Origin of the sequence: Saccharothrix sp. NPDC042600 (genome assembly GCF_040647305.1) — a bacterium.
In the GTDB taxonomy this organism is placed as follows: Bacteria; Actinomycetota; Actinomycetes; order Mycobacteriales; family Pseudonocardiaceae; genus Actinosynnema; species Actinosynnema mutabilis.
On the sequence record NZ_JBEZBW010000014.1, the window covers coordinates 1 to 55,265 of the forward strand.

Annotated in this window: 56 protein-coding genes, 3 tRNA genes, 1 rRNA gene and 1 other RNA gene (1 of these 61 running past the window's edge); 36 read left to right on the plus strand and 25 right to left on the minus strand. The window is 71.1% G+C overall.

The window, feature by feature from the left end; all coding sequences use genetic code 11:
- Positions 1-150 precede the first annotated feature (150 nt).
- Positions 151-267 (plus strand): 5S ribosomal RNA (rrf, locus tag AB0A74_RS12455).
- A 68-nt stretch (positions 268-335) separates the two neighbouring features.
- The gene (locus AB0A74_RS12460; RefSeq protein ID WP_358248899.1) at positions 336-1,205 is read left to right on the plus strand and encodes a GNAT family N-acetyltransferase; all 870 of its coding nucleotides are present in this window, start codon (positions 336-338) and stop codon (positions 1,203-1,205) included.
- On the opposite strand, the gene AB0A74_RS12465 is transcribed toward AB0A74_RS12460, so the two are convergent.
- Genes AB0A74_RS12465 through AB0A74_RS12480 form a run of 4 tightly spaced genes read right to left on the minus strand, consistent with a single transcriptional unit; the run spans position 1,177 to position 3,002 of the window.
- Complete coding sequence (locus tag AB0A74_RS12465; protein WP_343938065.1) at positions 1,177-1,392, minus strand: helix-turn-helix transcriptional regulator; 216 nt, start codon at positions 1,390-1,392, stop codon at positions 1,177-1,179. The two genes, AB0A74_RS12460 and AB0A74_RS12465, sit on opposite strands and share 29 nt — an antisense overlap.
- Entirely contained in the window at positions 1,389-1,985 is a 597-nt protein-coding gene (locus AB0A74_RS12470; RefSeq protein ID WP_358248900.1) for a hypothetical protein, read from the minus strand. Before AB0A74_RS12470 ends, AB0A74_RS12465 begins: the two co-directional genes overlap by 4 nt.
- On the minus strand, positions 1,985-2,512 hold the full coding sequence (locus AB0A74_RS12475; protein WP_358248901.1) for a hypothetical protein: 528 nt from the start codon (positions 2,510-2,512) through the stop codon (positions 1,985-1,987). The genes AB0A74_RS12470 and AB0A74_RS12475 overlap by 1 nt, the downstream gene beginning before the upstream one ends.
- A gap of 25 nt (positions 2,513-2,537) precedes the next feature.
- Positions 2,538-3,002 carry an Lrp/AsnC family transcriptional regulator gene (locus tag AB0A74_RS12480; RefSeq protein WP_358248902.1) on the minus strand — a complete coding sequence of 155 codons (465 nt, stop codon included), beginning with the start codon at positions 3,000-3,002 and terminating at the stop codon, positions 2,538-2,540.
- Positions 3,003-3,082: 80 nt separating this feature from the next.
- Between AB0A74_RS12480 and AB0A74_RS12485 the strand changes: the two genes are divergently transcribed.
- From AB0A74_RS12485 to AB0A74_RS12510, 6 genes are all read left to right on the plus strand, one after another.
- Positions 3,083-3,523, plus strand: coding sequence for a rhodanese-like domain-containing protein (locus AB0A74_RS12485; RefSeq protein ID WP_358248903.1), 441 nt, complete (start codon positions 3,083-3,085; stop codon positions 3,521-3,523).
- Positions 3,524-3,538: 15 nt separating this feature from the next.
- Positions 3,539-4,267 (plus strand): type 1 glutamine amidotransferase, encoded by a 729-nt coding sequence (locus AB0A74_RS12490; protein ID WP_358248904.1) that lies wholly within the window; start codon positions 3,539-3,541, stop codon positions 4,265-4,267.
- An 83-nt stretch (positions 4,268-4,350) separates the two neighbouring features.
- Positions 4,351-5,484: an inorganic phosphate transporter gene (locus AB0A74_RS12495; protein ID WP_358248905.1), complete on the plus strand. Its 1,134-nt coding sequence runs from the start codon at positions 4,351-4,353 to the stop codon at positions 5,482-5,484.
- Positions 5,481-5,705 carry a hypothetical protein gene (locus AB0A74_RS12500; protein ID WP_358248906.1) on the plus strand — a complete coding sequence of 75 codons (225 nt, stop codon included), beginning with the start codon at positions 5,481-5,483 and terminating at the stop codon, positions 5,703-5,705. The genes AB0A74_RS12495 and AB0A74_RS12500 overlap by 4 nt, the downstream gene beginning before the upstream one ends.
- Before the next feature lie 39 nt (positions 5,706-5,744).
- Positions 5,745-8,687, plus strand: a complete 2,943-nt coding sequence (locus tag AB0A74_RS12505; protein ID WP_358248907.1) for a bifunctional [glutamine synthetase] adenylyltransferase/[glutamine synthetase]-adenylyl-L-tyrosine phosphorylase — start codon at positions 5,745-5,747, stop codon at positions 8,685-8,687.
- A gap of 12 nt (positions 8,688-8,699) precedes the next feature.
- Complete coding sequence (locus tag AB0A74_RS12510) at positions 8,700-9,629, plus strand: NADP-dependent oxidoreductase (protein ID WP_358248908.1); 930 nt, start codon at positions 8,700-8,702, stop codon at positions 9,627-9,629.
- A gap of 49 nt (positions 9,630-9,678) precedes the next feature.
- On the opposite strand, the gene AB0A74_RS12515 is transcribed toward AB0A74_RS12510, so the two are convergent.
- Positions 9,679-9,891, minus strand: coding sequence for a hypothetical protein (locus AB0A74_RS12515; protein ID WP_121222700.1), 213 nt, complete (start codon positions 9,889-9,891; stop codon positions 9,679-9,681).
- A 198-nt stretch (positions 9,892-10,089) separates the two neighbouring features.
- Here AB0A74_RS12515 and AB0A74_RS12520 point away from each other — a divergent pair, with 198 nt between their 5' ends.
- A complete protein-coding gene (locus AB0A74_RS12520; protein WP_358248909.1) occupies positions 10,090-10,719 on the plus strand; it encodes a hypothetical protein in 630 nt (209 codons plus the stop codon).
- A 233-nt stretch (positions 10,720-10,952) separates the two neighbouring features.
- Here the strand turns inward: AB0A74_RS12520 and glnA are convergent, their stop codons facing one another.
- Positions 10,953-12,377: a type I glutamate--ammonia ligase gene (gene glnA, locus AB0A74_RS12525; RefSeq protein WP_358248910.1), complete on the minus strand. Its 1,425-nt coding sequence runs from the start codon at positions 12,375-12,377 to the stop codon at positions 10,953-10,955.
- A 196-nt stretch (positions 12,378-12,573) separates the two neighbouring features.
- On the opposite strand from glnA, the gene AB0A74_RS12530 reads away from it, so the two are divergent.
- Entirely contained in the window at positions 12,574-13,047 is a 474-nt protein-coding gene (locus AB0A74_RS12530; protein WP_358248911.1) for an RDD family protein, read from the plus strand.
- Between the two features lie 923 nt (positions 13,048-13,970).
- Here AB0A74_RS12530 and AB0A74_RS12535 read toward each other — a convergent pair.
- Positions 13,971-14,696: a DUF4191 domain-containing protein gene (locus AB0A74_RS12535; protein WP_358248912.1), complete on the minus strand. Its 726-nt coding sequence runs from the start codon at positions 14,694-14,696 to the stop codon at positions 13,971-13,973.
- A gap of 71 nt (positions 14,697-14,767) precedes the next feature.
- Between AB0A74_RS12535 and AB0A74_RS12540 the strand changes: the two genes are divergently transcribed.
- The 5 genes from AB0A74_RS12540 (at position 14,768) to AB0A74_RS12560 (ending at position 19,249) form a co-directional block, all read left to right on the plus strand.
- Positions 14,768-16,825: an ATP-dependent DNA helicase UvrD2 gene (locus AB0A74_RS12540; RefSeq protein WP_358248913.1), complete on the plus strand. Its 2,058-nt coding sequence runs from the start codon at positions 14,768-14,770 to the stop codon at positions 16,823-16,825.
- Between the two features lie 500 nt (positions 16,826-17,325).
- A complete protein-coding gene (locus AB0A74_RS12545; protein ID WP_358248914.1) occupies positions 17,326-17,724 on the plus strand; it encodes a WhiB family transcriptional regulator in 399 nt (132 codons plus the stop codon).
- The gene (locus AB0A74_RS12550) at positions 17,721-17,945 is read left to right on the plus strand and encodes a hypothetical protein (RefSeq protein ID WP_358248915.1); all 225 of its coding nucleotides are present in this window, start codon (positions 17,721-17,723) and stop codon (positions 17,943-17,945) included. The genes AB0A74_RS12545 and AB0A74_RS12550 overlap by 4 nt, the downstream gene beginning before the upstream one ends.
- 225 nt (positions 17,946-18,170) lie before the next feature.
- Entirely contained in the window at positions 18,171-19,064 is an 894-nt protein-coding gene (locus tag AB0A74_RS12555; RefSeq protein WP_358248916.1) for a class I SAM-dependent methyltransferase, read from the plus strand.
- Positions 19,061-19,249 (plus strand): hypothetical protein, encoded by a 189-nt coding sequence (locus AB0A74_RS12560; RefSeq protein WP_358248917.1) that lies wholly within the window; start codon positions 19,061-19,063, stop codon positions 19,247-19,249. Before AB0A74_RS12555 ends, AB0A74_RS12560 begins: the two co-directional genes overlap by 4 nt.
- A gap of 19 nt (positions 19,250-19,268) precedes the next feature.
- Here AB0A74_RS12560 and AB0A74_RS12565 read toward each other — a convergent pair whose 3' ends face one another.
- From AB0A74_RS12565 to AB0A74_RS12580, 4 genes are all read right to left on the minus strand, one after another.
- The gene (locus tag AB0A74_RS12565) at positions 19,269-19,829 is read right to left on the minus strand and encodes a hypothetical protein (RefSeq protein WP_358248918.1); all 561 of its coding nucleotides are present in this window, start codon (positions 19,827-19,829) and stop codon (positions 19,269-19,271) included.
- A gap of 308 nt (positions 19,830-20,137) precedes the next feature.
- Positions 20,138-21,448 (minus strand): AarF/UbiB family protein, encoded by a 1,311-nt coding sequence (locus AB0A74_RS12570; RefSeq protein WP_358248919.1) that lies wholly within the window; start codon positions 21,446-21,448, stop codon positions 20,138-20,140.
- A gap of 84 nt (positions 21,449-21,532) precedes the next feature.
- Positions 21,533-22,543 carry a thiamine biosynthesis protein ThiF gene (locus AB0A74_RS12575; RefSeq protein WP_358248920.1) on the minus strand — a complete coding sequence of 337 codons (1,011 nt, stop codon included), beginning with the start codon at positions 22,541-22,543 and terminating at the stop codon, positions 21,533-21,535.
- Positions 22,544-22,668: 125 nt separating this feature from the next.
- A complete protein-coding gene (locus tag AB0A74_RS12580; RefSeq protein ID WP_015098458.1) occupies positions 22,669-22,824 on the minus strand; it encodes a DUF5679 domain-containing protein in 156 nt (51 codons plus the stop codon).
- A 203-nt stretch (positions 22,825-23,027) separates the two neighbouring features.
- Between AB0A74_RS12580 and AB0A74_RS12585 the strand changes: the two genes are divergently transcribed.
- Positions 23,028-23,555 (plus strand): M48 family metallopeptidase, encoded by a 528-nt coding sequence (locus AB0A74_RS12585; RefSeq protein ID WP_343937997.1) that lies wholly within the window; start codon positions 23,028-23,030, stop codon positions 23,553-23,555.
- A gap of 66 nt (positions 23,556-23,621) precedes the next feature.
- On the opposite strand, the gene AB0A74_RS12590 is transcribed toward AB0A74_RS12585, so the two are convergent.
- On the minus strand, positions 23,622-24,995 hold the full coding sequence (locus AB0A74_RS12590) for a zinc-dependent metalloprotease (RefSeq protein ID WP_358248921.1): 1,374 nt from the start codon (positions 24,993-24,995) through the stop codon (positions 23,622-23,624).
- Positions 24,996-25,077: 82 nt separating this feature from the next.
- On the opposite strand from AB0A74_RS12590, the gene AB0A74_RS12595 reads away from it, so the two are divergent.
- Positions 25,078-26,163, plus strand: a complete 1,086-nt coding sequence (locus tag AB0A74_RS12595; protein WP_358248922.1) for a PDZ domain-containing protein — start codon at positions 25,078-25,080, stop codon at positions 26,161-26,163.
- A gap of 1 nt (position 26,164) precedes the next feature.
- Here AB0A74_RS12595 and AB0A74_RS12600 read toward each other — a convergent pair whose 3' ends face one another.
- Positions 26,165-26,707 carry a PPA1309 family protein gene (locus tag AB0A74_RS12600; RefSeq protein WP_358248923.1) on the minus strand — a complete coding sequence of 181 codons (543 nt, stop codon included), beginning with the start codon at positions 26,705-26,707 and terminating at the stop codon, positions 26,165-26,167.
- Between the two features lie 106 nt (positions 26,708-26,813).
- Between AB0A74_RS12600 and AB0A74_RS12605 the strand changes: the two genes are divergently transcribed.
- The 3 genes from AB0A74_RS12605 (at position 26,814) to AB0A74_RS12615 (ending at position 30,157) form a co-directional block, all read left to right on the plus strand.
- A complete protein-coding gene (locus AB0A74_RS12605) occupies positions 26,814-29,798 on the plus strand; it encodes a UPF0182 family protein (protein WP_358248924.1) in 2,985 nt (994 codons plus the stop codon).
- 80 nt (positions 29,799-29,878) lie between these two features.
- Positions 29,879-29,955 (plus strand) — tRNA-Met (locus tag AB0A74_RS12610).
- Between the two features lie 128 nt (positions 29,956-30,083).
- Positions 30,084-30,157: transfer RNA gene (locus tag AB0A74_RS12615), tRNA-Met, on the plus strand.
- Between the two features lie 60 nt (positions 30,158-30,217).
- Here the strand turns inward: AB0A74_RS12615 and AB0A74_RS12620 are convergent.
- The gene (locus tag AB0A74_RS12620; protein WP_121222664.1) at positions 30,218-30,412 is read right to left on the minus strand and encodes a hypothetical protein; all 195 of its coding nucleotides are present in this window, start codon (positions 30,410-30,412) and stop codon (positions 30,218-30,220) included.
- 380 nt (positions 30,413-30,792) lie between these two features.
- Between AB0A74_RS12620 and AB0A74_RS12625 the strand changes: the two genes are divergently transcribed.
- The 6 genes from AB0A74_RS12625 to AB0A74_RS12650 all read left to right on the plus strand — a co-directional run bounded on the left by AB0A74_RS12625 (position 30,793) and on the right by AB0A74_RS12650 (position 35,716).
- Positions 30,793-31,293 (plus strand): helix-turn-helix transcriptional regulator, encoded by a 501-nt coding sequence (locus AB0A74_RS12625; RefSeq protein ID WP_309116518.1) that lies wholly within the window; start codon positions 30,793-30,795, stop codon positions 31,291-31,293.
- A 73-nt stretch (positions 31,294-31,366) separates the two neighbouring features.
- Positions 31,367-32,470: a peptide chain release factor 2 gene (prfB, locus tag AB0A74_RS12630; RefSeq protein ID WP_358248925.1), complete on the plus strand. Its 1,104-nt coding sequence runs from the start codon at positions 31,367-31,369 to the stop codon at positions 32,468-32,470.
- 277 nt (positions 32,471-32,747) lie between these two features.
- Complete coding sequence (gene ftsE, locus AB0A74_RS12635) at positions 32,748-33,437, plus strand: cell division ATP-binding protein FtsE (protein ID WP_121222658.1); 690 nt, start codon at positions 32,748-32,750, stop codon at positions 33,435-33,437.
- 36 nt (positions 33,438-33,473) lie between these two features.
- Positions 33,474-34,373: a permease-like cell division protein FtsX gene (ftsX, locus tag AB0A74_RS12640; RefSeq protein WP_358248926.1), complete on the plus strand. Its 900-nt coding sequence runs from the start codon at positions 33,474-33,476 to the stop codon at positions 34,371-34,373.
- Positions 34,374-34,403: 30 nt separating this feature from the next.
- Positions 34,404-34,880 carry an SsrA-binding protein SmpB gene (gene smpB / locus AB0A74_RS12645; protein ID WP_337724102.1) on the plus strand — a complete coding sequence of 159 codons (477 nt, stop codon included), beginning with the start codon at positions 34,404-34,406 and terminating at the stop codon, positions 34,878-34,880.
- Entirely contained in the window at positions 34,877-35,716 is an 840-nt protein-coding gene (locus AB0A74_RS12650) for an amidohydrolase family protein (RefSeq protein ID WP_358248927.1), read from the plus strand. The genes smpB and AB0A74_RS12650 overlap by 4 nt, the downstream gene beginning before the upstream one ends.
- Before the next feature lie 66 nt (positions 35,717-35,782).
- Here the strand turns inward: AB0A74_RS12650 and AB0A74_RS12655 are convergent, their stop codons facing one another.
- Both AB0A74_RS12655 and AB0A74_RS12660 read right to left on the minus strand, forming a co-directional pair.
- A complete protein-coding gene (locus AB0A74_RS12655; protein ID WP_358248928.1) occupies positions 35,783-36,430 on the minus strand; it encodes a response regulator transcription factor in 648 nt (215 codons plus the stop codon).
- Positions 36,418-37,665, minus strand: coding sequence for a sensor domain-containing protein (locus AB0A74_RS12660; RefSeq protein WP_358248929.1), 1,248 nt, complete (start codon positions 37,663-37,665; stop codon positions 36,418-36,420). Before AB0A74_RS12660 ends, AB0A74_RS12655 begins: the two co-directional genes overlap by 13 nt.
- 167 nt (positions 37,666-37,832) lie before the next feature.
- Here AB0A74_RS12660 and ssrA point away from each other — a divergent pair.
- Both ssrA and AB0A74_RS12670 read left to right on the plus strand, forming a co-directional pair.
- Positions 37,833-38,207, plus strand: a transfer-messenger RNA (tmRNA) gene (gene ssrA, locus AB0A74_RS12665).
- A gap of 130 nt (positions 38,208-38,337) precedes the next feature.
- Positions 38,338-38,724, plus strand: coding sequence for a RidA family protein (locus tag AB0A74_RS12670; protein WP_358248930.1), 387 nt, complete (start codon positions 38,338-38,340; stop codon positions 38,722-38,724).
- Here AB0A74_RS12670 and AB0A74_RS12675 read toward each other — a convergent pair.
- Genes AB0A74_RS12675 through hrpB form a run of 4 tightly spaced genes read right to left on the minus strand, consistent with a single transcriptional unit; the run spans position 38,721 to position 43,676 of the window.
- A complete protein-coding gene (locus AB0A74_RS12675) occupies positions 38,721-40,268 on the minus strand; it encodes a GMC oxidoreductase (RefSeq protein ID WP_358248931.1) in 1,548 nt (515 codons plus the stop codon). The genes AB0A74_RS12670 and AB0A74_RS12675 overlap by 4 nt on opposite strands.
- A gap of 11 nt (positions 40,269-40,279) precedes the next feature.
- Complete coding sequence (locus AB0A74_RS12680) at positions 40,280-40,885, minus strand: alpha/beta hydrolase (RefSeq protein ID WP_358248932.1); 606 nt, start codon at positions 40,883-40,885, stop codon at positions 40,280-40,282.
- Positions 40,882-41,304, minus strand: coding sequence for a hypothetical protein (locus AB0A74_RS12685; protein WP_358248933.1), 423 nt, complete (start codon positions 41,302-41,304; stop codon positions 40,882-40,884). Before AB0A74_RS12685 ends, AB0A74_RS12680 begins: the two co-directional genes overlap by 4 nt.
- Before the next feature lie 53 nt (positions 41,305-41,357).
- Positions 41,358-43,676: an ATP-dependent helicase HrpB gene (hrpB, locus tag AB0A74_RS12690; RefSeq protein WP_358248934.1), complete on the minus strand. Its 2,319-nt coding sequence runs from the start codon at positions 43,674-43,676 to the stop codon at positions 41,358-41,360.
- Between the two features lie 27 nt (positions 43,677-43,703).
- Here hrpB and AB0A74_RS12695 point away from each other — a divergent pair, with 27 nt between their 5' ends.
- The 4 genes from AB0A74_RS12695 (at position 43,704) to AB0A74_RS12710 (ending at position 47,822) form a co-directional block, all read left to right on the plus strand.
- A complete protein-coding gene (locus tag AB0A74_RS12695) occupies positions 43,704-44,798 on the plus strand; it encodes a glycosyltransferase (protein WP_358248935.1) in 1,095 nt (364 codons plus the stop codon).
- Positions 44,799-44,822: 24 nt separating this feature from the next.
- Positions 44,823-45,635, plus strand: a complete 813-nt coding sequence (locus AB0A74_RS12700; protein WP_358248936.1) for a GNAT family N-acetyltransferase — start codon at positions 44,823-44,825, stop codon at positions 45,633-45,635.
- 60 nt (positions 45,636-45,695) lie between these two features.
- On the plus strand, positions 45,696-47,000 hold the full coding sequence (locus AB0A74_RS12705) for an MFS transporter (RefSeq protein WP_358248937.1): 1,305 nt from the start codon (positions 45,696-45,698) through the stop codon (positions 46,998-47,000).
- A gap of 66 nt (positions 47,001-47,066) precedes the next feature.
- Positions 47,067-47,822 carry a thioredoxin domain-containing protein gene (locus AB0A74_RS12710; protein WP_358248938.1) on the plus strand — a complete coding sequence of 252 codons (756 nt, stop codon included), beginning with the start codon at positions 47,067-47,069 and terminating at the stop codon, positions 47,820-47,822.
- Here AB0A74_RS12710 and AB0A74_RS12715 read toward each other — a convergent pair.
- Positions 47,803-49,251 carry a phenylacetate--CoA ligase gene (locus AB0A74_RS12715; protein WP_358249012.1) on the minus strand — a complete coding sequence of 483 codons (1,449 nt, stop codon included), beginning with the start codon at positions 49,249-49,251 and terminating at the stop codon, positions 47,803-47,805. The genes AB0A74_RS12710 and AB0A74_RS12715 overlap by 20 nt on opposite strands.
- Here AB0A74_RS12715 and AB0A74_RS12720 point away from each other — a divergent pair.
- Positions 49,225-49,297: transfer RNA gene (locus AB0A74_RS12720), tRNA-Ala, on the plus strand. The genes AB0A74_RS12715 and AB0A74_RS12720 overlap by 27 nt on opposite strands.
- A gap of 139 nt (positions 49,298-49,436) precedes the next feature.
- A complete protein-coding gene (locus AB0A74_RS12725) occupies positions 49,437-49,775 on the plus strand; it encodes a hypothetical protein (protein ID WP_358248939.1) in 339 nt (112 codons plus the stop codon).
- Between the two features lie 128 nt (positions 49,776-49,903).
- Here AB0A74_RS12725 and dbpB (AB0A74_RS12730) read toward each other — a convergent pair whose 3' ends face one another.
- The 4 genes from dbpB (AB0A74_RS12730) to AB0A74_RS12745 are packed head-to-tail and all read right to left on the minus strand — an operon-like array spanning position 49,904 to position 54,255.
- Positions 49,904-51,019: a DGQHR domain-containing protein DpdB gene (gene dbpB, locus AB0A74_RS12730; RefSeq protein ID WP_358248940.1), complete on the minus strand. Its 1,116-nt coding sequence runs from the start codon at positions 51,017-51,019 to the stop codon at positions 49,904-49,906.
- Between the two features lie 40 nt (positions 51,020-51,059).
- Positions 51,060-52,283 (minus strand): tRNA-guanine transglycosylase DpdA, encoded by a 1,224-nt coding sequence (gene dpdA / locus AB0A74_RS12735; protein ID WP_358248941.1) that lies wholly within the window; start codon positions 52,281-52,283, stop codon positions 51,060-51,062.
- Positions 52,280-53,401, minus strand: coding sequence for a DGQHR domain-containing protein DpdB (gene dbpB, locus AB0A74_RS12740; protein ID WP_358248942.1), 1,122 nt, complete (start codon positions 53,399-53,401; stop codon positions 52,280-52,282). The genes dpdA and dbpB (AB0A74_RS12740) overlap by 4 nt, the downstream gene beginning before the upstream one ends.
- On the minus strand, positions 53,398-54,255 hold the full coding sequence (locus tag AB0A74_RS12745) for a hypothetical protein (RefSeq protein ID WP_358248943.1): 858 nt from the start codon (positions 54,253-54,255) through the stop codon (positions 53,398-53,400). Before AB0A74_RS12745 ends, dbpB (AB0A74_RS12740) begins: the two co-directional genes overlap by 4 nt.
- Before the next feature lie 152 nt (positions 54,256-54,407).
- Between AB0A74_RS12745 and queC the strand changes: the two genes are divergently transcribed.
- Positions 54,408-55,109 carry a 7-cyano-7-deazaguanine synthase QueC gene (gene queC / locus AB0A74_RS12750; protein ID WP_358248944.1) on the plus strand — a complete coding sequence of 234 codons (702 nt, stop codon included), beginning with the start codon at positions 54,408-54,410 and terminating at the stop codon, positions 55,107-55,109.
- Positions 55,106-55,265, plus strand: partial view of a 7-carboxy-7-deazaguanine synthase gene (queE, locus tag AB0A74_RS12755; protein ID WP_358248945.1) — the beginning only. 476 nt of this gene lie beyond the right edge of the window; the window shows 160 of its 636 coding nt (coding positions 1-160); its start codon is at positions 55,106-55,108; its stop codon lies beyond the right edge, outside the window. The genes queC and queE overlap by 4 nt, the downstream gene beginning before the upstream one ends.

Sequence of the window (55,265 nt, forward strand, 5' to 3'; positions counted from 1 at the left end):
CGGTAACGGCTGGAGTTGACCGGTACTAATAGGCCGAGGACTTGCTACGAAGACGCTACGCATCCACTGTGCGGTTCTGAAAGAACCGAACCAGACCCTGACCGGTCGTGACGACGGTTGTGGGCCTGTTGAGCGGTAATTTCATAGTGTTTCGGTGGTCATAGCGGTTGGGGAACACCCGGTCCCATTCCGAACCCGGTAGTTAAGCCTTCCAGCGCCGATGGTACTGCACTCGTGAGGGTGTGGGAGAGTAGGACGCCGCCGAACATTCTTTCCCTCAGGGGCACCCGACGACTCGGGTGCCCCTGAGGGCTTTTTTGCGTTACGGTCCCGCCATGGCGGACGTCCACCGGCACCACGACCTGGCGGAGTTCTGGGCCCTGACCAGGGACTTCTACATCGCGGACCCGGTCCTGCACACCGTGCCCATCACGGCGGCGGAACTCCGGCTCCGCAACCCGATCCCGGACGACGAACCGCCGCTGCTGGTCACCGTCACCGACGGCGGCCGGGTGGTGGGCGCGGCCCTGCGCACACCGCCGTTCCCCCTGGAGGTCACGGGGCTGCCGGTGCGGTGGGCGCCGGCCGTGGCCGAGGCGTTGGCGCACCAGGACGTCGAGCTGCCCGGGGTCGGTGGTCGGCGGGACTCCGTCGAGGCGTTCGTCCTCGCCTGGACCGAGCGCACCCGCTGGAACGCCGAGGAGCGGCAGTCGCTCCGGCTGTTCCGGCTGGGCGAGCTGGACCCGCCGCGGGACGTCCCCGGCACGGCCCGGCTCGCGACGGAGGCCGACATGGACCTCCTCGTCCGCTGGCACTACGCGTTCGTGGACGAGTCGGTCCCGCACGAGCCGGACCTGGACCGGTCGCGGTGGTTCGTGGAGCGCGCCCTGGCGGTCGGCACGGGTCAGGTGCTGTGGCTCGACGGCGACAAGCCGGTCTCGTTGGCCGCCGCGAGCACCCCGTTGTCGGGCATGTCGAGGGTCGCCCCGGTCTACACGCCGCCGGAGCACCGCGGGCGCGGGTACGGCTCGGCGGTCACGGCCGCGGTGTCCCAGTGGGCGATGGAGGCGGGCGCTGAGCACGTGGTGCTGTTCACCGACCTGGCCAACCCGATCTCGAACTCGATCTACCAGCGCATCGGGTACCGGCCGGTGACCGACGCGGCGGAGTTCGCCTTCACCGAGCCCGCTCCGGGACGTGGCTGAGCAGGTCGCCCGGCTGGCACTGCAACACCTCGCACAACGCGGTGAGCGTGCTGAACCGGATGGCGCGCGCCCGCCCGTTCTTGAGGATCGACAGGTTGACGACCGTCACGCCGACCCGTTCGGACAGCTCGGTCAACGTCATCCCGCGCTCGGCCAGCAGCCGGTCGAGGTGCACCTGGACGCTCACACCGTTCCCTCAAGCTCCTCGCGCATCGCAGCGCTGGTCCGCACGATCTTCGCCAGGGACAGCATGCCGAGTCCGGTGACGATCGCCCACCACGGGGCGTCCCACTCGGTCATGAAGTCCATGACGTGCGACGGCACGACGGTGGTCCGCCGCTGCAACCAGGTCCGGGCGAGGGCCTCGACCAGCGTGGTGGCGGGCAGGGCGACCAGCAGGTACCGGCCGAACCGCCGCACGCGGTCGGCGGTGGCGTCGGTGTGGATGCCGTGCCGGGTGGCGTGTTCGAGCAGGAGGACGAGCAGCAGGAACGCGCCGGCGGTGGCGAACGCGGAGGGGGCGTGCTCCAGGAACCCGAGCACCTGGTCCCACCAGGTCGGCTCGGCCAGGCAGACCCGCACGCCGGTCGGGTGCACCCGGGTCACGCCCCGGTAGGCCTCCAGGCTCGCCGGTCCCGACGGCAGGACCCGGCCGGTGGTGAAGCACAGCTCGAACGCGAGCGCTTGGTAGAGCTTCATCAGCGCGCCGAACGCGAACCCGACCGCGGTGGCGGCCCACAGGAACCGGACGACCCGGGTGAACGACCGGAGCGGGTCCATCAGACCGTGCCCTCCAACTCGGCCCGCATCTCCGCGCCCGCGTCGAGCACCCTGGCCAGGCTCACCAGCCCCAGCCCGGTCAGCACGGCCCACCAAGGGAAGTCCCAGTCGCCGACGAACGACCACGTGTCGTAGGGCGCGAGCAGCCACCGGGTCAGCGCCTCCACGAACGTCGAGACCGGCAGCGCGACCAGCAGGAACAGCCCGTACCCGCGGACGTCGTCGGCGGTGTGGGTGTTGTGCGCGCCCAGGCGTTGCGCCCGGACCAGCAGGACGAGCAACAGCAGCAGCGCGCCCACGTACACCACCGAAGTGGGCGTGTGGAGGAGCAGGCTCAGCGCGCGCTCCCCGCCGGTCGGCGTCTCGATGCACGTCTCGCGCCACGTGTCACGTACGCACACCGGTTTGCGCAGGGCGTCGAGCACGGTGCCGAAGAGCCCGCCGACCAGCAAGAACGCGCTGAGCCCGGTGATGGCCGTGACGACTCCGAGCAGCGGTTGTAAGTGGTTCCCCCGAGATGACGACACGATCCCCCCATATCGTTTTTCGATGTTATCGAGAAACGATACCCCCGAAGAGCTCGCGCGTCACCGGACGGCCACGCGCCGCCGACGAGAACACCAGGGACGTCGTCGTGTCGCCGTACCGCTGGGCCTGCTCGACCAGCTCCTCCAGCTCCACCATCGACCGGCACACCACCCGCAGCAGCCAGCAGTCGTCCCCGGTCACGTGGTCGGCGTCGAGGACCTGCGCCATGGTCACGATCCGCTCCCGGAACCGGGGCGTGTCCAGGCTGCGCACCCGCACCCGCACGATGGCCTCGATCGGCAGCCCCAGCCGCTGCGGCGACACCACCGCCCGGTACCCGGTGATCACCCCGGCCTGCTCCAGCCGCCGCACGCGCTCGGTCGTCGCGGGCGCGGACAGGGACACGCGCTTGGCCAGCTCGGTGAACGTCATCCGCCCGTCCCGCTGGAGCAGGTCCAGCAACTTCCAGTCCAGGTCGTCCAGTTCCACCGTGGAATCGTAGGCACAAGGCCGCGAACACCTGGACTTCCGCCTGTGCTCGGCCACGGCCGCCAAGCAGGATTTCCACCATGACGAACACGCTGCGCTTCAGCCCCGCCGACCCCGCCACCGCCGCCGCGTTCTTCGCCGCCGAACTGTCCTTCGAGGCCGACCCGGACGACGTCGTCCGCGACATGAAGGAAGGCACGACCGCCGGCTTCCAGCTCGTGGAGGCGCGCAGCCGGGAGGCGTTCGCCAAGGCCCGCATCCCCGGCGCGATCAACCTGCCGCACTGGGAGGTGGACGCGGAGACGACGAAGGACTGGGACCGCGACCTGGTCTACGTCGTCTACTGCGAGAGCTTCGAGTGCAACGCCGCCACCAAGGGCGCGCTCAAGCTGTCCACGCTCGGGTTCCGGGTGAAGCGGCTGGCCGGCGGCATCCGGGCGTGGCTGGACGCGGGCTACCCGGCCGAGGGCAGCGAGGTCGAGCGCCCCGGCAACCTCCACGGCATCACGTGCGACTGCTGATCTACTCTCGGTCGGGTGACGCGCCTGCTCGTGCTGCAACCCGATGACAGCGACCCGATCGCCCGCCTCGGCGACTGGCTGACCGCCGCCGGGGCGGTGCTCGACGTCGTGAAGCCGTACGAGCGGCCCGTGCCGGAGACGCTCGACGGGTACGCCGGCGTGGTGTGCCTGGGCGGCGCGATGGGCGCGCTGGACGACGCCGAGCACCCGTGGCTCGCGGACGTCCGCAAGCTGCTCTCGCACGCCGTCGCCAAGCGGGTGCCGACGCTGGCGATCTGCCTGGGCGCGCAACTGCTCGCGGTGGCCAACGGCGGCCAGGTGCGGCGCAACCCGCAGGGGTTCGAGGTCGGTGTGCTGCTGGTGGCCAAGCGGGACGTGGCGGGCGCGGACCCGCTGTTCGCGGACCTGCCGTGGACGCCGGACGTGCTCCAGTTCCACCAGGACGAGATCGGGTTGCTGCCGCCGACCGCGGAGCTGCTCGCGTCCTCGCCGAAGTGCGCGAACCAGGCGTTCCGGGTCGGGGAGAACGCCTACGGCATCCAGTTCCACATCGAGACCACGCCCGAGGTCGTGCTGCGGTGGGCCGCCGGCGCGCCCGACACCGCCGCGTCCGCCCGCCTCGACCCGGAGCGGCTCGACCAGGGCCACGAGGACATCGCCGAGGTGTGGCAGCCGTTCGCCGAGAGGTTTGTCCGCCTCGCGGCCGGGGAACTCGCGCGGCAACGGAACCTGCCGCTGGTGTGACGAACCTCCGCCGATGTGAGTGTTCATCGGCCGTCAAGGTAGCGTTCATCCACGACTGTGTCGGTTCAGCCGGAGGAATCAGCGTGGATGCCTCGCTCCTCGTCATCATCGTCGTCATAACAGCGTTGGCATTCGACTTCACCAACGGCTTCCACGACACCGCCAACTCGATGGCCACGTCCATCGCGACCGGCGCGCTCAAGCCCAGGACGGCCGTGGCGTTCTCCGCCGTGCTGAACCTGGTCGGCGCGCTGCTGTCGGTCGAGGTCGCCAAGACCATCTCGGGCGGCATCGTCGACGACGCCCGGATCACCCCGGCCGTGGTGTTCGGCGGCCTGGTCGGGGCGATCATGTGGAACCTGGTGACCTGGTACGTGGGTCTGCCGTCGAGTTCGTCGCACGCCCTGTTCGGCGGGTTGATCGGCGCGACGTGGATCGCGTCGGGCGCCGACGCCGTGCACTTCGCGAAGGTGGTCGACAAGGTCGTGGTGCCGTCGATCGCCGCGCCGCTGGTCGCGGGCATCGTGGCGCTGCTGGCCACCTACCTGACCTACCGGCTGACCAAGCGGGCCAAGGCGTCGGTGGCGGCCAAGGGCTTCCGGGCCGGGCAGGTCGCGTCGGCGGCGCTGATGTCGCTGGCGCACGGCACGAACGACGCCCAGAAGACGATGGGCATCATCACGCTGACCCTGATCACCGCGGGCACCCTCGCGCCCGGCGCCGAGCCGCCGCTGTGGGTGATCCTCAGCGCGGCCATCGCCATCGCCCTGGGCACCTACCTGGGCGGGTGGCGCATCACGCACACCATGGGCAAGGGCTTGACCACGATCGAGGCCCCGCAGGGCTTCGCGGCGCAGACCAGCGCGGCGACGGTGATCATGGCGTCCTCGCACCTGGGTTTCGCGCTGTCCACCACGCACGTGGCGTCCGGCGGCATCATGGGCTCCGGCCTGGGCCGCCGCATCGACGGCGTGCGGTGGGGCGTGGCCGGGCGGATGGCGCTGGCCTGGATGCTCACGCTGCCCGCCGCGGGCATCGTCGGTGCGCTGGCCGGGAAGGTCGCGTCCACCGGCACGGTCGGCGTCGTCGTCGTGGCCGTGGCGGGCGTGGCCGTGTCGCTGGGCATCTGGCTGTTGTCGCGCCGGGAGCCGGTGCGGCCCGAGCACATCGTGGACGAGATCGCGGCGCAGGCCGAGACGCACAAGGTGGCGGCATGAAGGTCGACTGGGCGGCGCTGGGCACCGTCTTCGGCGTGAGCCTCGGCGTGGTGCTGGGGCTGGTGGTGCTGTTCGCGGTGGCGCTGCGGGCGCTGTCGGTGCGGGAGGACGCGCGGGAGCGCGGCGGGTCGGCGGTGGTGGCCACCGGGGTCGCCGGCGCGTGCCTCGTGGCGTGCGTGACCGTCGTGTTGTTCGGTATCTACTTGATCGTGGCACGCTGACGCTTCACCGCCCGGGTTCCGGGACTACGGTGTTCGTCGATGACCGATCCAGCGCGCACCCCGACGTCCCCCGCTCGGTTCGGCCTGACCGAGGCACGCGGCGGCGACCACCTGCGGGCGGCCGGGTGGTGGGCCGACCGCCGACCGTCCGAAGGGGCCGAGCCGATCCTGTGGGCGCTGTCCCGCAGCCCCGACCCGGACCTGGCGCTGCTCGGCGTGGACCGGCTGCGCGTGGCGCTGGGCGACGCGTGGGCCGAACTGGACGACGCGTTGCGCGCCGGCGACGTGCTGCGCGGTCGGCTGCTGGCGGTGCTCGGGTCGTCCACCGCGCTGTCGGACTTCCTGGTCGCCAACCCGACGCGGTGGCGGTCCCTGGCCGGGGCCGAACCGGTGGACGCGGAGTCGTTCGCGCCGGCGCTGGTCGCCGCCGTCGAGGGGCTGACCGGCGCGGACGCGGTGCGGGCGCTGCGGCTGGAGTACCGGGCGCTGCTGTGCCGGGTCGCGGCCGAGGACCTGGCGCACGTGGTCGAGCCCGAGCTGCCGTACGTCAGCTACGACGACGTGGCCGGGCTGCTGTCCGACCTGGCCGTGGCGGCTCTCAAAGCCGCCCTGGACGTGGCGCGCCGGCAGGTGCCGCGCTCGGACGAGTGCCGCCTGGCCGTGATCGCGATGGGCAAGTGCGGCGCGCGGGAGCTGAACTACGTCAGCGACGTGGACGTGGTGTTCGTCGGCGAGGGCGACATCGGCGTGGCGACCCGGCTGGCCAGCACGATGATGCAGGTCGCGGGCCAGTCGTGCTTCGAGGTGGACGCGGCGCTGCGCCCCGAGGGCAAGGCCGGCGCGCTGGTGCGCACCCTGGACGGGCACGCGTCCTACTACCGGCGGTGGGCGCGGACCTGGGAGTTCCAGGCGCTGCTCAAGGCCCGGCCGGTCGCCGGCGACGAGGAGCTGGGGCAGCGGTACCTGGAGGTCGTGCGGCCCCTGGTGTGGACGGCGGCCGAGCGCGCGGACTTCGTGCCCGACGTGCAGGCCATGCGCCGCCGCGTGGAGGACCACGTGCCGCTGGGCCTGGCCGACCGGGAGCTCAAGCTGGGCCGGGGCGGCCTGCGGGACGTCGAGTTCGCCGTGCAGCTGCTGCAGCTCGTGCACGGGCGCGGGGACGAGGCGCTGCGCATCCCGACGACCACGGCGGCGCTGGCGGCGTTGGGCCGCGGCGGGTACGTGGGGCGCACGGACGCCGCCGACTTCGGCCGCGCCTACCGGTTCCTGCGCACCCTTGAGCACCGGTTGCAGCTCCAGCGGCTGCTGCGCACCCACCTGTTCCCGGCCGACGACGACACGACGGCGCTGCGCTGGCTGGCGCGCGCGGCGGGGTTGCAGGGCGAGGGCGGGCTGTCCGAGGGGCAGGTGCTGCTGGCCGAGTTCCGCAAGCGCGCGAACCAGGTGCGGCGGCTGCACGAGAAGCTGTTCTACCGGCCGCTGCTGCAAGCCGTGGCGAACGTGCCGACCGAGGCGTTGCGGCTGACCACCGGCGAGGCCGCCGCCCGGCTGGCCGCCCTCGGCTACGCCGCGCCGGACGGGGCGTTGAAGCACATCGAGGCGTTGACCCGCGGGGTGTCGCGGCGGGCGCGCATCCAGACGGCGCTGCTGCCGGTGCTGCTGGACCTGCTCGCGACCACGCCCGACCCGGACGGCGGGCTGCTGTCCTACCGGCGGGTGTCCGAGGCGTTGGCCGAAACGCCCTGGTACCTGCGGCTGCTGCGGGACGAGGGCACGGTCGTGGACCGGCTCGCGGCCCTGCTCGGCACGTCCAAGCTGGTGCCGGACCTGCTGGTGCGGGCGCCGGAGGTGCTGCGACTCTACGCTGACACCGCCGCGCTGGCCGGGCGGGACCCGATGACCATCGGCAACCCGCTGCGCAGCACCGTGTCCCGGTACAACGACCTGGACCGCGCGGTCGCCGCCGCCCGGTCCCTGCGCCGGCACGAGCTGCTGCGCGTGGCGTCGGCGGACCTGCTCGGGCTGGTGCCGCTGCGGACGGTGTGCGTGTCGCTGTCCGAGGTGTGGGTGGCGGTGTTGCAGGCCGCCCTGGACGCCGTGCTGCGGTCGTCGGGGGAGCCGGTGGCGTCCCTGGCCGTGATCGGCATGGGCCGGCTGGGCGGGCGTGAGCTGGGGTACGGGTCGGACGCGGACGTGATGTTCGTGTGCGAGCCGCTGGACGGCGTGTCGGACTCCGACGCGGCGCGGTGGGCCAGTTCCGTGGTGGAGAAGGTGCGGCGGCTGCTGTCCGCGCCCTCGCAGGACCCGCCGTTGCAGGTGGACGCCGACCTGCGGCCGGAGGGGCGGCAGGGGCCGTTGGTGCGGACGTTCGAGTCCTACCGGGCGTACTACGCGCAGTGGTCCGAGCTGTGGGAGGCCCAGGCGCTGCTGCGCGCCCGGTTCATCGCCGGCGACGCGGAGCTGGGCGCGCGGTTCCTGGAGATGGTCGAACCCGTCCGGTACCGGGCGCAGGGCCTGGACGCGGCGTCCGTGCGGGAGATCCGGCGCATCAAGGCGCGTGTCGAGGCCGAACGGCTGCCGCGCGGCGCGGACCCGTCCCTGCACACCAAGCTGGGCCGCGGCGGGCTCGCCGACGTCGAGTGGACCGTGCAGCTGTTGCAGTTGCAGCACGCCTTCGCCGTGCCGTCGCTGCGCACCCCGTCCACGGTGCGCGGGCTGCGCGCCGCGGAGGAGGCCGGGCTGGTGACCGCCGACGACGCGTCCGCGCTGCGCGAGGCGTGGGTGATGGCGACCCGGGCGCGCAACGCGATCGTGCTGGTCCGCGGGAAGGCCGGGGACCAGCTCCCGACCGCCGGGCGCGACCTGGCCGCGGTGGCGGGCGTGATGGGGCACCCGGGCGACCCGGGCGAGTTCCTCGACGTCTACCGCCGGACCACCCGCCGTGCACGGGCGGTGGTCGAGCGCGTCTTCTACGGTTCGTGAACACTGGAGAGCGTGAAGGCGATTGCGCAGAACTCGTTCGGAGACGTGGACGTCCTCTCGCTCCAGGAACTGCCCGACCCCGCGATCAGCTTCGACCAGGTGCTGGTGGAGGTGCGCGCGGCGGGCGTGAACCCCGTCGACCGGCTCATCCGCCTCGGCTACGCCAAGGACACCCTGCCCCACCACTTCCCGCTCATCCCCGGCTGGGACGTGGCCGGCGTGGTGCGCGCCGTCGGACCCGCCGTCGAGGGGTTCAAACCGGGGGACGAGGTGTTCGGCTACCAGCGCAAGGACCACGTGCAGCACGGCACGTACGCGGAACTCATCGCCGCCACCGAACGCGGCCTGTGGCACAAGCCCGCCGCGCTGTCGTTCGAGGAGGCCGGCGGGCTGGCGCTGACCGGGCTCACGGCGTTGCAGGCGCTGCGCAAGGTCGGGGTGGCGCAGGGCGACACGGTGCTCGTGCACGCCGCCGCCGGCGGGGTGGGGCACCTGGCCGTGCAGGTCGCGCGCGTGCTGGGCGCGTCCCGGGTCATCGGCACCGCGTCCCCGCGCAACCACGACTACCTGCGCTCACTGGGCGCCGAACCGGTGTCCTACGGGGACGCCCTGGTCGACAACGTGGCCGAACTCGTCGGCGGGGACGGCAAGGTGGACGTCGCGTTCGACTGCGTGGGCGGCGCGGCGCTCAACGACTCGCCCGCGCTGGTCCGCGACGCGGCCCGGATCGTGTCCATCGTGGACACCAACGTGCTGGAGATCGGCGGCGCCTACGCCTACGCCAAGCCCGTCCAGGCGGACCTGGAGTGGCTGGCCCGGCACGCCGAGAGCGGCGAGCTGAAGGTGACGGTGCAGCAGACGTTCCCGCTGGCGCAGGCCGCGGAGGCGCACAGGCTGCTCGAAGGCAGGCACGTGCGCGGCAAGATCGTGCTGACGGTCTGAGGGGTTGTCGGGGCCTCCCGGGTTCGGCGGGAGGCCCCGGTCCCGTCTCTCAGTCCTCGTCGACCGTGGGGACGGAGGTGAGCAGCTCGACCACCCACTCCTCCACGAACGAGTCGTCTCCGTCCTCGTCCGGCACGAGCCGGTTGGAGACCTTGACGCCCAGGCCGAGCACGTCGGCGGCGCCGATCGCCTCGATCGCCTCGGCGGCGGAGTCGAAGATGTTGGTGGACAGCACCTGTGCGGTTGCGACGTCATCAGACACGGCGCGACCCTAACCGCCCACCACGATCGTGCGACGACCTACCCCTGGTGCACAGGGTGTTCGCGGGCGCGCACGCAGCGTGGACAGGGGTATGCCATCCAGCTGCACGCATTGACTATTGGTGGTTGTTCTGCGGAAACTGACGGGGCTCCTGGGGGAGATGAACGTTCGCACGCGTGCGCCCGGACGAAGGACGTCATGGACGACGAGATCCACCAGCACCACCGCAAGAAGAACAACGCCGCGCTGAAGGTCGGCCTGGTAGTCCTCGGCGTGCTCGTGCTGCTGGGCGTCGTCCAGGCGGCCACGGCGGGCACCGTGGGCATCGGCGCGCTCAGCGTCACCTTCCAGTCGAGCACCCCGACGACCACCCAGAGGACATCCGCGACCGAACTGGACGGCGCCCTCGGCGGCACGACCACCACCACGGACCAGACCCCCACCACGACGGCGGAGACCAAGGTCGCCACCGGCTCGTGGAAGGTCGCCCGCGGCCTGCTGACGGTGGAGGTGACCAGGGTGGAGAACGCCGGCGGCCGGCTGCGCCTGCACGTGACGGCCATAAACGCCAGCACGGCGAAGATGGACCTGCCCGTGGCCTCCGTCTCGGCCGTCGACGACACGAACCGCGACTACGGCGCGTCCCTGTCCACCAGCAAGTGGCCGGCGTCGATCGCGAAGAACTCCAGCATCAGCGGGTACGTGGAACTGGACCAGCGGGTGCCTTCGCAGGCTTCCTCGCTGACCCTCACGTTCTCGGGCATCATCGGCCAACTCGCCCCCACGGGCGGCGAGGTCTCGGTGACGGGCGTGCCCGTTCCGCGGTAGCCGTTGCCTGCTCTCGACCCCGGAAGGCCCGGTGCTCCTCAGCGAACACAGGGCCTTCCGTCATCCAGAGCCCCACTCGACGCGACGCGAACCGTGCCGAACGACAGAGGGCCGGGTGACTGGAGCAGTCACCCGGCCCTCGGCCTTCGGTCAGGACGGCCTCTCCGGGTCAGAAGGCCTGGAGACGGCCCGTGTGGGGCTTCAACCGGTGGCCGGTCGAAGCCCCGCACCGATCACACGTCGTAGTACAGCGCGAACTCGTACGGGTTCGGGCGCAGGCGCAGCGGGTCGATCTCCTGCTCGCGCTTGAACGCGATCCAGGTGTCGATCACGTCCGGCGTGAACACGCCGCCCTCCAGCAGGAACTCGTGGTCGCTCTCCAGGCTGTCCAGCACGGCGTCCAGCGAGGCCGGGACCTGCTTGACGTCGCGGGCCTCCTCCGGCGGCAGCTCGTAGAGGTCCTTGTCGATCGGGGCCGGCGGCTCGATCTTGTTCTTCACGCCGTCCAGGCCCGCCATCACCATGGCCGAGAAGGCCAGGTACGGGTTGCCCGACGAGTCGGGGCAGCGGAACTCGATGCGCTTGGCCTTCGGGTTGTTGCCCGTGATCGGGATGCGGACGCACGCCGAGCGGTTGCGCTGGGAGTAGACCAGCGACACCGGGGCCTCGTAGCCCGGCACCAGGCGGTGGTAGGAGTTCACCGTCGGGTTGGTGAACGCCAGCAGCGACGGCGCGTGGTGCAGGATGCCGCCGATGTAGTGGCGCGCGGTGTCGGACAGGCCCGCGTAGCCGGACTCGTCGTGGAACAGCGGCGCGCCGTCCTTCCACAGCGACTGGTGGGTGTGCATGCCCGAGCCGTTGTCGCCGAACAGCGGCTTCGGCATGAAGGTGACGGTCTTGCCCGCCTGCCACGCCGTGTTCTTGATGATGTACTTGAACAGCATCAGGTCGTCGGCCGCGTGCAGCAGCGTGTTGAACCGGTAGTTGATCTCGGCCTGGCCGGCGGTGCCCACCTCGTGGTGCGCGCGCTCGACGGAGAAGCCGTTGCTCTCCAGGTTCAGCACCATCTTGTCGCGCAGGTCGGCGTAGTGGTCGGTCGGCGTGACCGGGAAGTAGCCGCCCTTGTACTTGACCTTGTAGCCGCGGTTGCCGCCCTCTTCCTCACGGCCGGTGTTCCACCAGCCGGAGATCGAGTCGATCTCGTGGAAGGACGCGTTCGCGGTCGTGTCGAAGCGGATCGAGTCGAAGATGTAGAACTCCGCCTCGGCGCCGAAGTACGCGGTGTCCGCGATGCCCGACTCGGTGATGTACTGCTCCGCCTTGCGCGCGATGTTGCGCGGGTCGCGGCTGTACGCCTCGCGGGTGAACGGGTCGTGCACGAAGAAGTTGACGATCAGCGTCTTCTCGATCCGGAACGGGTCGATGCGCGCCGTGTAGAGGTCGGGCAGCAGGAGCATGTCCGACTCGTGGATCGACTGGAAGCCGCGCACCGACGAGCCGTCGAACGCGAGGCCCTCCTCGATGGCGTCGGCGTCGAACGCGGATGCCGGGAGCGTGAAGTGCTGCATCACGCCGGGCAGGTCGCTGAAGCGGACGTCGATGAACTTCACGCCCTCGTCGGAGATGAACTTCAGGACCTCGTCGGGATTCTTGAACACCCTCGTCGACTCCTCTACTGCGGTGGGGGCGTGGTTGTTCGCCGCGGTGTCTGGCGGCCTGCCATCGGGGCCGACGCTAAGACCGCGGTGTTGCCCAGCAATCACCCTGATGTTTCGCCAGTGTTAACGGGCCGCCCGGGACGGGCAACCCGACCTGCCCATCCTCACCCGCTGAGCACGGCCTTACTCTGGTGGGGTGAGCAAGTGGACCGGTTCGTGGCTGTCAGGACCCCGCTCGGCACTTGAGCCGGGCGCCGACTCCGGCGACGGCACCGCCCAACGCTGGCGCGGCGAACGCCTGGGCCTCCCGCGGTCGGGCCCGGGAGCGGTGGCCGGCACGGGCCGCCGCGCGTTCGCGATCCTGCTCGACTTCGCCCTGGCGATGGGCGTGGCCAGCGTCTTCACCTACCCGGAGCTGCCCAGGAACTGGAGCCTGCTCGCCTGGTTCGCCATCACGGTGATCGGGGTGGGCTTCTTCGGCTTCACCCCGGGCCACGCGGTCTTCGGCCTGCGCGTGGCCAGGACCGACGGCTCCGCCACCGTGGGCCTACCCCGAGCAGCCCTCCGCTCACTGCTCATCTTCCCCATCATCCCAGCCGTGATCTGGGACGCCGACGGCCGCTGCCTACACGACAAAGCCTCCGCCACCATCGTCCTCCGCGCCCGCTAACCCCCACCCGCGCCACCCCGACCAGCCACCCGCGCCGCCCTCCAGCCAGCCACACGCCCCTCGGCCGTCCACACGCCGCGCGCCGGCCCGACGCGCCCCGCCCCGGGCCGACGCGCACCGCGCCGGGCCGAACACGCACCGCCCCGGCCGAACACGCACCGTGCCAGCGGACACGCACCGTGCCAGCGGACACGCGCCGTGCCAGCGGACACGCGCCGTGCCAGCGGACACGCGCCGTGCCAGCGGACACGCGCCGTGCCAGCGGACACGCGCCGACCCGGCTGGCTGGAGGGGGCAGGCCCGCTTGGCCGGCGTGCCGCGATGCTCCGCCGAGGTCGGACCAGCCGCGCTCGCGCTGACCGGACCCTCGCTCAGCCTGAACCGGCTCGAAGCGGGACCGGCGTGCTCGGGCTGCCTGCCCTGATCCGGCGACCTGGCGTGCTGGCGCTCGGCCGGGTCGGGTCGGGTCGGGCAGGGTCGAGTCAGGCTGGGGCCGGATTGGGTCGGCCGGGTTGGGTCGGCCGGGTTGGGCCGGGCTGGGGCCGGTGGGCTTGCGCTGGCTGACTCGTTCGGGACCGCCGTGCTGTCGCGCGGTGGCCGGCTGGTTCCGTACGCCCATGTCCTCGCGCTCGCCCGCTCGCGTGCGGGCATCGCTGGTCCGCAGGTCGGGTGCGTGCGGGCCACATAGCTGCTGAGCGGCGAGTAGTCCATCACTGCGGGGCGGCGGTTGGGGCGGTCTCGGGGGCTTGGTTGCTGCTGTGTGGGCTGAGGGGTCGTGCCTTGCTGCCGTGCCGCCTCCATATTCTTTACGGCAACGAATTTTGGGGCTGGATCGTGCCCGTGGCGCAGTTCATTCGCAGCATTGAGTGAATCTTGCTGCGAAGTGCAACCTTATGAAGGTGTGGTGTTTCGGGGATGGCGCGTTAGCGGCGGCGCATGGCTCGTTGGATGTTGCGCATCTTCGCGCCCTGGGGGAGGGGGCCCTTCGGGAGGGCCGCGCCTCGGCTGGCCAGGGCCTGCAGGCGGTTCTCCAGGGTCTCCACCTGGGCCGCCGAGATGTTGCGGGGCAGCTTCATGAGGTGGCTTTGCAGTTTGCGGAGGGGGACCTGGCCCTCTTCGCTGCCCACGATCACGTCGTAGATGGGGGTTTCGCCGATAACGCGGGCCACGCGCTTCTTTTCCTGGGCTAGAAGGCCCTTTACGCGGTGCGGGGCACCTTCGGCCACCAAAACCACGCCGGGGCGGCCGATTACGCGGTGGACCATGTCGGCGCTGGTCGTGCCGGCCACGCCCTGGGTCACGCGCCAGCGTCCCCGGAGGTTGTCCAGGGCCCAGCCCGCGGCACCGGGCTGGCCATCGGCCTTCGCGTACACGGTGCGCTGCACCCGCCGGCCGAAGACGATCACGGCCAGCAACGCGCCCACCGCGATGCCCAGGGGCAGCAGCACCCACTGCATGTCCCAGATCAGGCCGATGAGGAACGCCGCCGCCGTCGCGCCCAGCAGGCACAGCAGCATCAACGGCACGAGCGCCTTGTCCTCGCGGCGCTGCATCTTGAACGCCTCGAAGATCTGGCCCCGTCGGGCCTTCGCCGCCGCGCGGCGCTCCTTGGCCGCTGCCTTCGCCGCCGCCTTGTCCTTACCAGCCATACCCACCAGGATACGGCGCGCCGCCTCGCCCCATCACCGCGCGGTGGGTGTCCAATGCGAGGATGCGGGGCATGGAGCGGCTGCTGGCGGGACTCGATCCGGAACAGCGGGCCGCGGTCGAGGCGCCGCGTGGTCCCGTGTGCGTGCTCGCGGGGGCTGGCACCGGTAAAACCCGGACGATCACCCACCGCATCGCCTACCTGGTGCAACGCGGTCACGTCGCCCCCGGGCAGGTGCTCGCCGTCACGTTCACCGCGCGGGCCGCGGGCGAGCTGCGGACGCGGCTGCGGGCGCTCGGCGTGCACGGCGCGCAGGCCCGCACGTTCCACGCCGCGGCACTTCGGCAGTTGCGCTACTTCTGGCCGCGCGTGGTCGGCGGGCCGCACTGGGAGCTGATCGACCGCAACAAGCTGCGCCTGGTCGCGCAGGCGGCCAACCGGGCGGGGCTGTCCACCGAGTCGGACTCGCTGCGCGACCTCGCGGGTGAGATCGAGTGGGCCAAGGCCTCGCTGGTCACGCCCGACGACTACCCGGTCGCCGCCGGCAAGGCGCACCGCGACACCCCGGCCCCCGCCGAGCAGGTCGTGCAGGTCTACCGCACCTATGAGCAGCTCAAGAACGACGCCCAGCTGCTCGACTTCGACGACCTCCTCCTGCACACCGCCGCCGCCCTGGAGGAGCACGGCGAGGTCGCCGAGGAGTTCCGCGACCGCTACCGCTGCTTCGTGGTCGACGAGTACCAGGACGTGACCCCGCTGCAGCAACGCGTGCTGGACGCGTGGCTGGGCGCGCGCGACGACCTGACCGTCGTCGGCGACGCCAACCAGACCATCTACTCGTTCGCCGGCGCGTCGCCGATGCCGCTGCTGAACTTCAACCGCCGCTTCCCCGAGGCGACCGTGGTCCGGCTGGAGCGTGACTACCGGTCCACGCCGCAGGTCGTCGCCCTGGCCAACGAGGTCATCAAGTGGGCGCGGGGACGTCCCGCGGGCGCGCGGCTGCGGCTGATCGGGCAACGCCCGGACGGTCCCGCGCCGAGATTCACCGAGTTCGACGACGAGCCCGCCGAGGCCTCCGCCGTCGCGCGCCGGGTGAAGGCGCTGCTGGACGAGGGCGTGTCGGCCAGCGAGATCGCCATCCTGTACCGGGTCAACGCGCAGTCGGAGGTCTTCGAGCAGGCGCTGGCCGAGCTGGGCATCCCCTACCAGGTGCGCGGCGGGGAGCGGTTCTTCCAGCGCGCCGAGGTGCGGCAGGCGATGGTGGCGCTGCGGCAGGCGGCGGCGCAGGACCCGCCGGGCGAGCTGCCCAAGGTGGTGCGCGAGGTGCTGGCCGGGATCGGCCTGACCGACGACCCGCCCGCCGGTGGCGCGGCCCGGGAGAAGTGGGAGTCGCTGCTCGCCCTGGTGGAGCTGGCCGAGGAGCTGGCGGCCACCGTGGACGGGGCGGACCTGCCGAAGTTCGTCACCGAGCTGGAGGTGCGCGCCGAGGCGCAGCACCCGCCGACCGTCGAGGGCGTGACGCTGGCGTCGCTGCACGCGGCGAAGGGCTTGGAGTGGGACGCGGTGTTCCTCGTCGGCCTGGTCGAGGGAACCTTGCCGATCCTGCACGCCGACGGCGACGAGGCCGCGGTCGAGGAGGAGCGCCGGCTGCTCTACGTCGGCGTGACCCGGGCGCGTGAGCACCTGTGGCTGTCCTGGGCGTTGGCGCGCGCGGCCGGTGGGCGGCGGTTCCGGCGGCGCAGCCGGTTCCTGTACGGGCTGATCCCCGAGGACCACCCCGCGTCGCGCACGGCGGCCAAGCGGGAGCCGTTGCAGAAGCGGCCCAAGCCGCAGTGCCGGGTGTGCGGGTCGCAGTTGGTGGACGCGCAGGCGGTCAAGCTCAGCCGGTGCGGCACGTGCCCGTCCGATCTGGACGAAGAGCTGCTGGGCCGTTTGCGGGCGTGGCGTGCGGGCCGGGCGAAGGAGTTGAAGGTGCCGGCGTACGTCGTCTTCACCGACTCGACGCTCGTCGCGATCGCCGAGCAGCGCCCCGAGGACATCGCCGGGCTCGTCGCGATCGCCGGCATCGGCGCGGCCAAGCTCGATCGCTACGGCGCCGACGTCCTCGCCCTTGTGCAGGGCAAACGCTGAAACTTCACACGATCGACAGGTATTTGGAAAAACCGGTTGCACCGGTCCGGGGCAGGGTCATAACCTGCTGAAGCCGGGCGCGAAGTGCGCCCGCTGGGGATGAAGAGCGTTGCTTCGAGACTAGCCACCCGAGGAGGTGACCGGTTGTGAACACTCCGATGACTGTCGGGATGCCCGGTCTCCTCATGACCGGTGTCTGCGCTGTGTCCGGCAACGCTCGCGTCGCGGGGGAGAAGTCTGCCCGCGATCGCCGCGCCTTCGAGCGGGGCGGCGAGCGAGTTCACGTGATCCAGGTGCCGGCGCAGTACACGCCGACCGTTGTCCCGACTCAGAACGTTGCGCCGTCCGCGCACAGGCGAAGGACCTGAGCCCACCAGCATCAGGCCACCTGAAGCCCACGAAGGCCGCGGACCCGTAACCGGATCCGCGGCCTTCGTGTTTGTTCGACCCGTTTTAGCAGGACAAACCCCATCGCAAGACCTGTGACAGGAGTCCACCTGATGTTGACCGCGACCGTCCCGATAGCCGGGACGCTGTCCGCTGAGGACCTGACCACCACCGGTGTCGCCAACTTGATCGACACCGCGCCGGACGCCGGCCTCGACCTTCCGTGCCGTACGAACAACCCGGACCTGTGGTTCGCCGACGCTCCCGCCGAGCTGGAGCAGGCGAAGGCGTTCTGCGCCACGTGCCCGGTGATCGCCGAGTGCCTGGCGGGCGCGCTCGCCCGGCACGAGCCCTGGGGGGTCTGGGGCGGCGAGATCTTCGAGCGCGGTGCCGTCATCGCGCGGAAGCGGCCCCGTGGCCGTCCGCGCAAGGACGCCGCTCCCGTTGTGCCCGCGGCGCCCGCCGCAACCACCACCGTCCGGGGGGCTACCGACCAGGAGGCCGCCGCGTGAACGGCTACCGCACCACCGCAGACGAAGCAGTGATCATCGAACTGAACTCGCGAGGTAACCCCATGTTGCTCGAAGAAAACCTGGCCAGATCGCGAATGCATGACGCCGAGGTATTCGCCCAACGGCAACGCGTGGCCCACCGCCTCGTCGTCGCCCGCCGGTGGCGGCGACTGGCCGGCTGGGCCCAGCGCAGGGCCCTGCTGAAGGCCCGCGCGATCTGAGCGAGCGGTGTGCTCCGAGCGGTCCCGGTGGTTCCGGGCCGCGGGTTCGGGGCCGCCGGTTCGGCGTCGCGGGGTTCGGTGCCGGTCGGCGAGACCGACACCGAACCCCGGACACGTGATCGCCGGCGCGGGTGAACGCCTCCTGCGTGACTGATGCCGTTCGACTCGGCCCGTCCTCCCCGGTTTCGAGGGGAGGGCGGGCCTTGTCGTAGGTACGGTCTGGGTGTGGCCGCTCACACTCATGACGGAATCGACTGGGCATCGCGCCTGACCACCTTGCGGCGGGCGGACGAACTCGACGCCGAGGCCGTGCGCGTGGTGGCGCGCCGGCTGGTCCGCTCGTTGCCCGACGACCCGACGGTGGTCGACGTCGGCAGTGGCGCGGGTGGCATGAGCGTCGCCCTTGTCGAAGCCCTGAACGCGCGCGGTGGTGGCACGGTGGTGCTCGTCGACGCCGTGCCGGAACTGCTCGACGCCGCGACGACCGCCGCCCGCGCCGCCGCGAGCTACGGGCACGACAACGCCACGCCCACGGTCAAGGTGCGACCGGTGCTGGCCGACGTCGCCGTCGAACGCCCGGCCGACCTCACCGACCCCGCGCACCTCGTGTGGGCGTCGCGCGTCGTCCACCACCTGCCCGACCAGCGGCAGGGCGTGGCGAACCTGGTGGACGCGCTCGCGCCCGGAGGCGTGCTCGCCCTCGGCGAGGGCGGCCTGGAGGGCCGGTTCCTGCCGTGGGACCTCGGCGTCGGCGAACCGGGGTTGCCGGAACGCCTGTCCGCCGCGCGGGCCGAGTGGTTCGTGCGCATGCGCGAGTCCATGGCCGACCGGGTGCGGCTGACCGTCGGCTGGAACACCGTGCTGGCCGAGGCCGGCCTGCTCGACGTGACCGCGTTCAGCTACCTCGTCGACCACCCGGCCCCCGCCAAGCAGGCGGTGCGGGAGTGGGCCGTCGAGCGGCTCCAGTGGTTGGCGGACGTCGGCGGTGACTTCCTGCACCCCGCGGACCGGCGCGCGGTCGAGCAGCTCCTCGACCCGCGGGACCCCGCGTACCTCGGTCTGCGCGACGACGTGTTCCTGCTCATCGCGAACACCGTGCACCTGGGTCGCAAGCCGTGAGCACCGCGGCCGGGGACGGGACCTGCGCGCGCTGCGGGCGGACCCGCGAGTCCGTCACGAACCCGGCCGAACTGCTGGCGTGGGTCCGCGAGCGGGACCGCGGGCACGACCAGTGGTTGTGCCACGTGTGCGCGCGGAACCACGTCCGCGACATCGAGGGCAAGCTGCCTGCCGACTACTGGTGATGGCGACTCCTTCCGGTGCTCATCGGGTAGGCGTGGACGGGCGGGACAGGGCGTGGAGGACCGCCCTGGGGGTGGCGGTGCCGCGGGTGCTGCCGGCGTCGAGTTCGGCGAGCAGTGCTGGTGTGGTGCAGACGCCCGACCTGAGCACGGCCGCCAGCAAGGCGCGTGTTCGGGCGGGGTGCGGTTCGGCGCGTGCCGCGTCGAGGACGGCCCGCACCGGGGGTGCCAGGGGTAAGCCGTCCTTCACCACCGGCCTGGGGAGGCGGGTGGTGCGCTCCAGCAGCACGTGGTGGTCGCCGGATCTTCGGCGGCCGGCCGGTTGGAGCACGTGCACGCGCGGTGGCAGGGGGAGTTCGGGGAAGCCTTGGGCGTGGAGGGCGTCCACACCGGTCAGGACCGCCTCCGGGCCGGCGTAGGCGAGCGCCGCCCGGACCCGCTCGGCCCGGGTGGGCGGTGCCGCGCCGAGCAGCAGCACGCCGGGCATGACGCGCTGCCACGGGCCGCCGGGACGGCAGCGCAGGTCGATCTTGTAGCGGGGCATGCCCGCGGCCTTCAGGTCCGAGGTCTTGATCACGTCCATGGGTCGAGCATCGGCCGGGGAGACGATCGCCGCCAGGACGGGATCGGGAACTGTGGACAACTTCGGGCCTGTGGACAACTCGCCCGCCTGGACGGCCGAAGTGGGATGGCTGGGGCGGGGTGGCGGAGGGTGCGGCCGGAAGTGGGGTGGCCGGGCGGCGTGGCGGAAGGTGCGTGCGGCCGGAAGTGGGGTGGCCGGGCGGCGGCCGAGGGTGCGGGCCGGGGTGGCCCGCGAGCGTGGGCCGGGGTGGCCGAGGTGCGGCCGGCGCTGGGAAGCGTGGCCGGCCGCCGGAGGCGTGGTGGGAGGTGTCAGTCGGCGAAGCCGGGTTGCCAGCGTTCCACGATCTCGCGCGCGGGGACGTGGGCGTCGAGTTGGCAGAGGATGCCGGTCGCGCCCAGGGTCACGCGGTGGATCAGGAGGTACTGCGGCGGCAGGTTCAGGGAGCGGCCCGTCTGGGAGTCGGGGCTGCGGAGGTCGCCCACGCGTTCGGCCTGCTTCTGCAGCCACTTCCGGGTGAAGTGGAAGGTCTCCGTGCGCAGCGGCTCCACGAAGGGGCCCAGGTAGTTCAGGACGTCCTCCTCCCGCAGTTCGGTGCCCGGGCGGATGAAGCGTTCGGACTTGAGCAGGTCCAGCAGGTCCTTCGAGCGGCCGTCCAGGGCGAGCCTGGTCATCAGGCCCAGGGTCTTGGGCAGGCCGTCGGGGAGGCGGGCCACGGCGCCGAAGTCCAGGACGCGCAGGCGGCCGTCCGCGCCGAGCATGAAGTTGCCGGGGTGCGGGTCGGCGTGGAGCAGGCCCGAGCGGCTCGGTGCGGAGAAGTGGAACTCCGACAGCAGCCGCCCGGCCAGGTCGCGTTCCTCGCGCTCACCCGATCGAATGATCTTCGACAGCGGCACGCCGTCGGTCCACTCGGTGACCATCACCTTGGGCGAACTGGCGACGACCTTGGGCACCAGCACGTGGTCGTCGCCCTCGAAGGCCTTGGCGAACACGCGCTGGCTCGCCGCCTCGGTCCGGTAGTCCAGCTCCTCCAGGTACCGGTCCCGCAACTCCTCCAGCAGCGGTTTCACCTCGGCGCCCGGCATGATCGCCTGCAACAGCCGGGAGAACCGCAGCAACTGCTTCAGGTCCGCCTGCAACGCCTCGTCGGCGCCCGGGTACTGCACCTTCACCGCCACGTCGCGGCCGTCGTGCCACACCGCGCGGTGCACCTGGCCGATCGACGCGGACGCCGCCGGCTCGTCGTCGAACGACGCGAACCGCTTCGCCCACCCCGACCCGAGCTGCTCGGCCAGCACCCGGTGCGTGGTGCGCGCGGGCATCGGCGGGGCGGCGGTCTGCAGCTTGGTCAGCGCCTCCCGGTACGGCTCGGCCAGCTCGTCCGGCACCGCGGCCTCGAACACGCTCAAGGCCTGCCCGAACTTCATGGCACCGCCCTTGAGCTGCCCCAACACCGCGAAGACCTGTTCCGCGGTCTTCGCCGACACCTCGGCGTTGACCTCCTCGGAACTGCGGCCTGCCAGCCGTTTGCCCCAGCCGCCCACGACCCGGCCGGCCACCCCGATGGGCAGGCTGGCCAGCTTCGCGGTGCGCTGCACGGCCTTGCGCGGGATCTCGCTCACCCGAAGATTCTCCCCCCGCCCCGACGAACGGAACGAACGACCTTGTCCACATCAGAACCTACACAGCGCACGCTGAGGACCGACTCACACAAGCGAGCGGCACTCACAGCGTGGGTGCACCGGCGCGATCCGGTGCTCCACGAGCCCGGCGAACGCGTTCACCTCCAGCGTGGCGTCCCACGTGGGCGGACGGGTGCGCGCGGTCGTCCCGTGGTCCAGCGCGAGCAGCGCCTGGGCCGCCGCGAGACCGGCCGTCGCGGTGACGGTGGCCAGGTCGCCGTGCTGCGGCCGGTCGACCAGCTGGGCGGCGAGCACCGGCCAGTCCCGGTCGGCGTCGGTCCGGTGCAGGTCGGCGCACCGCAGGCAGCTGCTGCGACCCGGCACCACCAGCGGCCCGACCACGCCCAGCCCCTCCCGGACCCGGACCGCCAGGTGCGGCGTGCCCGCCAGGAGCAGGCCGTGCGGCAGTTCGGGGCGGGGGACCGGGGCGTCGGCGAGCACCACCAGATCGGGTGCTTTCGTCCGCGGACCGGTCCGGACCGTGCCGCAAGCGCGTTGCAGGACGTCCAGGACGGCGTCGGAGCGGTACCGGCCGACGTCGTCCTCGGTGTACCCGGCGCCGGTGTCCTCCGGGCCGACGCGCCCCTGCGTGCCGACCCGGACGTGGCCGACGCCCGCGGCGGCGAGCAGGCCGGCGACCGCGCTGGTCAGGCGGGCCTGGCCGGGCACGAAGACGGACTTGGCGGCCCGCGCGGCGGCGAGTCCGGGCGCGGGGCGGCCGGTGCGCAACGCCCACGCGGTGGCCTCGGCGGCCAGGCGCGGGTGCGGCACGGGCACGGTCTCCTCGACCAGGCCGGTCGCGACCAGGGCGCGCAGCAACCGCACCCAGTCCTCCACCTGGTCGGCGGGCAACCGGTCGCACAGCTCGGCGTGGGTGTCCCGGCCGGAGAGGCCGAGCAGGGCCGCCGCCATCTGCGCCGTCAGGTCCTCGACCAGGACGGCGTGGCGGTCGTCGATGCCCAGCTGCACGGCGTCGTGGCGGCGGCGCAGCACGGGCAGGCCGGGCAGGACCCGGGGGCGGTGGGGTGGCGTCACGGCCGGCAGCTTGCCGCGACCCCGTGACCTGCGGCGAATCGGTTGTCCACAGGTTCGGGGGCTGTCCACAGCCGGCGTGGGCGGCCTTGACGGGTGGCCGGGCGCGTGGCCCGGCCACCACGCGGTCAGACCTTCGCCTTGCCCAGGATCCGGGTCACCGTGGTCCCGCAGACGGGGCACTTGCCCTTGGCCATCCTGCGGTTGTTGCTCTCGTGCACCTCGCCCGTGAAGTCACGCTTCTCACGGCACTTGACGCAGTAGCCGTTGTAGGTCTCGGCCACGGCTTCCTCCTCGCTTCGTGAGTGCGGAGCGATCTGCGCCACACTCGGGGGCTGCGCAGCACGCTACCTGTGCGGACGCGTCGCCGCTGCACGCCGCCTCCCGCGTGTCCAGCCGTCGTTCGGGCGAATCTGTTCCGCCGACCATCCACAGACCGCCGCTTGGCCGCCGCGGATTGTCGGTGTCGGGCCTTACCGTGATGCCCATGCCCGAACCGCAGGTGGAGGTACGGCGCAGCGCTCGGCGCCGTCGGATGGTGAGCGCGTACCGCGAGGGGGACACCGTCGTCGTCCTGCTGCCGGCGCGCATGAGCAAGAGCGAGGAGAAGCACTGGGTGGCGGAGATGCTCAGCCGCCTCCAGCGCAGCGAGACCCGCCGGCGTTCGCCCACGCGCACGTCCGACGCGGCCCTGCTCGCGCGCTGCGAGGAGCTGGCCGACCGCTACCTGGACGGGGTGCAGCCGAGCAGCGTGCGGTGGGTGCCGCCGATGCGCACCAGGTGGGCGTCCTGCACACCGAGCGAGGGCACGATCCGGATCAGCGAGCGGCTGCGCGACGTGCCCGCGTGGGTGCTGGACTACGTCCTGGTCCACGAACTGGCGCACCTGCGCGTGCCGGGGCACGGGAAGGACTTCTGGGACCTGGTCCACCGCTACCCGAAGTCCGAGCGGGCGATCGGCTACCTGGAGGGGCTCTCGGCCGCCGCGGGCCTGGGCATCACCGAGGAGGACTGAGCCGGAGCGCGAACGCCGACCCGCCCCGGAGGGGTGGGTCGGCGTTCTTCACACGATCGGGGGAGGTCAGTCCTCGCGCTTGCCGGCCTCAGGACCGTCGGACCCGGGGCCGTCCGAGTCCGGGGAGTCGGCGTCCGGGGACTCGGAGCCCGGGGAGTCGGCGGAGGAGTCGCGCAGGGTGCGCTCCAGCTCCGCGATCGGGTCTTCGAGGGCCTTGCGGGTCTGGCCGAACCGCTCCACGAACTCCATCGGGTCGTCCAGGTCCTCGGCGGTGGGCACCAGGTCGGGGTGCTCCCACACGCTGTCCCGCTGCTCGATCCCCTGCTGGTCGCCGAGCAGCTTCCACAGCGCCGCCGCCGACCGGTGCCGCCGGGGCCGCAGCTCCAGCCCGACCAGCGTGGCGAACGTCTGCTCCGCCGGACCGCCCGAGGCGCGCCGCCGCCGCAGCGTCTCCCGCAGCGCCTCCGCGCCCGGCAGCCGCTCGGTGACCGCCTCGGCCACCACGACGTCCACCCAGCCCTCGACCAGCGCGAGCAGCGTCTCCAGGCGGGTCAGCGCGGCCTTCTGCTCGGGCGTGGTCTGCGGTTCCAGCACGCCGGACTTCATGGCCTCCTCGATCGAGGCCGGGTTCGCCGGGTCCACCTGGCCCGCGAGCTGCTCCAGCGCCGAGGTGTCCACGGTGATGCCCCGCGCGAACTCCTCCACCGTGTCCAGCAACCGCTGCCGCAGCCACGGCACGTGGCTGAACAGCCGCTGGTGGGCGGCCTCGCGCGCGGCCAGGAACACCAGCACCTCGCTGGCCGGCCGCTCCAGGCCCTCGGTGAACTTCTCGATGTTCGCGGGCAGCAGCGCCGCGGTCCCCTCCGGACCCAGCGGCAGGCCCACCTCGGTGGAGGTCAGCACCTCGGACCCCAGCTGCGCCAGCGCGCCGCCCAGCTGCGACCCGAACGCCATGCCGCCCATCTGCCCCAGCATCGACAGCAACGGGCCGGCGGCCTCCTTGGCCTCCGCGGGCATGGCCTCGACCCACGCGCCGGACATCCGCCGCGCCACCGGGTCGCACAGCCGCTGCCACGTCGGCAGCGTGCGCTCCACCCAGTCGCGGGCGGTCCAGCCCTCGGCCTTGGTGGTGCCCGCGGGCAGCGCCGTGACCGGGTCGAGCCACATCTCCGCCAGGTGCACGGCGTCGGCCACCGCGCCGCTCTGGTCCGGGGCGAACCCCATGCCGCCCTTGCCCGCCAACTGCTGCAGGGCGATCTGCTTCGCGAGGTCGTAGTTGACCGGACCGGACGACGTGCCCGCGCCGCTGAACATCGCACCGAGCTGGCTCAGCATCGCGCCGAGCTGCGAGAAGTCGAACGGGTTGCCGCCCGGCTCCTGGGGCTTGCGGTCGCGGTCGTCGGGGTCCTGCGGGCTGAACCCGAAGGGCACGTCACTCATGCCACCACGGTACGCGGGACACAGGGCGTGCGCGGGACCGGTTCGCCCACGGCGTGAGGGGGTGGTGCGTACCCTGTCGGGCGTGAGCGAAGGCACCGACACCGTCGTGGAACAGCCGACCCCTCCGCCCGCCCCGGCGCGGCGCGGCCTGACCCGGCGGACGTGGACGCTGGTGGTCAGCCTGGCGGTGGTGCTCGGCCTCGGCCTGCTCGGCGGGTTCGCGCGGGTGCCGTACGTGGCGCTCGGGCCCGGCCCGACCTACGACACGCTCAGCCAGGTCAACGGCGCGGACGTGGTGCACATCGAGCGCCAGCAGACGTTCCCGACCAACGGCACGCTCACCATGACCACGGTGTCGCTCACCGACGACGTGTCCCTGTTCGGCGCGCTGGGCCTGTGGGTCAGCGGCCGGTACGCGCTCGCGCCGCGCGAGGAGTTCTTCCGGCCCGGCGAGTCCGAGCAGGAGGTCCGCGACCAGAACGTGAAGGCCTTCCAGGACTCGCAGACCAGCGCCGAGGTCGCCGCGCTGCGCTACCTGCAGTACCCGATGAAGGTCGTCGCCGCCGAGGTCACCAAGGGCAGCGCCGCGGACAACGTGATCCAGCCCAACGACCGCCTGCTCGCGGTCAACGGCAAGGAGGTCGCGCAGTACGAGGACGTCCGCACGGCGTTGGAGGGCACCAAGCCCGGCGACCAGGTGGACATCACCTTCCAGCGCGAGTCCGCCCGCCAGACCGCCCGGGTGACCCTGGGCAAGCAGGACGACCGGCAGAACGGGTTCCTCGGCGTGCTCCCGGTGGACCGCGCGGACGTGGACTTCGACATCAAGATCAGCCTGTCCGACGTCGGCGGCCCGTCCGCGGGCCTGCTCTTCGCGCTGTCCATCGTCGACAAGCTGACGCCGGGCGAGCTCAACGGCGGCCAGTCCGTCGCGGGCACCGGCGAGATCGACGACAAGGGCAACGTCGGCCGCATCGGCGGCATCAACTTCAAGATGGTGGCCGCGCACGAGGCCGGCGCGAAGACCTTCCTCGTGCCGGCCGGCAACTGCGACGAGGCCAAGCAGCACGCCCCCGAGGGCATGAAGCTGGTCAAGGTGGAGAAGCTCGCCGACGCCGTCTCCTCGCTGGAGGCGATCAACGCCGGCCGCGACTTCCCGACCTGCTAGCTCACGGCTTCAGCGTCTCCAGCAGGGCGTGGGTGAGGTTCGGCGCCAGCTCCGGGTGCTCCACGACCTCCTCGGGGACCTCCACGCTGCCGCGCAGCCGCAGCACGCACGCCGCCGACCCGTCCCGCAGCACGGCCGCCACCAGGCGCGCCTCCCGCCGCTGGGGGTGCTCGGCCGCGAACCGCCGCGCCGCCTCGTCGTCCAGCTCCTCCTCCGACAGGGCCTCCTCGGCCTCCGGCGGCAGGACGACGATCTCCTGGGCCAGCGCGCAACCGTGCACGACCTCCGGCCACACGATGCCGGCCAGCGCCTGGTCGAGCTGGTCGGACGGCAGCGCGTCCTGCGCGATCGGGGTCAGCGGCGCGGACAGCGGGTCGAGCTGACCGGCCAGCTCCGGCTGCTGCGCGAGCAGGTCGGTGGTCGGGACCAGCGCGAACAGCTGCGGCGGCTGGTTCCACCCGGCGGCGGACACGAACTGTTCGACCTCTCGGGCCACGGCGGGCAGCGCGACGGTCGGCTTCTCACTGGCTGGCACGCCCGCCATGGTCCCATCCACCCGAATCGACCGACCGAACGGGGAACCCTCGGCGGCCTCCGTACAGTTGGACAGAACGTACGAAAGCCATTACCGCGATCCAGGAGCGTGCCCAGTGGCCACTCGGCCCCCGGTCGGACTGCCCAGGCTGTCCCGTCGAAGCCGGATTCTGCTCATCGTCGGTGCGGTGGTCCTGGTCGGTCTGATCACCGGCTCCAGGTTGCTCGGCACCTACGTCAACTGGCTGTGGTTCGGCGAGGTCGGCTTCCGCAGCGTCTACGGAACCGTGCTGGCGACCCGCTTCGGGTTGTTCTTCGCGGTCGGGGCGCTGGTCGGCGGGCTCGTCGCGCTCAACCTCATCCTCGCCTACCGCACCCGGCCGGTGTTCGTGCCGGTGTCCGGGCCCGACGACCCGGTGGCCCGCTACCGCGCGGTCGTGACCCGGCGGATGCGGCTGTTCGCCATCGGCCTGCCGCTGTTGGTGGGCCTGATCGCGGGCACCTCGGCGCAGGGCGACTGGCAGCACTTCCAGCTGTTCCTCAACTCGGTGCCGTTCGGCGCGGAGGACGCCGAGTTCAAGCACGACATCAGCTTCTACGCCTTCGAGCTGCCCTTCTACTCCTGGCTGCTGTCGTGGCTGTTCATCGCGACCGCGGTGTCGTTCGTGGGCGCGGTGGTGGCGCACTACCTGTTCGGCGGCATCCGGCTCGCGGGCCGCGGCGGCCAGCTCTCCGGGCCGGCGCGCACCCACCTGTCCATCGTGGCGGGTGTGTTCGTGTTGCTCAAGGCGGTGGCGTACTTCTTCGACCGGTACCAACTGCTGTTCAGCGACCGCAACGACAAGTTCATCGGCGCCACCTACACCGACCTGAACGCGGTGCTGCCGGCCAAGCTGATCCTGCTCTGCATCGCGGTGTTCTGCGCCCTGGCGTTCTTCGCCGGCGCCATCCTGCGCAACCTCCAGCTCCCGGCGATCGCGACGGTGCTGCTGGTCCTGTCGAGCATCCTGGTCGGCGCGGCGTGGCCCGCGGTGCTGGAGCAGTTCTCGGTGCGGCCCAACGCCATCGAGAAGGAAGCCGAATCGATCAGCCGCAACATCTCGGCGACCAAGGAAGCGTTCGGGCTCACCGACGACAAGGTGGAGACCAAGCCCTACGAGGGCAAGCAGAACGTCTCGCTGGACGAGCTGAAGAACGACCAGGCGACGCTGGGCAACATCCGCCTGCTCGACCCGGCCGTGATCTCCAAGACCTTCACCCAGTTCCAGCAGCTGCGCCCGTTCTACGCGTTCCCGGAGAAGCTCGACGTCGACCGGTACAAAGTGGACGGCCAGCTCCAGGACTACATCGTGGCCGTGCGCGAGCTGCAGACCTCCGGCATCCCGGAGGGCCAGCGCGACTGGATCAACCAGCACCTGATCTACACGCACGGCAACGGCATGGTGTTCGCCGAGGCCAGCAAGATCAACTCGCCGGCCGACCAGGGCGGCAACGGCGGTTACCCGGTGTTCGAGGTGGCCGAGGTGGACCCGGAGGGCAAGGTCAAGCCGGGCCCGTTCGGCGTGCAGCAGCCGCGCACGTACTTCGGTGAGCTGGGCAGCGCGGCCGACTACGCCATCGTCGGTGGCCGCGGCGAGGGTTCGCCGGGCGAGTACGACACCGACCGCGCCTCCTACACCTACGACGGCAAGGGGGGCGTCCGGATCGGCGGCATCTTCAACAAGCTGGTCTTCGCCGCCGCCTACGGCGAGCGCAACATCCTGTTCAACTCGGCCATCGGCGAGGACTCGCGCATCATCTTCAACCGCCACCCGCGCGACCGCGTCGAGGCCGTGGCGCCGTGGCTGACCGTGGACGCCGACCCGTACCCGGCGGTCGTGGACGGCCGCATCACGTGGATCGTCGACGGCTACACCACGCTGGAGAACTACCCGTACGCGCGCCGCACGTCCCTGGCGGCGGCCACGAACGACTCGCTGCCCGGCAGCATCCAGCAGCCGAACAAGCAGGTCAGCTACATCCGCAACTCGGTCAAGGCCACCGTGGACGCCTACGACGGCACGGTGACCCTGTACCAGATGGACGACAAGGACCCGGTGCTCAAGGCGTGGATGGGCGTCTTCCCGGGCACGGTGAAGCCGGGCAGCGAGATGTCCCCGTCGCTGCGCGAGCACCTGCGCTACCCCGAGGACCTGTTCAAGGTGCAGCGCGACACGCTGGCCCGCTACCACGTCGACGCGCCGCGCGACTTCTACTCGGGCGTGTCGTTCTGGGGCGTGCCGTCCGACCCGACCGTGGACAACGCCACGACGGTCGAGCAGCAGCAACAGGGCAGCCAGCAGCAGCGCGACCAGCAGCCGCCGTTCTACGTCCTGGCGGGCGACCCGACCGGTGACCCGAACAAGGTGAGCTTCCAGCTCACCAGCGCCCTGGTCCGGCAGAACCGCGAGTTCATGGCGTCCTACGTCAGCGTGCGGTCCGACCCGGACAACTACGGGAAGATGAGCGTGCTCACGCTCAACAACGAGGCCAAGGGTCCGCAGCAGATCCAGACCCAGTTCCTCACCTCCGGCGAGGTGTCGGGCGAGCTGAACCTGCTCACCCAGCGCCAGACCAAGGTGGTCTACGGCAACCTGCTGACCCTCCCGGTCGGCGGCGGCCTGCTCTACGTGGAGCCCATCTACATCGAACGGGCCAGCCAGAACACCCAGTTCCCGCAGTTGTTCAAGGTCCTGGTGAGCTTCGGCGACAAGGTCGGCTACGCCTCCACGCTGAAGGAGGCGCTGGAGAAGGTGCTCACGGGCGCCTCGGCGAACCTGCCCGACCAGCCGGGCACCCAGCCGCCGGGCACCACGCCGCCGACGACCACCACGCCGCCCACCAACGGCAACGGGCAGTCGTCGGAGCTGCAGCAGGCGGTGCGCGACATCCAGAGCGCCCTGGCGGCCATCAAGACCGCGCAGAGCAACGGCGACTTCGCCGCCCTGGGCAACGCGTACAAGGCCCTGGACGAGGCGACCAAGCGGTTCGAGGCGGCCAGCGCCGCCGCCAACCAGCCGCCGCCGTCGTCCGTCCAGCCCTCGCCGACGCCGACCGGCTGAGCGGATCGGGTGGCCTGGGACACGTCCGGGCCACCCGATTTGCATCCTCGGTTAATCCCGCGTAGAGTTCGTATTACCGACGCGGGGTGGAGCAGCTCGGTAGCTCGCTGGGCTCATAACCCAGAGGTCGCAGGTTCAAATCCTGTCCCCGCTACCAAAGCGAAGGCCCCCTCTCCGGCGAAAGCCGAGGAGGGGGCCTTTTGCGTGGTCAGGGGTGCCGCGCGGCGGGAAACGACCCCCCGTGAAAAGGGGTTCGCGCGGTGGTGTAGAGTGGGTTTTACCCAACGCGGGGTGGAGCAGCTCGGTAGCTCGCTGGGCTCATAACCCAGAGGTCGCAGGTTCAAATCCTGTCCCCGCTACTAAAACGAAGGCCCCCTCTCCGGCGAAACCGGAGAGGGGGCCTTTCGCTTCCCCTGGGCTCAGGTCATGTTCTCCGCCCAGTACTGCGCGCACACCAGCGAGCAGACGCGACCCTCGCCGCTCACCGTCCGGTGCCGCCGGATCTGCTTGCCGCAGACCATGCACTCGTCCTTGCCCGCCTGTTCCGGGATCGATCCGCTGGCCCAGGCGCGGGCGCTCTTGACGACCTTGGCTTCCATCCACTTGATGCCCACCGGTACCTCCCAGGAACTAACGCCTACGTGGAGTGATGATCCCAGCACTGGACGTATCCGCCAGACCAGGAGCGCGACATCACCGGGTCGTGCTAAGGGTGACGCCCCGAACCAAGACCAACAGAGCGCCCAGTGATGTTTGAGTTGCCGTTCGGGTGAACGCAAAAGTGCGGTTTCCCTTGCGCGGCAACCATTTTCCACGCGGGCTGGACACCGGCGGTCAAGCGGCCGAAAGCGTGGCGCTTGATCAGGTCGTCGTCACGCACCGAAGCTTCTCGTTGCTCCGCATGGCCCAACACCACTAGCCCGTGATCAGCCACAGTGGACAGAACGGCTGACCATTGTGGACAGCCGCACTCGAAAGTGGCACCGTTGACGTCGTGTCGGACCTGAACGCGACTGCCGCCGCCCTGCTCGGGCTGCTGCACGACGGACCCAAGACCGGTGGCCAGCTCGTGGCTGAGGCCGGAGAGCGCTTCGGCGCCTTCTTCAGCGTCACCCGGAGCCAGGTCTACCGCGAGCTGCCCGCACTTGCCGACGCCGGTCTCCTGCGCCTCGGCAAGCAGGGCCCGCGCTCCAGTCAGCAGTACGTGCTGACCGCAGCGGGCAAGAAGGCCTTCAAGAACTGGCTGCTCTCCGAACCCGGCCCGGACCACCTGCGCAGCCCGCTCATCCTGCGGCTGGTGCACGCGGGCTCGCTCACGGCCAAGCAGCGCCAGGCGCTGGTCGACGCGGCCCGCGCGAGCTACGGCGCCGCCCAGGAGGCCGCCAAGACGGCGGTGAAGACCGCCGAGGACGCCTACGCGAAGGCGGTCGCCGAGTTCGGCCTCGCCCACGCCAAGGCCGTCCTCAAGCTGCTCGACGCCATCCCGACCGGCTGAACCGGCGGGTCCGGTGGGCCGAAGCGCGCCGACCGGTCGCACTCCGCGACCGGTCCTGGCGTAATCTTCTGCCGTGAACCCGGACGTCGAAGCAGACATCAAGGACCTCTCCGCCACGCTCGCGAGCATCGAGGCGGTGATGGACCTCGACTCGCTGCGCGCCCAGGTCGCGGAGCTGGAGGAGCAGGCGGCCCGCCCCGACCTGTGGGACGACCAGGAGAAGGCGCAGCGCGTCACCAGCCAGCTCTCCCACAAGCAGGGTGAACTGCGCCGCGTCACCGGCCTGCGGGACCGCCTCGACGACCTCGGCGTGCTCTACGAGCTCGCCGAGGACGAGGGCGACGCGGGCAGCCTCGCCGAGGCCGACGCCGAGCGCGCCAAGCTGCGCGAGGAGATCTCGTCCCTGGAGGTCCGGACCCTGCTGTCCGGCGAGTACGACGAGCGCAACGCCCTGGTCACGATCCGTGCCGAGGCGGGCGGCGTGGACGCGGCGGACTTCGCCGAGATGCTCCTGCGCATGTACTCGCGCTGGGCGGAGCGCCACGGCTACGCCGTCGACGTGTTCGACACCTCCTACGCCGAGGAGGCGGGCATCAAGTCCGCCACCTTCCGCGTCACCGCGCCCTACGCCTACGGCACGCTCAGCGTCGAGCAGGGCACGCACCGGCTCGTGCGCATCTCGCCGTTCGACAACCAGGGCCGCCGGCAGACGTCGTTCGCGGGCGTCGAGGTGGTGCCCGTGGTCGAGCAGTCCGACCACGTCGACATCGACGAGAAGGACCTGCGGGTGGACGTCTACCGCTCGTCCGGCCCCGGCGGCCAGGGCGTGAACACGACCGACTCGGCGGTGCGCATCACGCACATCCCGACCGGCATCGTCGTGTCCTGCCAGAACGAGCGCAGCCAGTTGCAGAACAAGGCCACCGCGATGGCCGTCCTGCAGGCCAAGCTGCTGGAGCGGCAGCGGCAGGAGGAGCAGGCCAAGATGGACGCCCTCAAGGACACCGGGTCCAGCTGGGGCAACCAGATGCGCTCCTACGTGCTGCACCCGTACCAGATGGTCAAGGACCTGCGCACCGAGCACGAGGTGGGCAACCCCTCGGCCGTGCTCGACGGCGAGATCGACGACTTCCTGGAGGCCGGCATCCGCTGGCGCAAGCAGCGCCAGAGCGCCTAGGCCGCCCGAGGGCCGGTCGGCCCGCACCGCCGACCGGCCCCACACGGCAGCCGGCCCCACACGGCAGCCGGCCCCACACGGCAGCCGGGCCGCCGCCGCAGCCGGGCCGACACCGCAGCCGGGCCGACACCGCAGCCGGGCCGTCGCGTCGGGCTGTCGTGAAACGCCGTGGTTGACCCGTTCGTGATCGGTTCGTGATCGGTCAAGCCGCCCCCGCGGAGCCGCTAAGACGGGCGAGACGGAGGCTTTACCCAGGCCACGGGTAGACTCCCCCGTCGTGATTCGCCTCGAACACGTGTCCAAGGTCTACAAGACCTCCACGCGCCCCGCGCTCGACAACGTCTCCGTCGAGGTCGACAAGGGTGAGTTCGTGTTCCTGATCGGGCCTTCGGGGTCCGGCAAATCCACGTTCCTGCGCCTGCTGCTCCGCGAGGAAGTGCCGAGCAAGGGCCGCGTGTACGTGTCGAACTTCGACGTGGCCAAGATGTCCCGGCGCAGGGTCCCCCGCCTGCGCCAGTCCATCGGCTGCGTGTTCCAGGACTTCCGGCTGCTGACCAACAAGACCGTGGCGGAGAACGTCGCGTTCGCGCTGGAGGTCATCGGCAAGCCGCGCAACACCATCGTCAAGGTGGTGCCCGAGGTGCTCCAGCTGGTCGGCCTGGACGGCAAGGCCGACCGCATGCCGCACGAGCTGTCCGGCGGCGAGCAGCAACGGGTCGCGATCGCGCGGGCGTTCGTCAACCGGCCGCTGGTGCTGCTGGCCGACGAGCCCACCGGCAACCTGGACCCGGACACGAGCCAGGACATCATGCTGCTGCTGGAGCGGATCAACCGCACCGGCACGACGGTGCTGATGGCCACCCACGACCACTCCATCGTCGACTCCATGCGCCGCCGCGTGGTCGAGCTGGACCACGGCCGCATCATCCGCGACGACGCGCGGGGTGTTTACGGCGTGGGCCGCTAACCCCTACCCCCGACCAGCGAGGACCGTAACCCCCCGATGCGTACCAGCTTCGTCTTCAGCGAGGTCGTCACCGGTCTGCGCCGGAACGTCACGATGACCATCGCGATGATCCTGACGACCGCGATCTCGCTCTTCATGCTCGGCGTCGGCCTGCTCATCGTCCGCATGGTCGACAAGGTGCAGGACAACTACCAGAGCAAGCTCGAAGTGTCGGTCCTGCTCACCAACGACGTCAGCGCGAGCGACAAGGACTGCGCGCAACAGCCGTGCGCGGGCCTGCGCAGCGCGTTGGAGACCACGTCCGGGGTGGAGACGGTGGTCTACGAGAACCGCGAGAAGGGCTACGAGCGGTTCAAGCAGATCTTCGAGGCGCAGCCGGAGCTGGTGAAGCTGGCCCGGCCGGAGGCGATCCCCGCCACGTTCCGGGTCAAGCTGGAGGACCCGGAGCGCGCGGACGTGATCGTGCAGGCGTTCAGCGGCAAGGCGGGCGTGAAGGCGGTCAACGACCAGGGCGAGTTCCTGGGCCGGCTGATCGACCTGTTCAACGGCGGGCGCAACATCGTGCTCGGGTTCGCGCTCATCCAGACCGTCGCGGCGCTGTTGCTGATCTCCAACACCATCCAGGTGTCGGCGTTCACCAGACGCACCGAGGTCGGCATCATGCGCCTGGTGGGCGCGACGCGGTGGTACACGCAGCTGCCGTTCCTCATCGAGGCGGTGGTGGCGGGTGTCATCGGCGCCGTGGTGGGCATCGGGCTGCTGTTGGGGCTGGCGTTCGGCGCGACCAGGGTGTCCGGCAACCTGATGGACTCGCAGATCCTGCCGTCCATGGGCATGTTGGACGTGGTGGTGGTGTCGCCCATCCTGCTCGGCGTCGCCGTGCTCATCTCGGCGCTGACGGGTTACGTCACCCTGCGGTTGTACGTGCGCATTTAATGCCTGGCGTGGTCACGTAAGGTCTTCGGCATGGTCAAGGAACGCGGTCAGAAGGTGATCGCGTCGAACCGCAAGGCTCGGCACGACTACACCATCCTCGACACCTACGAAGCCGGTGTCGTGCTCGTCGGCACCGAGGTGAAGAGCCTGCGCATGGGCCGGGCGTCCCTGGTGGACGCCTTCGCGCAGGTCGACGACGGCGAGATCTGGCTGCACGCGCTGCACATCCCGGAGTACGTGGCCGGCACCTGGACCAACCACGAGGTCCGCCGCAAGCGCAAGCTCCTGCTGCACCGCAAGGAGATCGAGCGGCTGATCGGCAAGACCAAGGAGAGCGGCCTGTCGCTCATCCCGCTCCAGATGTACTTCAAGGACGGGTACGTCAAGGTCGAGATCGCGCTCGCGCGCGGCAAGAAGGCCTACGACAAGCGGCAGGACCTGGCCAAGCGGGACGCGCAGCGGGAGATCCAGAAGGCGCACGGCCGTGCCCTGAAGGGCCGCTATTGAACCTGGTCGACGTGCACGTGCACTTCATGCCCGAGCGCGTGCTGGACAAGGTCTGGGCGTTCTTCGACGCGGCGTCCGAGCACTACGGCGTGTCGTGGCCGATCCACTACCGGTTGCCCGAACCGGAGCGCCTGGACGCCCTGCGGTCGTTCGGCGTGGTCGGGTTCGCCCCGTTGGTGTACGCGCACAAGCCCGGCATGGCGGAGTGGCTGACGGAGTGGGCGCTGGACTTCGGCGCTTCGGTGCCGGAGGCGGTGCCCACCGCGACGCTGTTCCCCGAGCCGGGCGTCGAGCGGTACCTGGGGCGGGCCGTGGACCGCGGGGCGCGGATCGTGAAGGCGCACGTGCAGGTCGGCTCGTACGACCCGCGCGACCCGCAGTTGGACGGGGCCTGGGGCCTGCTGGCCGAGGCCGGTGTCCCCGTGGTGGTGCACTGTGGACACGGGCCGATCCCCGGTTCGCACACCGGGTTGGACGTGTTCGAAGAGGTCCTCAAGCGACACCCGGCGCTGGTGGCGGTCTTGGCGCACGCGGGGATGCCGGACTACCTGGACGCGCTGGACCTCGTGCACCGGTACGCGGGCGTGCACCTGGACACCACGATGGTGGGCGTGCCGTTCACCCAGGCGCGGGCGGCGCTGCCGCGGGACTGGGCGTCGCGGCTGGTCGACGTGTCCGAGCGGGTGGTGCTGGGCTCGGACTTCCCGAACATCCCCTACGAGTACGGGGTGCAGTTGGCGGCGATCGAGTCGTGGGCGGCGGCCGACGACCGGCTCGGCGAGCCCTTCCTGCGGGCCGTGCTGCACGACAACCCGGCCCGCTTGCTCAAGCTCTGACCGTGCGCCTGCGGACGGTGCAGCACGCGGCTGGGCGTCGAACGGCCGCCGGTGCGGGCGCGACCTCTAGCCGGTGATGTCCAGGTAGGCCAGGACCGCGCGCACGCGCCGGTGCTCGGACGTGCTGGGCTCCAGGCCGAGCTTGGCGAAGATGTTGCCCACGTGCTTCTCCACCGCGCCGTCGGACACCACGAGCGACTTGGCGATGGCCGTGTTCGACAGGCCCTGCGCCATCAGGCCCAGGACCTCCCGTTCGCGCTGGGTCAGCGAGTCCACCGGCTTGCGGCGGCTGCGGACCATGAGCTGGGTGATGACCTCGTGGTCGATGCTGGTGCCGCCCTCGGCGACCCGGCGCACCGCCGCCACGAACTCCGCGACGTCGGACACCCGCTCCTTGAGCAGGTACCCGACGCCGTTCGCGCCGCCGGCCAGCAGTTCGACCGCGTAGCGCTCCTCCACGTACTGCGACAGCACGAGCACCGGCAGGTTCGGCACCCGCTTGCGCGCCTCGATCGCGGCCCGCAGGCCCTCGTCGGTGAACGTCGGCGGCATCCGCACGTCGACCAGCGCCAGGTCCGGCCGGTGCCGCTCGACGGCGGCCAGCAGGGCCTCGCCGTCCTCCACCGCCGCCACGGTCTCGATGCCCTCGTCCGCCAGCAGGCGCTCCACGCCCGACCTGAGCAGCACCGAGTCCTCGGCGATCACCACGCGCACGGCAGCTCCGTCCGTATCACGGTCGGCCCCCCGACGGGGCTGACCACCACGACCACGCCGTCAATGGTCGCAGCTCGATCCGCCAGGCCCGCCAGTCCTCCGCCGGGACGCACCTCCGCGCCGCCGTGGCCGTTGTCGGTGATCTCCACCACCACGGAGTTGTCGGTGCGGGTGACCCGCACGCGGGCCTGGGTGGCGCCGGAGTGCTTGGCGATGTTGGTCAGCGCTTCGGCGACGGTGAAGTACGCCGTGCTCTCCACCGCCGTCGGCGGGCGCGGATCGACGTCCACCGACACCTCGACCGGGATCGGGCACTTCGCGGCCAGCGACGACAGGGCGGCGTCCAGGCCGCGGTCGCCGAGCACCGACGGGTAGATGCCGCGGGCCAGGTCGCGCAGCTCGGAGATGGCGAGCTTGGCGTCGGCGTGCGCCTCGGCGATCAGCTCCGCCGCCGCCCGCGGGTCGGACTCCATCTTGTTGCGCGCCCGGCCCAGCCCCATCGCGACCGCCACCAGCCGTTGCTGCGCGCCGTCGTGCAGGTCGCGCTCGATGCGCCGCCGCTCCGCCTCGGCCGCCTCGACGCCGCGCGCCCGGCTGGCCGACAGGTGGTCCGCCTTGGCCTCCAGCAACGCCGTCCGCGACGGCCCGAGCAGCCCGCCCGCCAGCGCCGCGTGCGCCCGGCCCAGCCCCTTGACCAGCGGCATCAGCACGATCGCGAGCCCGATGCCCAGCACGGTGACCACGACCGCCTCGGGCAGGGAGTCGAGCAGCCACACCGAGTCGCCGATGGTGACCTCGAAGGTCGCCGGCAGGAAGTCGTAGTAGACCGGGAAGAACACGGCGCTGAGCACCGTCGGCCACAGCGCCACGACCAGCGCGAACTCGATGACGCCCAGCGGCAGCATGACCAGCCAGTAGGCGAAGTCGCGCCAGGTCGCCGGGTCGGTGACCAGCGCCTTGCCCCGCTGGTAGGCGTTGCCGTCGGGCAGCGGGCGGTAGGGCTGGGGGATGTCCACCCCCAGCGCGACCCGCAGCCACGCCCGTTCGGCGGTCGCCCCGGCGCGCGCCAGCACGAGCGTCAGCACGAGCAGCGGGAACCCGACCCAGATCACCATCGTGCCGACGCTCACCGCCAGCAGCGGCACCAGCAGGCAGAACCAGAAGATCCCCGTGACCAGGTTGAGCAGGAAGTACCCGCTGATCCGTGCGATGTCGGGGTTGGCCCGCTCCGTCATTGTGTTCCCCACCTTCACGCCCCTGATGTGCCCGACCAGCATCACCCGTGCGTGTGGCGCGGACCATCAGGTCGGCCGGCGTTCGGGAGGTGGGGACAGCCCTACCCAGGGTATTGGAATGAACCCGTCGGTCCCGCGCGTTATGATGAGCGACGACGTGACGACCAGGGGGTGAACGGTTTCGACTTTGTGCGTTGATCCAAGGGAAGCGTGCCGGTGCAGGCGAGAGACCACCGCAAGCGTCATCGCAAACCAATAAGCGCCGAGTCTAACGACCAGCGCGCGTTCGCCCTCGCCGCCTGAGGCTAGGAGCGACGCTGTCGGCCCGGAGGTGCCTCCGCTCCGGTCGCCGGCATCAGCTAGGGGGCTTCACCTCCGTTCCCGGTCACGGGGAGCGGTAGGGACACCAAACAGTGACTGGGCCCGTCACGACGACTTGTCCGCGTGATCGTCGGGGCCGAGCAGAGGCGTAGCGGACTGCGCACGGAGAAGCCTTGGTGAGGCGGCAGAGGACCCGGGTTCGATTCCCGGCACCTCCACCGGAACCAGACGGCGGACGTCCCGACCAGGGGCGTCCGCCGTTTTCGTGTTCACGGGCGTGCTCGTGACCATCGCGGCGACGCCGCAAAACCGGTGGTGCGCGCCACACCTGGACGTGTAGGTGTCTGCGACGTGGAAACGGTGACGTACACGCAGGTTGACGGCGCTTACCCGCCGTCCGGGGACTACGCGCACGCGATCGAGGTGCGGGGAGCCGGGCGGCTGTTGTTCGTGTCCGGCACGATGGGGCTCGACCCCGCCGGAGCACCCGGGAAGTCCCTGGACGAGCAGCTCGTGCTCGTCTGGGACAACATCCGGGCCATCCTCAAGGCCGCCGACATGACGGTGGACGACATCGTCCGGCTCACCAGCTACCTCACCGACCCCGCCCACGCCGAGGCCAACGCCGCGGCGCGGGTGGCGGCGCTGAACGGGCGGGTCATCCCGACCACGGCGATCGTCGTGCGGACGCTGACGCCCGACTGGCTGGTGGAGATCGAGGTGGTGGCCGCGGCCTAGCGGTCCTCGCGCAGGATCGTCGCCAGGTTGCGCTCGGCCAGGGCCGTGATGGTGACGAACGGGTTGACGCCGATGGAGCCGGGCACCAGGGCTCCATCGGTGACGTACAGGTTCCGGTAGCCCTTCACCCGGCCGTGGTCGTCGGTCGCCCGGCCGAGGACCACGCCGCCCAGCGGGTGGTAGCAGAAGTCGTCCGCGAAGGCCCGGCCGCCGCCGAAGACGTCGTAGCGGTACCCGGTGCCGTTGGCGTCGTTGATCCGGTCGAACGTCCCGGCGGCGGCCGTGGCGGCGGCGGAGCCCCGCCAGCGCAGCACCGCCCGGTCGGTCGCCGGGTCGTAGACGAACCGCCCGCGCTCCTCGTTGCGGTTGATGGCCAGGTACAGGCTCACGTACGTCTCGATCCCGGCCGGCACCGGCGCGATCTCGGCGAACACCTCGCGGGACGGGTCGGTGATCGCCAGCGTCGGGATCGCGGACTGGAGGAACCCCGTCGGGTCCCACAGGTGGTTGTTGCGGGCCACCATGACGTTGCCGTTGGGGCCCCAGCCCTCGCCGACCTCGGCGGGCAGGTCCGGCAGGTCGCCGGTGTCCCGGGCGCGCAGGAGCAGTTCCGTGGTGCCCAGGCTGCCCGCGCCGAGGAACAGCCGGTCGCACGTCACGTGCTTCTCGGCCACCGTCCGGCCATCGGCGTCGATCTCGCGGACCGACAACGCGTAACCGCCGCCCTCGCGCGCGATGCGGGTCACCTGGTGCAGCGGGGCGATGGTGACGTTGCCGGTGGCGACGGCGTCGGCGAGGTAGCCCTGGTCGAGGGTGAACTTGCCGTGGTTGTTGCCGTAGATGACCTCGGTGCCCAGCGCGGACTTCGGCGCCTCGCCCCGCTCCTCGCGCGCCATGTGGTCGAACGAGTAGACGTTGGGCACGAACGCGGTGTCGAAGCCGGCGCGGGCGGCGTGCGTCCGGGACAGGCGGGAGAACCGGTAGTACTCGCTCGCCTCGAAGAAGTGGCCGGGGATGTGGTTGACCCGCAGCATCTTGTTGGCCAGCGGGAAGAACCGGTCGTACATCTCGGTCACGTCCACGGTGGGGAACCGCCGCGCGAAGTACTCGCGGTCCGGGGTGACGGCCATGCCGCCGTTGACCAGGGACCCGCCGCCGACACCCCGGCCGACGTACACCCCCATGCCCGCGAAGTTCACCCGGTCGAGGACGCCCGCGTGCCGTCGGACCGGCCGGTTGGCGAGGTCCAGGAAGAGGATGCCGTTGACCGGGGCCTCGGTGCGGTCCTTGAACCACATCGAGCGGTGGTCGGGATTGAGCATCCCGCAGAAGACCTTGCCGTCGGGGCCCGGCGCGTCCCACCGCTGCCCCATCTCCAGCACCAGCGTCCGGATCCCGGCCTGGCCCAGGCGCAGCGCGGCGACCGACGCGCCGTACCCGCTGCCGACGACGACGGCGGGCGCGTGCGAGGTGGTGGCGTGGGCCTTCGGGCCGAGCAGGGTGAGGGCGGAGGCGCCCAGGAGGGCACGGCGGGTGATCATCATGTCACCCGAGGTTAGCGGTTGACCAGAAACTCTTTCACAAGGGCCGCGACGAGTCGGTGGTTGGTCGCCAGCACGGCGTGCGTGTCGTCGTACCGCTCGACGGTGATGTTCGGCGGCAGGGTCTTCAGGTCCCGTTCGAGGCCGCGCTGGTAGGACTCGAAGAGCGATTGCCCGTCGAACGGCTTGGTGGCGACGGCCAGCAGCATCGGGCAGCGGACGTCCCGGAAGACCTCGAAGCAGTCCAGCTCCTCCATGGCCCGTTGCAGTTCCGGCTGCCCGTACCGCTTGAACCGCTCGCGCAGGTCCGCGATGGCCGCCAGGTCGGGATCGACGTGCCGTTGCGGCTGCGTGGGGACGCCGTGCCCGTCGATGTCGATCACGGCCGGGCACTCCGGGTGCCGCCGACCCCACAGCGCGGCGACCATGCCGCCCAGGGACGCGCCGAGCACCGCCGGGTTGTCGGTGGCATGCGGCTCGACGCGGTCCAGGACGGACTCCCAGTCCCACGGCCCTTCCAGGGGTAACGCGACGACCTCGTGCTCCCCTCGCAGGTCCTCGACCACCGGGTCCCAGTCCGACGGCGACCCGCCGGCCCCGTGCAACGCCAAGACCTTCATGCGTTCAACCTCGCTCTCACCGAGTCCGTGGTGACGCCGCCGTCGGCGTCCCGGGTCAACTTCCCGCGGCGCACGAGGTCGTGGACGCCCTGCTTGGTGACGCCCAACATCGCGCCCGCGACGGAGTACGACACCGTCCGCGCGGCCGGGTGGCCGACGCGCCTGGCCACGGCGCGACCCAACGGGGTGCCCCACCACCGCGCGGGCGGGTCGAAGGGGCCGTCGCCCGGGTACAGCGCGCCGACCAGGCGGGCGAGCGCGTGCACGGCCGCCTGGTGGTCGTCACCCTCGACGACCGCGGCCAGCCGCCGGGCCAGGTCGTCCACCCGGTCGGGCAGGTCGGCGGCGTCGCCGAAGAGGATCTCGACCGGGTCGAGCAGACGGGTGCGGATGACCGTGGCGATCTGGTCCGCGAGCATGGCCCACCTCCTTGACGCCCATCGTCAAGTACTTGACGGCCGTCGTCAAGTAGTCAGCGGCGGGCGGGAGCGGCGGTGAAGGGGTCCTCGGGCCAGCGGTGCTTCGGGTAGCGGCCCCGCAGCTCGGCGCGGACCCGCGGGTAGCCGGTGCGCCAGAACGACGCCAGGTCGCCGGTCACCGCCGTGGGCCGGCCCGCCGGGGACAGCAGGTGCAGCACGACCGGGGCCCGGCCGTCCGCGAGTCGCGGGGTGTCGGTCCAGCCGAACACCTCCTGCACCTTGACCGGCAGCACCGGCTCGGGACCCGAGTAGTCCACCCGGATCCTCGACCCGGACGGGACTTCGAGCCGGTCCGGCGCCAGCTCGTCGAACCGCGCCGCCGCGGGCCACGGCAGCAACGCCCGGACCGCCCGCTCGGCGTCGAGCTTCGCCAGGTCCGCGCGGCGGCGGGCCGGGCCCGGGTCCAGCACGGCGAGCACGGCGTCGTCGGTCGGGTCCGGCCACGGCTCGCCCAGGACGCGGTGCAGGAACGCCAGCCGCTCCCGGGTCCGGGTCGCGTCGGCGGACCAGCGCAGCAGCCCCAACCCCTCCGCGCGCAGGCCCGCGAGGAGGGCCGTCCGGGTGGCTTCCGGGTCGTTCAAGGGCTTGCCGGACAACGTGATCGCGCCCAGCTTCGTGACCCGTTCGGCGACGACGTCACCGTCCCAGCGGACGTCGTCCTCCTCGACCAGCAGCGTCGGCGCGGCGCGGCGGGCCAGCTCCTCGGACGCCCGCGCGGCGAGCCGGATCCGCCCGTGGCTGCGCCCCGGCTCCCGGTCGGCGACCGCCACGGCGAGCCACTCGGCACCGCTCAACGCGCCTTCCGGCAGTTCCGCCGCGGTCCCGCCCGCCATCAGGTAGACCGGCGAACCGGGCGAACGCCTGCGCGCCAACCGCTCCGGGTACGCGAGCGCGACCACCAGGGCCACGGCGTCCTCGGTCGGTCGGGTGCCCGGGTCGTCCACCAGCGCGGCGAGGCGGCGGGCTTCGCGCGGGTCGGCGTCGCGCGTGGACAGTTCGACGCTCGCGGCGGCGCGGTCGTCGTCCAGCACGGCCACCACCTCGGCCGCCGTCCGTGCGCCGACCAGGGCCGCGCCGTCGAGCAGGGCGCGCGCCAGCCGGGGGTGCAGGCCCAGGTCCGCCATCCGCCTCCCGCGCTCGGTGATCCGGTCGTGGTCGAGGGCTCCCAGGGCGCGCAGGACCGCGCGGCCGGCGTCCAGGGCTCCCGGCGGCGGGGCGTCCCACCAGGCCAGGCCCTCGCCGGACGGCACGCCCCAGCACGCCAGCTCCAGCGCCAACCGGGTCAGGTCGGCGGTGCGGATCTCCGGCTCCGGGTAGCGCGGCAGGGTGCTGTGCTCGTGCTCCGGCCAGCACCGGTACACCCGGCCCGCCGCCTCGCGGCCCGCCCGGCCCGCGCGCTGGTCGGCCACGGCCGCGCTCACCCGCACGGTCGCCAACCCCGCGAGGCCCCGCCGGTGGTCCACCCGCGGCACGCGCGCCAGCCCCGAGTCCACCACCGCCCGCACGCCCGGCACGGTCAGGCTCGACTCCGCGATCGCCGTCGCCAGCACGACCCGCCGCCGCGCTCCCGGCCGCAGCGCCGCGTCCTGCACCGCCGACCCGAGCCGGCCGTGCAGCGGGACCACGTCCACGCCGTCCAGCAACGCCGTGCACCGCCGGATCTCCGCCACACCCGGCAGGAACGCCAGCACGTCACCATCCACTTCGGACAGTGCACGCCGGACCGCCCGCGCCACGCACGCCTCGATCCGCTCACCCCGCAGCGGTGGCGCGTACGCCGTCTCCACCGGGTGGGTCGCGGCCGTCACGCGCAGCACGGGCGCGTCCCCGAGCAGCCCGGCCAACCGGTCCGCCGCCACCGTCGCCGACGTCGCGAGCAGCTTGAGGTCCGGTCGCAGCCCGGCCCGCGCGTCGAGCAGGAGCGCCAGCAGCAGGTCCGCGTCCAGGTGCCGCTCGTGGCACTCGTCCAGCAGCACGGTGTCCACGCCGGAAAGCTCGGGGTCGTGCTGCAACCGCCGCACCAGCAACCCGGACGTCACCACCTCGATCCGCGTGTCGCGGGAGGTCCTGCGGTCGCCGCGCACCGAGTACCCGACGGTCCGGCCGACGGGTTCGCCGAGCAGGCTCGCCATCCGGGCGGCGGCGGCGCGGGCGGCGATGCGGCGCGGTTCGGCGACGACCACGCGTCCCTTGAGCGCCAGCGGCACCAGGGTCGTCTTGCCCGTGCCCGGTGGCGCGACCAGCACCGTGGTGCCGTGCGCGTCCAAAGTGCGCACCAGCTCGTCCAAAACCCCGGTGATCGGCAGCTCCACGGTGTGCCAGTGTGCCAATGTGGGCCCATGTCGAAATGGGGTGTCCTTGGCGCGACGGTGACCCTGGCCCGCGCGGTGCGGACGATCAGCACGTGGCGGCAGGTGCGGGAGTTGCCGCGCGAGGCCGTCGAGGACGGCTCGGTCACCGTGGTCGTGCCCGCGCGCGACGAGGCGGCGACCATCGACCGGTGCCTCACCGGCCTGCGCAAGCAGGACTACGACGACCTGCGGATCGTGGTGGTGGACGACGCGTCCACCGACGGCACCGCCGACATCGTGCGCCGGCACGCCGAGGACGACCCGCGCGTGGAGTTGGTGCGCAGCGACGGGCCGCCGTCCGGGTGGGCGGGCAAGGTGCACGCGCTGCACGTGGGCACCGCCGACGCCCGGTCCGACTGGCTGCTGTTCGTGGACGCGGACACCGAGGCCACCCCCGACCTCGTGGGCCGGCTGGTCGCGGCGGCCACGACCGGGGGCGTGGACCTGGTGTCCACGGCCGGCCGGTCCACCACCGCGAACGCCGGTTGGTGGCTGCTGCTCCCGCCGGTCAACGCGCTGTTGTTCGAGTCCGCCTCGGTGGACGGCACGCGCGGCAAGGCGCTGGCCATCGGGCACTGCATCCTGGTCCGGCGCGAGGCGTGCGAACGGGCCGGCGGGTGGCGGGCCGTGGCCGGGTCGCGCAGCGACGACATCGACTTCGCCACGCTCGTGCGCGACGCCGGCGGGCGGACGCGGTACGTGGACGGCGGCGGCACCCTGACCACGTCCGGGCTGGCCACGTTCGGGGCCACCTACCGGTCGATGCGCAAGAGCCTCGCCGCCGGCGTGGCCGAACGGGGACCCGCCACGGCGTTCCTGGTGCTGGGCGCGATGGGCGTGGCGCACATCGCGTACGGGGTGGCGCCGATCGTCACGACGTTGCGCGGCTCGAAGCCGGGCGCGGTGGCGTGGCTGGCGCAGGCGTTGGCGCACTGGGCGTACTTCCGGCGCGTCGGCCAGCCCCGGTCGGCGGCCGTTCTCGCGCCCTTCGGGGCGGTCGCGCTGGGCGTGTTGGCGCTGGACACGGCGTGGCGGTCGCTGCGCGGCGGTGCGACCTGGAAGGGCCGTGACGTACGCGACTGACCCGTCCGTGCCAGGCTGGGGTTCGTGGTTGACCCGCTGAGAGATCCCGACGACCCCGAACTGCTCGACCCCTACCGCGCCCGCGAGCTGGCCGGTCTGGTGGAGGCGGCGCGGCTCGCGTCCGGCGCCGTCCGGTACGGCCGGGTCGGCCGCGTGGGTTGCGCGCAGGTCGTGGTCAACCCGGACAACCCGCTGCCGCTGGGCAACCACGCGTGCGCGCTGGACGGGTCGTCCGCCGAGGTCGCGGGCACGTTGATGCAGCTTGAGCAAACGTTTGCGGACGTGGGTCGGGCGGAGGCGGTGGTGTACGCGTCGCCCACCACGGTCGCCGAGATCGAGGGCATCGCGGACGACGCCGGCTGGTACGCGGTCGAGGAGGCGCTGGCGGTCGTGCACCGGGGTCGGGCGGACTTCGCGCCCTCGGTGCGGCGGGCCGTCGACGCGGACCTGGACGGCATGGCCGCGCTGCTCGCCGACGACCTGGGCGCGGAACCCGTGCGGCTGGCCAAGCACCTCGCGCAGCGGCAGGACGACCCGCGGTGCGTGTTCCTCGCGGTGGACGACGGCGACCGGCTGGCCGGGTTCGCGAGCGGGTTCGCCGACCGCGGGGTGGGGCTGGTCGAGCACGTCGTGGTGCGGCCCGCCCGGCGGCGGCGCGGCGTCGGGTCCGCGCTGGTCGGCGCGTCCGTGGCGGCGTTGCGCGAGCTGGGGGCGTTGCTGGTCGCCGCGCACGTGGCGGAGGGCGGCGCGGGGGAGCGGTTCGCGGAGGCGTGCGGGTTCGGTGGTGGCTATCCCGTAACCGCTTATGCACGCAGAGTCGACGAATTGTTGGATTGAGTATTTGTTTGACCCTTCGCATATCCTTAGCACAGCTAACGGAGATCGGGAGGGTGCCCAGTGCCGGGGATCGAGATCAAGTCCAAGCCCCGGCTGCCCAGCGAGGTGTGGGTGCTCGTCGCGGCGAGCTTCATCATCGCGATCGGCTTCGGCATCGTCGCGCCCGTCCTGCCCGCCTACGCCAAGGGCTTCGACGTCGGCACCACCGCGGTCTCCGCGATCGTCAGCGCGTTCGCCCTGGTCCGGCTGCTGTTCGCGCCGTTGAGCGGCCGGCTGGTGACCCGGTTCGGCGAGACGAAGATCTACGTGTGGGGCATCCTCATCGTGGCCCTCGGCACGGCCGCCTGCGGCTTCGCCACCGCGTACTGGCAGCTGCTGGTGTTCCGGTCCTTCGCGGGCGTCGGCTCGACCATGTTCACCGTGGCCGCCGTGGGCCTGCTCATCCGCATCACGCCGGCCCCGCTGCGGGGGCGCGCGTCCGGGCTGTGGGCGACCGGGTTCCTGCTGGGCAACATCGCCGGGCCGATCGTCGGCGCGGGACTGGCGGAGATCTCCATCCGCGTCCCGTTCGTGGTCTACGCGGTCGCGCTGATCCTCGCGGCGCTGGTGGTGTGGTGGTTCCTGCGCCGGTCCACGCTGGCCGCGCTCGACTCCGCGCCGCAGGCCACGATGACCGTGGGCCAGGCCCTGGGTTCACCGGCCTACCGCGCGACGCTCGCGTCCGGGTTCGCCAACGCCTGGGCGGTGTTCGGCGTGCGGATCTCGCTGGTGCCGCTGTTCGTGGTGGAGGCGCTGTACGGCAGCCCGGCGGTGGCGGGCATCTCGCTGTCGGTGTTCGCCGCCGGCAACGCGGCCGTGCTCATGGTGTCCGGGAAGCTGTCGGACAGCATCGGGCGCAAGCCGGTCGCGATCGTCGGCCTGGCGGTGTCCGCCGCGGGCACGATCTGGCTCGGGTTCACCACGGACGTGCCGATGTTCATGGCCGCGTCCCTGCTCTCGGGCATCGGCGCGGGTCTGCTCAACCCGCCGCAGAACGCGGTGGTGGCCGACGTCATCGGCGCGAAGGCCAAGGGTGGCCCGGTGCTGGCCGCGTTCCAGATGGTCGGCGACTGCGGCGCGATCATCGGCCCGCTGCTGGCCGGTCTCCTGGTCGACCACGTGTCCTACAGCGCGGCGTTCACCCTGACGGGGGCCACCATGATCGTGGCGCTGGTGTTCTGGCTGTTCGCGCCGGAGACCCTGCCGCGCGAGCCGTCCGAGCACGTCGCGGAGGTCGTGGCCAACGAGTGCGGGCGCATCGACGAGGGTCCCGAGGTGCCCACCGGCGAGCGCCTGGCGGGCCGGCCGCGTCAACCGGACGCGTGAGCACTCAGGTTCCACTCAGCATGTCTCGGTAGCCTGCGTGGCGCGGTTGACCGGGAGGGCAGTGACGTGGGTGGCGCTGAGCGCAACGCTCGGAAGAAGAAGCAGGAGCAGCGGGCGGTCAAGGCGGTGGCCTCGGCACGCGGGTCGAGCGGCGACCGGAACAAGGTCGTCATCGGCGTCGTCGTGGTCGCGGTGCTCGCCGTGGCGGTCATCGGCGGGGTGATCTGGACCTCCAAGTCCTCCTCCGACTCCCTCAAGCCACCCACCGACGTGGCGGGCGTCAACGCGCCGATCGCGCGCGAAGGCGGCGTCGTCGTGGTGGGCAAGGACACCGCGAAGGCCACCATCGACCTGTACGAGGACTTCCTGTGCCCGGCGTGCGGGCAGTTCAAGAAGATCTACGGCGCCGAGATCAAGCAGGCGATCGAGGCGGGCACCCTGCGGGTGCGCTACCACGCGCTGCCGTACCTGGTGCGCCTGTCCAAGCCGGAGGGCTACTCGCGCGACTCGGCCAACGCGTCGCTGTGCGCGGCCGACCAGGGCAAGTTCTGGGAGTTCCACGAGGCCCTGTTCGCGGCGCAGCCCGAGGAGGGCGGCCCCGGCTACACCAAGGACGAGCTGGTGAAGGTCGGGACCGACCTGGGGCTGGCCGCGGACAAGTTCAAGCCGTGCGTCGACGGCGGCGCGTTCGAGAAGGACGCCCAGGCGGAGCTGGACGCGGCCCGCGCGCAGCCGTTCTTCAAGGGCACGCCGAGCGTGGCGCACAACGGCCAGGCCGTGGACGTGGGCGACGAGAACTGGATCAAGAAGCTGGTGGGGTGAGGCCCGGCACCGGCGGCTCGCCCTCGGTCCACCGGACGAGCCGCCGCGCCTTGCCCGTCTCCGTGCGCGGCACCGTGCCTGCCCGCGCCACGACCACTCGGCACGTGAGCCCGAGCCGTTCCCTGAGCGCCTTGGTCAGGTCGTCCCGCACCGCCTCGTCCGCCTCCACGACGACCCAGAGTTCCGGGCGGGCACGGCGATCCTCGACGATCAGGTAGTGCGGGCTGACCCGTTCGTCGGCCAGCAGCACGGCTTCGATCTCGGTGGGGAACACGTTGACGCCGCGGATGACGAGCATGTCGTCCCGGCGCCCCAACACCTTGCTCATCCGACGCAGCGTGCGGGGGCTGTCCGGGACGGGTGGCGCGAGGGTGGCGATGTCCCCGGTCCGGTAGCGCAGCAACGGCATCCCGGTCTTGGTGAGCGTGGTGAAGACCAGTTCCCCCGGCGTCCCGTCCGGCACCGGCCGTCCTTCCCCGTCGATCGCCTCGACGAGGAAGTGGTCCTCGGCAACGTTCAACATCCCTTCTGAATCAAGGGACTCGCACGCCACCCCGGGCCCGATGATCTCGCTCAACCCGTAGATGTCGAGCGCCCGGATCCCGAGCAACTCCTCGATCTGCCCCCGCATCCCCTCGGTCCAAGGCTCCGCCCCGAACACGCCGACCTTGAACGAGGACTCAACCCCACTCCGCCGCAACGCCTCCCCGAGGTGGATCGCGTAGGACGGCGTGCAACACAACACATCCGGCCGCAAGTCGGCGACCATCCGCACCTGCCGCTCGGTCATCCCACCGGACAACGGCAACACAGTGGCCCCAAGCCGCATCGCACCGTGATGCACCCCCAGCCCGCCGGTGAACAACCCGTACCCGTACGCGTTGTGGACAAGACTCCCCCGCGTAGCCCCGGCGCCTCCCAACGCCCGAGCCATCACCGAGGCCCAGACATCCACGTCATGAGCGGAGTAAGGCACCAGGGTCGGCCGCCCACCAGTCCCGGACGACCCGTGGATGCACACGATCGGCTCGTCAGTCCTCAACCCGTCGGGGTAGTGATCCCAAAGATCCTGCTTGGTCACAAAGGGCAACCGCCAAAGCTCTCCCAACGAGACATCCCCCACACCCTCCACCCCGACGTCCCGCAACCGAGCCCCTTGCACCCCACCACCCCGCAACAACCGCCCAACCAGCCCCCGCAACCGCCGCTCCTGCACCCCACGCCGAACCTCGGGCCGCACACCCTCAGCGTCCGGCTCCACCAACGCGACAGCACCCATGCACCCCGGTTTAGCAGCCAAAACGCGCCAGGGGTACCCCCGATTTCCATCCAGGAGGGCGCATGTTGTACGGTATTGCCACACGAGAACGGCAGCCCAAACCGCCGGGAACGTGAGCAACACGGGGCTGTGGCGCAGCTGGTAGCGCATCACACTGGCAGTGTGAGGGTCAGGGGTTCGAGTCCCCTCAGCTCCACAAGAATTGAATGCAAGAACTCCATTCGGGGCGGGTTCCGGTAAGCCGGGCTCCGCCCCTTCTTGTTCTTGTGGCAGTGGTCGACGGTCAGGCTCGCCGGCCGCCGGTGAGCGGATCCGGACGGCCCGGGTGTGGGGCGATGGCCAAGGTGATTTTGGTGCGGCTGGCACCTGAATGGGGCACGGACCCGCTGTGGGTGGTCGAGGACGGGAATCCTGTCCCGGTGAGCTGCTCGACCGAACGGTTGGCGAGCGATTTCGGAGTGCCCAGCGACCTCGCTGCGGACATCGACGCCTGGGATGGGCAGTTCCAAGCCGTGTACGACCCGGACGACCCGGCCGGGTCCGGCTTCCCTGACGAGGTGACGACCGCGGCGTGGCACGCGCGTGGTTGGCGGCTCGCTGGGCGGTTGGCAGCGGCGGTCGGGATGCGTGTGGAGTTCCACACGGCGCGTGGAGACCAGGTCTTCTACGGCTGAACGGGCGTTGTCCGTCGCCGGTGCCGAAGCGCGGGCTTCGGCTTGCCCTTGCGTCCTCTGCGAGGTCGGCGACTCGCCGCTCCTCCCGATGAAGCTTCGCCGCACACGGGAGGAGCAGCGTCGTCAGGTCACCGCTTGCGCTTGCGCAGCAGCTTCAAGAGGTGCGACGTCAGCTGGCGAACGTCGTTGGGGGTGTTCTGGAGGTTGTTCCAACGTCGGTCCTCGCCGTCGGAGAACTTCCACGTACCGGACGTCCAGGCCACGTGGGGGCGCAAGCTCTCCAGTGCTGCCCGCAGCTCCGGCGTCTTGACGCCCTCGGCGGGCACGCCCTCCGTCAGCGTGTCCATGACGAAGCCGAGTGACTGGATGCCGACGCCGTGCGTCAGTCGCGAGTTGCGTGGGGGCTTGCTCCACTCTTCGGGAAACACGTCGCGCACGACCGACCAGAACCCGATCAGGTGCGTCAGCATCCGTTCGACGTCGCCCGAGCCGTCCACGGGGTTGCGGTACTGGTAGAGAGCACCTTCGAAGAGGCTGTGCTCGACCATCTTCAGGACGCTGTTGTCCTTGATGTAGCCGTTGGGAGCGGTCGGTGACGCGATGATGCGGTAGAACGGGCTGCGCTTGCTGCCGTTCAACCGGGTCATCAACTGCGCCGGCAACCGACGCCGCACGTACGAGTCGGGAAGGTGACCGGTCGTGTCGGGGAGCAGTTCGTGGATCAACCCCTTAGGTAGCGCCTTCGTGGAGTTGACCAGGATGAACTGCGAGCGCTGTTCCTCCTCGGAATCGGCCATGAACCCGACCACCGCCACGGGGAACTCCGCGAGATCCGCGTCGCGGATCGCCGCCGTCCGCTGCTGGCCGTCGACCAGCCAAGCGGGCTTCTCGGCCTCGGAGAGGCTTTCGTCCACCTCGATGACCAGTTCGCCCGGCACCGAGTACTCGACGGTGTCGGTCGGGACCATGAGCGACGGGACGAACTCGACTCGGTCGTTGAACGCGATGACGATCGCGTTGGGCAGCATCGCGCCGTCGGACTCGAGGTACTTGCGGATGCCGCGGATGTGGCTGAGCACTTCCGGACGCTGGTAGCCGTGCAGCTGTTCGCCGTCGTCACGGCGGATGCGCGACACCGCTGCGAAGCTGTGCAGCTTCTTCCCGTCGACGGCGAAGCAGTAGATCCGCCGACGCCCCTGCCGGACCTCCAGGGCAGGGAGTCGCAGGGTGTACCTATCAGCCACTTTCTCTCCTAGTTCAGGGGACCATCTCGTCGGGAGCCGCTCAGGTGGCCAGTGTGCGCATTTTCGCCTCCAGCACGGTCAGGTTGTGGAACCCACGCCGTTTGTTGCGCTCTGTGCCGCGGAAGATCGCGATCTCGATGCCGTGCTCCTTGCACAGCGCGCACGGGCAGGACTTCCAGGGGCGGGCCTCCAACGTCCTGCGGTAGTGGGTGAGGTAGCTCTTCTTGGTCGGCGTGCTGCCGAGGACGAGTTCCTCGTAGGTCGCCAGGGCGGTCATGACCTCGTCCAGTTCGACGGTGCCCTTGTCGTAACCGCGCAAAGCAGCCAGGCAAGCCCGTTCGGCGGCGATGGCGTCCCGTTGGGAGATCGCCCCGGACAGGATGGCCCTCTTCAGGGCCGGGTTCCCGTCGACCTGGGGCACGCGCACAGCGGTGTAAGCGCCGTCCGCCGTGTGGTAGTTGTTCCGGTCGTCCATGAAGGCCTGTCGGAACGCGGACGTGCTGTCGAAGCTGGTCACACCGTGCTCCGCGAAGCGCTCCATGCTGTCCACCCGGGTGATGCCGAGCAGGTGGAGTTGGGTGTCGGGCAACAGGAGCGGGGAGATCTCCTCAAGGCAGGCGAGGATCTCGTGCGTCTTCAGGGGCACCATGCCACCGAGAGCGATTCGCCGGTAACCGATGTTCTGCAAGCGAGCCACGCTGTCCGCATAGCTGGCGGGGCTCCAGCCCTGTGCCGCACCGACCGGCTCGACCGGACTGTCGCGTTCCTGCACCGCGGCGTAGAACTTCTCGGCCAACTCCAGTGAGATGTGCCGCCGCTTCACCCAGGCGTTATCCACGTCGGACTCACCCGCACCGGGCATGTAGCCGAAGATGACGTGGTCGATGCTCACACCGGCGTCGAACTCGCACTCCTCGTAGAAGTCGAGCACTTCGTCGACGGTGTAAGGAGGGTGCTCTTCATCGACGTAGTTGAAGGCACCGCAGTCACCCAGGCTCGCCATCTTGGCCGGCAACCTGAAGAACTTGCGGACACCGAGGCGGTAGAGCCTGGCTCGTTGCGGTGCGGCGTACTTGCCGGAGCCCTTCATCGAGCCGTCCACGATCGCCTTGCTGACGAGGATGCCGTCGTACGGCGAGGGCTTCGCCACTTCGTGCGCGTAGACGTCGTCGCGTTGGCGGACCCGGGTGGGCAGGTACTCGTCGTTGATGAAGTCGTAAGTGGGACTCACCAGGTCCTGGCTGTCCGGGAAGTAGAATTTCACGACGCGTTCCTCGACCTGACGTACACGCGGATGATGAAGTTCGACAGCACGCTGATGTGCCGTGGTGTGTTCTGAAGTTCGTTCCACGCGATGTTCAGGTCGCTCCATCGGCCCTTGGTCCAGTGGCACTGGTCGGCCACGTGCGCCAACTCCCGGCGCATCTGGTCGACGACGTCCGAAGCCTCGATGTTGACGTTGGGGACGACCTTGTCCATGAGTCGGCCCATCGCCCTGATCCCGACGCCGTGCATCAGCCTGCTCTTCGTCGGCGGGAGACCCCACGCGTCCGGGAAGGTCTGCTGGACGGCGGTCCAGTAGGAGATCAGGATCTTGCGGATGGCTGCGGTGTCGATCGTGCTGTTGGACAGGTTGCGGTAGAGGAACAGCACACCGGCTGACGAGTTGAGCGACTCTTCCACGGCGGAAGCGAGGCTGTTGTCCGTCACGACCGCCGTACCCCGGTGCTCGGGGCTGGTCGACGGACGCTTTATCAGACCGCGGAACGGCGAGTCGCTGTCCTGGTTCAGCATGGTGACCAGGGCTGAGGGCAGTTTCCTCGCCGACAGCTTCGCCGGCAGCGGGGTGCCCACTTCGGGCAGCAGTTCCGACACGAGGTTCGCCGGCAGCGGGGAAACCGTGTTGACCCGGAGGAACTGGTCGCGCTGGGTGGCGATGTCCTCCGCCACGAACCCCGCGACGGTGACCGGGAGCCGGTTCTTCTTGGTGCGCGCCAAGGCCAGGCTGCGCTGCTGACCGTCGACGATCCACGCGGGTCGCGGTTCGTCGTCGTTCTGCGCCATCGGGATCTCGAGCGTTCCACTGGTGGCGAGGCCGTCCGAGGCGCTCGGTCCGGGGCTGGAGCGGAAGCGCACGGAGTTCGGCAGGGCCATGATCAACCCGTTGGGGAACAGTACCTCGTCGCTGTCGAGGTACTCCAGGATCTGCTGCACGTGTTGCTTCTTCTCCGGGCGCTGGTACCCGAGCAGGCGACCGGCCTCGTCCCTGGAGATGCGCGCCACATCGGCGATCTGCGCGACCTCCTCGGCGGCGAGGGTGAAGATGTAGAGCGGGATGGTCGGGTGCTGGTGGACCTTCAAGGCCCTGCGCTTGAGGTTCACCGCTCTCCCATCGTTTCGGCGTAGAGGTTGGCGAACCTCCCCTGCTCACACGCCCTGCCGCTCTCCCGAAGCTGCCGGTGCAACTTCGTTCGGGAGACGTCGGGTTGCTTCGCCACCGACTTGCGGATGTACTCCTTGACATCCGCGTCGGTCATCGGCGCGCGGTTGAACCGTTCCGGTTGCGCCGACCGTTTCACCCAACGTTCCCAGGACCGGCTCGTGCGCGGGGACATCAGGTCCCCGTTCTCGCACTGAGCGAGCCAGGTGGCGGCCATCCGCGCGTTCAGCCCCGTGAGGGTACCTCCCAGAGCCTTGCGCAGAGCGCCGTTCGCCGGGACGTGGTGCACGCCGGCGATCGCACCGTCGTCGGCCGTACCCCCGATGAGGAGGACCCCGTGGCCGTTGGCGCCGAGCTCCCCGAGTTCGGGTTTGAGCACGCTCCCGTAGACCTCGGAGAGGATGAGCAGGACCGGCCGGTCGCGGCCCAGCGCTTCGACACGCGACCCGCGCACGTGCTTCCGGAGCCCTTTCCACCACAGTCGCCGATCGACAGGGGCGGCTGCGACCGTGTCCGGGCTGCCGGGGCTGAACGTCGCCGCGTACGCGGGGAAGCTCCTTTTCGCTGGTTGGAGGCCGAGTCCGGCTGAAGCCACCCACAGATCGGGTTCGAACCCGGCGTTCTCGGCTGCCCGGAGCACAGCCGCAGCCTGCACCCACTGCTCGCCCTTGTACAGCTTGATGAGCGGAACGCGCTCCTCAGCGGAGCGCAGGCGCTCGCCCCACGCTTCCAGTCGATCGGCGACCGCGCCGTCGGGAAGGGAACCAGCGCGGAGGGCGGGCAACGGATCGAACATCTTACGGTCCGTGCAGGTCACAACCACGGATAGTTGTCTCACGCCTCGCGGGCTCCCTCGAGAGCTAACTCGACCGCAGTGCGGTTTACTCGTCTGTCCAGTTACTGGGCTAGGATCTTCGGTGGCGAACCGTCAATTGAAGGGATACGTCGATGGCACAACCGGCGATCGTACTGCTGAGCGGCGGTCTCGATTCCACCACGGTGCTCGCAATCGCGAAGGACCAGGGCTTCGAGCCGTACGCGCTGAGTTTCCGCTACGGCCAACGGCACAGCGTGGAACTCGAAGCCGCCGAGCGCGTCGCCAAGAGCCTCGGCGCGGCGGGGCACGTGATCGTCGACATCGACCTCCGGGTCTTCGGCGGCTCGGCGCTCACCTCCGACATCGAGGTTCCCAAGCACGACCACGTGGGCGAGGTCGCTGCCGACAGCGTGCCGATCACCTACGTGCCGGCGCGCAACACCATCTTCCTCTCGTTCGCCCTCGCCTACGCCGAGGTCAGCGGGGCCAAAGACATCTTCACCGGTGTCACGGCCGTCGACTACAGCGGTTACCCGGACTGCCGCCCCGAGTACATGGCGGCTTACGAGGAGATGGCCAACCTCGCGACTCGTGCGGGGATCGAGGGCACGGGTCGGCTCCGCCTGCACTCCCCCCTGATCGAGATGTCGAAGGCCGACATCATCAGGGAAGGTCTCCGGTTGGGCGTGGACTACTCGATCACGTCGAGTTGCTACGACCCCGACGAACAGGGGCGGGCGTGTGGCCGCTGCGACACCTGCCTCCTCCGGTTGAAGGGCTTCTCCGAAGCGGGCGTCAGCGATCCCGTCGTGTACCGGACCACGACCGCATGACCTACCTGATCAAGGAGATCTTCTACACGCTCCAGGGCGAAGGCACACACGCCGGGCGACCCGCCGTGTTCTGCCGCTTCTCGCGCTGCAACCTGTGGACCGGTCTGGAGAAGGACCGCTACCGGGCGATCTGCAAGTTCTGCGACACCGATTTCG

What these genes read in the sequence shown, in the direction of transcription:
- AB0A74_RS12505 (WP_358248907.1), top strand. Translation starts at nt 5,745, where the DNA reads ATGACCGATCCAGCGCGCACCCCGACGTCCCCCGCTCGGTTCGGCCTG.
- AB0A74_RS12565 (WP_358248918.1), bottom strand. Translation starts at nt 19,829, where the DNA reads ATGGACGTGATCAAGACCTCGGACCTGAAGGCCGCGGGCATGCCCCGC.
- ftsX (WP_358248926.1), top strand. Translation starts at nt 33,474, where the DNA reads ATGCGTACCAGCTTCGTCTTCAGCGAGGTCGTCACCGGTCTGCGCCGG.
- AB0A74_RS12540 (WP_358248913.1), top strand. Translation starts at nt 14,768, where the DNA reads ATGGAGCGGCTGCTGGCGGGACTCGATCCGGAACAGCGGGCCGCGGTC.
- AB0A74_RS12520 (WP_358248909.1), top strand. Translation starts at nt 10,090, where the DNA reads ATGGACGACGAGATCCACCAGCACCACCGCAAGAAGAACAACGCCGCG.
- AB0A74_RS12545 (WP_358248914.1), top strand. Translation starts at nt 17,326, where the DNA reads ATGTTGACCGCGACCGTCCCGATAGCCGGGACGCTGTCCGCTGAGGAC.
- AB0A74_RS12485 (WP_358248903.1), top strand. Translation starts at nt 3,083, where the DNA reads ATGACGAACACGCTGCGCTTCAGCCCCGCCGACCCCGCCACCGCCGCC.
- queC (WP_358248944.1), top strand. Translation starts at nt 54,408, where the DNA reads ATGGCACAACCGGCGATCGTACTGCTGAGCGGCGGTCTCGATTCCACC.
- AB0A74_RS12590 (WP_358248921.1), bottom strand. Translation starts at nt 24,995, where the DNA reads ATGAGTGACGTGCCCTTCGGGTTCAGCCCGCAGGACCCCGACGACCGC.
- AB0A74_RS12460 (WP_358248899.1), top strand. Translation starts at nt 336, where the DNA reads ATGGCGGACGTCCACCGGCACCACGACCTGGCGGAGTTCTGGGCCCTG.
- AB0A74_RS12585 (WP_343937997.1), top strand. Translation starts at nt 23,028, where the DNA reads ATGCCCGAACCGCAGGTGGAGGTACGGCGCAGCGCTCGGCGCCGTCGG.
- smpB (WP_337724102.1), top strand. Translation starts at nt 34,404, where the DNA reads ATGGTCAAGGAACGCGGTCAGAAGGTGATCGCGTCGAACCGCAAGGCT.
- AB0A74_RS12660 (WP_358248929.1), bottom strand. Translation starts at nt 37,665, where the DNA reads ATGACGGAGCGGGCCAACCCCGACATCGCACGGATCAGCGGGTACTTC.
- AB0A74_RS12725 (WP_358248939.1), top strand. Translation starts at nt 49,437, where the DNA reads ATGGCCAAGGTGATTTTGGTGCGGCTGGCACCTGAATGGGGCACGGAC.
- AB0A74_RS12680 (WP_358248932.1), bottom strand. Translation starts at nt 40,885, where the DNA reads ATGAAGGTCTTGGCGTTGCACGGGGCCGGCGGGTCGCCGTCGGACTGG.
- AB0A74_RS12600 (WP_358248923.1), bottom strand. Translation starts at nt 26,707, where the DNA reads ATGGCGGGCGTGCCAGCCAGTGAGAAGCCGACCGTCGCGCTGCCCGCC.
- AB0A74_RS12675 (WP_358248931.1), bottom strand. Translation starts at nt 40,268, where the DNA reads ATGATGATCACCCGCCGTGCCCTCCTGGGCGCCTCCGCCCTCACCCTG.
- AB0A74_RS12685 (WP_358248933.1), bottom strand. Translation starts at nt 41,304, where the DNA reads ATGCTCGCGGACCAGATCGCCACGGTCATCCGCACCCGTCTGCTCGAC.
- AB0A74_RS12715 (WP_358249012.1), bottom strand. Translation starts at nt 49,251, where the DNA reads ATGCGCTACCAGCTGCGCCACAGCCCCGTGTTGCTCACGTTCCCGGCG.
- AB0A74_RS12500 (WP_358248906.1), top strand. Translation starts at nt 5,481, where the DNA reads ATGAAGGTCGACTGGGCGGCGCTGGGCACCGTCTTCGGCGTGAGCCTC.
- AB0A74_RS12745 (WP_358248943.1), bottom strand. Translation starts at nt 54,255, where the DNA reads ATGTTCGATCCGTTGCCCGCCCTCCGCGCTGGTTCCCTTCCCGACGGC.
- AB0A74_RS12470 (WP_358248900.1), bottom strand. Translation starts at nt 1,985, where the DNA reads ATGGACCCGCTCCGGTCGTTCACCCGGGTCGTCCGGTTCCTGTGGGCC.
- AB0A74_RS12535 (WP_358248912.1), bottom strand. Translation starts at nt 14,696, where the DNA reads ATGGCTGGTAAGGACAAGGCGGCGGCGAAGGCAGCGGCCAAGGAGCGC.
- AB0A74_RS12695 (WP_358248935.1), top strand. Translation starts at nt 43,704, where the DNA reads ATGTCGAAATGGGGTGTCCTTGGCGCGACGGTGACCCTGGCCCGCGCG.